46 protein-coding genes and 4 tRNA genes (2 of these 50 cut by a window edge) are annotated in these 57,671 nt (G+C 66.8%); 19 read left to right on the forward strand and 31 right to left on the reverse strand.

Annotated elements, in window-relative coordinates:
- From murA to leuC, 3 genes are all read right to left on the reverse strand, one after another.
- Positions 1-969, reverse strand: partial view of a UDP-N-acetylglucosamine 1-carboxyvinyltransferase gene (murA, locus tag NFU08_RS12130; RefSeq protein WP_251423585.1) — the 5' portion only. Its footprint begins 357 nt before the window's first position; 969 of the gene's 1,326 nt are visible here — the first part of the coding sequence; its start codon is at positions 967-969; its stop codon lies beyond the left edge, outside the window.
- Between the two features lie 151 nt (positions 970-1,120).
- The gene (gene leuD / locus NFU08_RS12135; protein WP_251423588.1) at positions 1,121-1,732 is read right to left on the reverse strand and encodes a 3-isopropylmalate dehydratase small subunit; all 612 of its coding nucleotides are present in this window, start codon (positions 1,730-1,732) and stop codon (positions 1,121-1,123) included.
- An 8-nt stretch (positions 1,733-1,740) separates the two neighbouring features.
- Positions 1,741-3,195: a 3-isopropylmalate dehydratase large subunit gene (gene leuC / locus NFU08_RS12140; RefSeq protein WP_174178149.1), complete on the reverse strand. Its 1,455-nt coding sequence runs from the start codon at positions 3,193-3,195 to the stop codon at positions 1,741-1,743.
- 113 nt (positions 3,196-3,308) lie between these two features.
- Here leuC and NFU08_RS12145 point away from each other — a divergent pair, with 113 nt between their 5' ends.
- Positions 3,309-4,028: an IclR family transcriptional regulator gene (locus NFU08_RS12145; RefSeq protein WP_066276894.1), complete on the forward strand. Its 720-nt coding sequence runs from the start codon at positions 3,309-3,311 to the stop codon at positions 4,026-4,028.
- 47 nt (positions 4,029-4,075) lie between these two features.
- On the forward strand, positions 4,076-4,621 hold the full coding sequence (locus NFU08_RS12150; RefSeq protein WP_174178147.1) for a DUF1697 domain-containing protein: 546 nt from the start codon (positions 4,076-4,078) through the stop codon (positions 4,619-4,621).
- On the opposite strand, the gene NFU08_RS12155 is transcribed toward NFU08_RS12150, so the two are convergent.
- The 8 genes from NFU08_RS12155 to NFU08_RS12190 all read right to left on the reverse strand — a co-directional run bounded on the left by NFU08_RS12155 (position 4,599) and on the right by NFU08_RS12190 (position 12,495).
- Positions 4,599-6,215 (reverse strand): GTPase, encoded by a 1,617-nt coding sequence (locus NFU08_RS12155; RefSeq protein ID WP_251423590.1) that lies wholly within the window; start codon positions 6,213-6,215, stop codon positions 4,599-4,601. The two genes, NFU08_RS12150 and NFU08_RS12155, sit on opposite strands and share 23 nt — an antisense overlap.
- Positions 6,212-8,005, reverse strand: coding sequence for a dynamin family protein (locus NFU08_RS12160; protein WP_397425726.1), 1,794 nt, complete (start codon positions 8,003-8,005; stop codon positions 6,212-6,214). Before NFU08_RS12160 ends, NFU08_RS12155 begins: the two co-directional genes overlap by 4 nt.
- Positions 8,006-8,117: 112 nt before the next feature.
- Positions 8,118-8,193, reverse strand: a tRNA-Glu gene (locus tag NFU08_RS12165).
- Positions 8,194-8,331: 138 nt separating this feature from the next.
- Positions 8,332-8,403 (reverse strand) — tRNA-Gln (locus tag NFU08_RS12170).
- Positions 8,404-8,465: 62 nt separating this feature from the next.
- Positions 8,466-9,299 (reverse strand): HAD family hydrolase, encoded by an 834-nt coding sequence (locus NFU08_RS12175; protein ID WP_251423664.1) that lies wholly within the window; start codon positions 9,297-9,299, stop codon positions 8,466-8,468.
- Between the two features lie 13 nt (positions 9,300-9,312).
- Positions 9,313-10,827, reverse strand: coding sequence for a glutamate--tRNA ligase (gene gltX / locus NFU08_RS12180; RefSeq protein ID WP_174178142.1), 1,515 nt, complete (start codon positions 10,825-10,827; stop codon positions 9,313-9,315).
- Between the two features lie 50 nt (positions 10,828-10,877).
- Positions 10,878-11,654, reverse strand: coding sequence for a fumarylacetoacetate hydrolase family protein (locus NFU08_RS12185; protein WP_188808566.1), 777 nt, complete (start codon positions 11,652-11,654; stop codon positions 10,878-10,880).
- A 10-nt stretch (positions 11,655-11,664) separates the two neighbouring features.
- Entirely contained in the window at positions 11,665-12,495 is an 831-nt protein-coding gene (locus tag NFU08_RS12190; RefSeq protein ID WP_251423593.1) for an MBL fold metallo-hydrolase, read from the reverse strand.
- A gap of 124 nt (positions 12,496-12,619) precedes the next feature.
- Between NFU08_RS12190 and NFU08_RS12195 the strand changes: the two genes are divergently transcribed.
- A complete protein-coding gene (locus NFU08_RS12195) occupies positions 12,620-13,213 on the forward strand; it encodes a hypothetical protein (RefSeq protein ID WP_174178135.1) in 594 nt (197 codons plus the stop codon).
- 85 nt (positions 13,214-13,298) lie between these two features.
- Here NFU08_RS12195 and NFU08_RS12200 read toward each other — a convergent pair whose 3' ends face one another.
- The 10 genes from NFU08_RS12200 to ilvD form a co-directional block, all read right to left on the reverse strand.
- Positions 13,299-14,411 (reverse strand): branched-chain amino acid aminotransferase, encoded by a 1,113-nt coding sequence (locus NFU08_RS12200; RefSeq protein ID WP_251423596.1) that lies wholly within the window; start codon positions 14,409-14,411, stop codon positions 13,299-13,301.
- Between the two features lie 103 nt (positions 14,412-14,514).
- The gene (locus NFU08_RS12205; RefSeq protein ID WP_251423599.1) at positions 14,515-15,567 is read right to left on the reverse strand and encodes a 3-isopropylmalate dehydrogenase; all 1,053 of its coding nucleotides are present in this window, start codon (positions 15,565-15,567) and stop codon (positions 14,515-14,517) included.
- A gap of 173 nt (positions 15,568-15,740) precedes the next feature.
- The gene (metG, locus tag NFU08_RS12210; protein WP_251423602.1) at positions 15,741-17,300 is read right to left on the reverse strand and encodes a methionine--tRNA ligase; all 1,560 of its coding nucleotides are present in this window, start codon (positions 17,298-17,300) and stop codon (positions 15,741-15,743) included.
- Positions 17,301-17,334: 34 nt separating this feature from the next.
- Entirely contained in the window at positions 17,335-18,090 is a 756-nt protein-coding gene (locus NFU08_RS12215; RefSeq protein ID WP_104184854.1) for an ABC transporter ATP-binding protein, read from the reverse strand.
- Complete coding sequence (locus NFU08_RS12220) at positions 18,087-20,882, reverse strand: ABC transporter permease (RefSeq protein WP_251423605.1); 2,796 nt, start codon at positions 20,880-20,882, stop codon at positions 18,087-18,089. Before NFU08_RS12220 ends, NFU08_RS12215 begins: the two co-directional genes overlap by 4 nt.
- A 214-nt stretch (positions 20,883-21,096) precedes the next feature.
- A complete protein-coding gene (gene serA, locus NFU08_RS12225; RefSeq protein ID WP_174178125.1) occupies positions 21,097-22,686 on the reverse strand; it encodes a phosphoglycerate dehydrogenase in 1,590 nt (529 codons plus the stop codon).
- A 127-nt stretch (positions 22,687-22,813) separates the two neighbouring features.
- Positions 22,814-23,839, reverse strand: coding sequence for a ketol-acid reductoisomerase (gene ilvC, locus NFU08_RS12230; RefSeq protein ID WP_174178122.1), 1,026 nt, complete (start codon positions 23,837-23,839; stop codon positions 22,814-22,816).
- 90 nt (positions 23,840-23,929) lie between these two features.
- Positions 23,930-24,442: an acetolactate synthase small subunit gene (gene ilvN, locus NFU08_RS12235; protein WP_009356538.1), complete on the reverse strand. Its 513-nt coding sequence runs from the start codon at positions 24,440-24,442 to the stop codon at positions 23,930-23,932.
- Between the two features lie 2 nt (positions 24,443-24,444).
- Positions 24,445-26,352, reverse strand: coding sequence for an acetolactate synthase large subunit (locus NFU08_RS12240; RefSeq protein ID WP_174178120.1), 1,908 nt, complete (start codon positions 26,350-26,352; stop codon positions 24,445-24,447).
- 370 nt (positions 26,353-26,722) lie between these two features.
- A complete protein-coding gene (gene ilvD / locus NFU08_RS12245; protein WP_174178118.1) occupies positions 26,723-28,441 on the reverse strand; it encodes a dihydroxy-acid dehydratase in 1,719 nt (572 codons plus the stop codon).
- Positions 28,442-28,706: 265 nt separating this feature from the next.
- On the opposite strand from ilvD, the gene NFU08_RS12250 reads away from it, so the two are divergent.
- The 3 genes from NFU08_RS12250 to NFU08_RS12260 all read left to right on the forward strand — a co-directional run bounded on the left by NFU08_RS12250 (position 28,707) and on the right by NFU08_RS12260 (position 31,210).
- Positions 28,707-29,891, forward strand: a complete 1,185-nt coding sequence (locus NFU08_RS12250) for a hypothetical protein (RefSeq protein ID WP_251423609.1) — start codon at positions 28,707-28,709, stop codon at positions 29,889-29,891.
- Between the two features lie 58 nt (positions 29,892-29,949).
- The gene (locus tag NFU08_RS12255; RefSeq protein WP_251423612.1) at positions 29,950-31,020 is read left to right on the forward strand and encodes a PQQ-dependent sugar dehydrogenase; all 1,071 of its coding nucleotides are present in this window, start codon (positions 29,950-29,952) and stop codon (positions 31,018-31,020) included.
- Positions 31,021-31,134: 114 nt separating this feature from the next.
- Positions 31,135-31,210, forward strand: a tRNA-Lys gene (locus NFU08_RS12260).
- 245 nt (positions 31,211-31,455) lie between these two features.
- Here NFU08_RS12260 and NFU08_RS12265 read toward each other — a convergent pair.
- Positions 31,456-31,917 (reverse strand): MarR family winged helix-turn-helix transcriptional regulator, encoded by a 462-nt coding sequence (locus NFU08_RS12265; protein ID WP_174178237.1) that lies wholly within the window; start codon positions 31,915-31,917, stop codon positions 31,456-31,458.
- 96 nt (positions 31,918-32,013) lie between these two features.
- Here NFU08_RS12265 and bcp point away from each other — a divergent pair, with 96 nt between their 5' ends.
- The 8 genes from bcp to NFU08_RS12305 all read left to right on the forward strand — a co-directional run bounded on the left by bcp (position 32,014) and on the right by NFU08_RS12305 (position 42,078).
- On the forward strand, positions 32,014-32,487 hold the full coding sequence (gene bcp, locus NFU08_RS12270) for a thioredoxin-dependent thiol peroxidase (protein WP_174178112.1): 474 nt from the start codon (positions 32,014-32,016) through the stop codon (positions 32,485-32,487).
- A gap of 99 nt (positions 32,488-32,586) precedes the next feature.
- Positions 32,587-32,668: transfer RNA gene (locus tag NFU08_RS12275), tRNA-Leu, on the forward strand.
- A gap of 252 nt (positions 32,669-32,920) precedes the next feature.
- Positions 32,921-33,595 (forward strand): fasciclin domain-containing protein, encoded by a 675-nt coding sequence (locus NFU08_RS12280; RefSeq protein WP_174178110.1) that lies wholly within the window; start codon positions 32,921-32,923, stop codon positions 33,593-33,595.
- A 178-nt stretch (positions 33,596-33,773) separates the two neighbouring features.
- Complete coding sequence (locus NFU08_RS12285) at positions 33,774-35,444, forward strand: ABC transporter substrate-binding protein (protein WP_174178109.1); 1,671 nt, start codon at positions 33,774-33,776, stop codon at positions 35,442-35,444.
- A gap of 79 nt (positions 35,445-35,523) precedes the next feature.
- Positions 35,524-37,026 (forward strand): malate:quinone oxidoreductase, encoded by a 1,503-nt coding sequence (locus NFU08_RS12290; protein ID WP_174178107.1) that lies wholly within the window; start codon positions 35,524-35,526, stop codon positions 37,024-37,026.
- 69 nt (positions 37,027-37,095) lie between these two features.
- Positions 37,096-40,326, forward strand: a complete 3,231-nt coding sequence (locus NFU08_RS12295) for an efflux RND transporter permease subunit (protein ID WP_174178105.1) — start codon at positions 37,096-37,098, stop codon at positions 40,324-40,326.
- A gap of 160 nt (positions 40,327-40,486) precedes the next feature.
- Positions 40,487-41,596: an LLM class flavin-dependent oxidoreductase gene (locus NFU08_RS12300; RefSeq protein ID WP_174178103.1), complete on the forward strand. Its 1,110-nt coding sequence runs from the start codon at positions 40,487-40,489 to the stop codon at positions 41,594-41,596.
- Positions 41,596-42,078 (forward strand): MarR family winged helix-turn-helix transcriptional regulator, encoded by a 483-nt coding sequence (locus NFU08_RS12305; protein ID WP_251423615.1) that lies wholly within the window; start codon positions 41,596-41,598, stop codon positions 42,076-42,078. The genes NFU08_RS12300 and NFU08_RS12305 overlap by 1 nt, the downstream gene beginning before the upstream one ends.
- Here the strand turns inward: NFU08_RS12305 and NFU08_RS12310 are convergent.
- Together NFU08_RS12310 and NFU08_RS12315 are read right to left on the reverse strand one after the other, a co-directional pair.
- Positions 42,075-42,881: a transglutaminase family protein gene (locus NFU08_RS12310; RefSeq protein WP_251423618.1), complete on the reverse strand. Its 807-nt coding sequence runs from the start codon at positions 42,879-42,881 to the stop codon at positions 42,075-42,077. The genes NFU08_RS12305 and NFU08_RS12310 overlap by 4 nt on opposite strands.
- A gap of 73 nt (positions 42,882-42,954) precedes the next feature.
- A complete protein-coding gene (locus NFU08_RS12315) occupies positions 42,955-43,767 on the reverse strand; it encodes a hypothetical protein (RefSeq protein ID WP_251423621.1) in 813 nt (270 codons plus the stop codon).
- Positions 43,768-43,911: 144 nt separating this feature from the next.
- Here NFU08_RS12315 and NFU08_RS12320 point away from each other — a divergent pair, with 144 nt between their 5' ends.
- Positions 43,912-44,574 carry a DUF1684 domain-containing protein gene (locus NFU08_RS12320; protein WP_174178095.1) on the forward strand — a complete coding sequence of 221 codons (663 nt, stop codon included), beginning with the start codon at positions 43,912-43,914 and terminating at the stop codon, positions 44,572-44,574.
- A gap of 40 nt (positions 44,575-44,614) precedes the next feature.
- On the opposite strand, the gene NFU08_RS12325 is transcribed toward NFU08_RS12320, so the two are convergent.
- The 5 genes from NFU08_RS12325 to NFU08_RS12345 are packed head-to-tail and all read right to left on the reverse strand — an operon-like array spanning position 44,615 to position 50,556.
- Positions 44,615-45,769: a cysteine desulfurase family protein gene (locus NFU08_RS12325; protein ID WP_251423624.1), complete on the reverse strand. Its 1,155-nt coding sequence runs from the start codon at positions 45,767-45,769 to the stop codon at positions 44,615-44,617.
- A 3-nt stretch (positions 45,770-45,772) separates the two neighbouring features.
- Positions 45,773-46,690 (reverse strand): carboxylating nicotinate-nucleotide diphosphorylase, encoded by a 918-nt coding sequence (gene nadC / locus NFU08_RS12330; protein WP_174178091.1) that lies wholly within the window; start codon positions 46,688-46,690, stop codon positions 45,773-45,775.
- Positions 46,683-48,491: an L-aspartate oxidase gene (gene nadB, locus NFU08_RS12335; protein ID WP_251423667.1), complete on the reverse strand. Its 1,809-nt coding sequence runs from the start codon at positions 48,489-48,491 to the stop codon at positions 46,683-46,685. The genes nadC and nadB overlap by 8 nt, the downstream gene beginning before the upstream one ends.
- Positions 48,492-48,544: 53 nt before the next feature.
- Positions 48,545-49,849, reverse strand: a complete 1,305-nt coding sequence (nadA, locus tag NFU08_RS12340) for a quinolinate synthase NadA (protein WP_251423627.1) — start codon at positions 49,847-49,849, stop codon at positions 48,545-48,547.
- Complete coding sequence (locus NFU08_RS12345) at positions 49,846-50,556, reverse strand: NrtR DNA-binding winged helix domain-containing protein (RefSeq protein ID WP_251423630.1); 711 nt, start codon at positions 50,554-50,556, stop codon at positions 49,846-49,848. The genes nadA and NFU08_RS12345 overlap by 4 nt, the downstream gene beginning before the upstream one ends.
- Before the next feature lie 257 nt (positions 50,557-50,813).
- Between NFU08_RS12345 and NFU08_RS12350 the strand changes: the two genes are divergently transcribed.
- The 3 genes from NFU08_RS12350 to NFU08_RS12360 all read left to right on the forward strand — a co-directional run bounded on the left by NFU08_RS12350 (position 50,814) and on the right by NFU08_RS12360 (position 53,881).
- A complete protein-coding gene (locus NFU08_RS12350) occupies positions 50,814-52,196 on the forward strand; it encodes an amino acid permease (RefSeq protein ID WP_251423633.1) in 1,383 nt (460 codons plus the stop codon).
- Positions 52,197-52,269: 73 nt separating this feature from the next.
- On the forward strand, positions 52,270-53,100 hold the full coding sequence (locus NFU08_RS12355; protein ID WP_251423636.1) for an alpha/beta fold hydrolase: 831 nt from the start codon (positions 52,270-52,272) through the stop codon (positions 53,098-53,100).
- A 133-nt stretch (positions 53,101-53,233) separates the two neighbouring features.
- A complete protein-coding gene (locus NFU08_RS12360) occupies positions 53,234-53,881 on the forward strand; it encodes a phosphoribosyltransferase (protein ID WP_174178081.1) in 648 nt (215 codons plus the stop codon).
- Positions 53,882-54,010: 129 nt separating this feature from the next.
- Here the strand turns inward: NFU08_RS12360 and NFU08_RS12365 are convergent, their stop codons facing one another.
- Positions 54,011-55,342, reverse strand: a complete 1,332-nt coding sequence (locus NFU08_RS12365; protein WP_174178079.1) for an MFS transporter — start codon at positions 55,340-55,342, stop codon at positions 54,011-54,013.
- 306 nt (positions 55,343-55,648) lie between these two features.
- Between NFU08_RS12365 and NFU08_RS12370 the strand changes: the two genes are divergently transcribed.
- Positions 55,649-56,383 carry an IclR family transcriptional regulator gene (locus NFU08_RS12370; RefSeq protein ID WP_104184880.1) on the forward strand — a complete coding sequence of 245 codons (735 nt, stop codon included), beginning with the start codon at positions 55,649-55,651 and terminating at the stop codon, positions 56,381-56,383.
- On the opposite strand, the gene NFU08_RS12375 is transcribed toward NFU08_RS12370, so the two are convergent.
- A protein-coding gene (locus NFU08_RS12375; RefSeq protein WP_397425739.1) for an MFS transporter crosses the window boundary here: on the reverse strand, positions 56,380-57,671 show its 3' portion. 79 nt of this gene lie beyond the right edge of the window; only the last 1,292 of its 1,371 coding nucleotides appear in the window; its start codon lies off the right edge, out of view — the gene reads right to left on this strand; the stop codon is at positions 56,380-56,382. The two genes, NFU08_RS12370 and NFU08_RS12375, sit on opposite strands and share 4 nt — an antisense overlap.

Below are 57,671 nucleotides of genomic sequence, written 5' to 3' on the forward strand. Positions count from 1 at the left end.
GGCCTGGGTCAGGGCCACCACCAGGGGCTGCTGCCAGTCCGTCATGAAGCCGGGGTGCACGTCAGTCTCCAGGACCAGCGGGTTGAGCTTGCCGCCGTGGTGGTAGAAACGGATGCCGTCCTCGCCGATGTCCATCCCGCCGCCCACCTTGCGGTAGGTGTTCAGGAAGGTCATCATGTCCCGCTGGGAGGCGCCCTCAACAAAGATGTCGCCCTTGGTGACCAGGGCAGCAGAGGCCCACGACGCTGACTCGTTCCGGTCCGAGAGCGCCCGGTGGCTGTAGCCGCCGAGGTCGCGGACACCTTCAATGCGGATGGTCCGGTCCGTCTGGACGCTGATGATGGCGCCCATCTTCTGCAGCACGGCAATGAGGTCGATGATCTCCGGCTCGGTGGCGGCACCGGAGAGCTCGGTGATGCCCTCGGCGCGGGTGGCGCTCAGCAGGACCTGCTCGGTGGCGCCCACCGACGGATACGGAAGGGAGATCTTTGCCCCGTGCAGGCCCTTGGGTGCCGAGATGTGGATCCCGCCGGGGCGCTTCTCCACCACGGCACCGAACTGCCGCAGCACGTCCAGGTGGTAGTCGATGGGGCGGTCGCCGATTTTGCAGCCGCCGAGATCGGGAATGAACGCCTCGCCGATGGCGTGGATCAGCGGTCCGCACAGCAGGATGGGAATCCGGGAGTCGCCTGCGTGGGCGTCAATGGCAGTGCTGGAGGCCGTCTTGGCTGCCTTCGGATCCAGCGTGAGGTCGCCGTTGACCGGGTCCTTGACCACGGTAACGCCATGCAGCTGCAGGAGGGAGGTGACCACCTCCACGTCCTTGATCTCCGGAACGTTCCGCAACACCGAGGGTTCGTTGCCCAGCAACGCTGCCACCATCGCCTTGGGGACAAGATTCTTTGCTCCCCTGACGCTGACGCGGCCTGTAAGCGGGACTCCGCCGCGGATTGTCAGAACACTACTCATATACCGGTTTCCTTACGATCACTCGCCCCCAAATCCTTGCAAAGGCTCCAACCAAGCATAGGAGGTTGCGTTACCGAACCGAAATACGCGGGCGACGGCGGCAGGGCGTGGCGCGCCGCCGTCGCACCTTTTAAAGACATGCAGCTCTGCTTCAGCCCGCGGAGGAAAGGCGCGCAGGCAGGGTTTTGGGCTTGAACGAGGGCCGGGTGGCCTCGTAGGCCGTGATGTCCGCCTCATGCTGCAGGGTCAGCCCGATGTCGTCCAGGCCTTCCAGCAGGCGCCAGCGGGTGTAGTCGTCGATCTCGAAGGGCGCAACGATGTTGCCGCACACCACGGTCTTGGACACCAGGTCCACGGTGACTTCGGTCCCCGGAGCGTTCTCGAGCTCCTTCCAGATGAGCTCGATGTCGTCCTGGGAGAGCTCGGCGGCCAGCAGCCCCTGCTTGCCGGAGTTCCCGCGGAAGATGTCGGCGAAGCGGGAGGAGAGGACGGCTTTGAAGCCGTAATCCTTGAGCGCCCAGACGGCGTGCTCGCGCGACGAGCCGGTTCCGAAGTCCGGGCCAGCCACCAGCACGGAGCCGGCAGTGAAGGGCTCCTTGTTGAGGATGAAGGACGGGTCCTTGCGCCATGCCGAGAACAGGGCGTCCTCGAACCCTGTCCGGGTGATCCGCTTGAGGTAGACGGCGGGGATGATCTGGTCCGTGTCCACGTTGCTCTGCCGCAGCGGGACGCCGATTCCGGTGTGGGTGGTGAACTTTTCCATGGCGTGTCCTAGGCTGCGTCGGTGCGGATGGCGGCGGATTCGGGGGCCGGATCAAGGTCCGACGGCGAACTCAGGGTGCCCCGGATGGCGGTGGCAGCGGCGACCACCGGGGAGACCAGGTGGGTGCGGCCGCCCTTGCCCTGGCGTCCTTCGAAGTTGCGGTTCGAGGTGGAAGCGCAGCGCTCCCCCACCTCCAGCTGGTCCGGGTTCATGCCCAGGCACATGGAGCAGCCGGCGAAGCGCCACTCGGCGCCAAAGTCCTTGAACACCCGGTCGAGGCCCTCGGCCTCGGCTTCCAGCCGCACGCGTGCGGAGCCCGGAACAACCAGCATCCGGACGTTGGGGTCCTTTTGGCGTCCGCGGATGATGTCCGCGGCAGCGCGCAGGTCCTCCATGCGGGAGTTGGTGCAGGAGCCCAGGAACACCGTGTCCACGCGGATTTCCTTCATCGGGGTGCCTGCCTCCAGCCCCATGTACTGCAGCGCACGCTCGGCGGCAGCCTTGGCGTTCTCGTCTCCGAAGTCCTCGGGCGACGGCACGGACTCGGACAGCGAAACTCCCTGGCCGGGGTTGGTGCCCCAGGTGACGAAGGGCTCCAGGGTGTCGGCGTCCAGGTCAACCTGGGCGTCGAAGACGGCGTCCTCGTCAGTGCGCAGCGTGTTCCAGTACTCGACGGCGGCGTCCCAGTCGGCGCCCTGCGGAGCGTGCGGGCGGCCCTCCATGTAGGCGTAGGTGGTTTCGTCCGGCGCCACCATGCCGGCGCGGGCACCGGCTTCGATGGACATGTTGCAGATGGTCATGCGCGCGTCCATGGACAGCGAGCGGATGGCGGACCCGCGGTATTCCAGGACGTAGCCCTGCCCGCCGCCGGTGCCGATCTTGGCAATGACGGCCAGGATGATGTCCTTGGCGGTGACGCCGGGACGCAGTGTCCCCTCGACGTTGATGGCCATGGTCTTGAAGGGCTTCAGGGAGAGCGTCTGGGTGGCCATGACGTGCTCCACCTCAGAGGTGCCGATGCCCATGGCCAGGGCGCCGAAGGCACCGTGCGTTGACGTGTGGGAGTCGCCGCAGACCACTGTCATACCCGGTTGGGTGAGGCCCAGCTGCGGGCCGACCACGTGGACGATGCCCTGCTCGGCGTCCCCGAGGCTGTGCAGCCGCACGCCGAACTCCGCGCAGTTGTTGCGCAGGGTCTGGATCTGGGTGCGGCTGGTGAGGTCCGCGATAGGCTTGTCGATGTCCAGCGTGGGGGTGTTGTGGTCCTCCGTGGCGATGGTGAGGTCCGGGCGGCGCAGCTTCCGGCCGGCCAGCCGCAGGCCTTCGAAGGCCTGCGGGGACGTCACTTCGTGGACCAGGTGAAGGTCGATGAAGAGAAGGTCGGGCTGGGCGTTGGCACCGTCACCATCACCTTTGCGCACCACATGTGCGTCCCAGACTTTCTCGGCCAATGTCTTTGCCATGGCCATCTCCCTTCACTGCTGTTTGGCTGATGAGATCAACTGAATCAGGACGGCTCGGCACTGCGCCAGCCAAAAGATTTGCATCTCAGATATTGAGACGGCAATATCATTACATGGACAATTCTAGTGGAGTCGGTGTCATTGATAAAGCGGCCCAGGTGCTTGATGCGCTCGAAGCCGGCCCCACCACGCTGGCACAGCTTGTGGCAGCCACGGGCCTGGCCCGGCCCACTGTCCACCGCCTGGCCCTCGCCCTGGTCCACCACCGCCTCGTGAGCCGCGATATCCAGGGCCGTTTTGTCCTGGGAAGCCGCCTGGTTGAGCTGGCATCGGCTGCAGGCGAGGACCGTCTGATAGCTTCCGCGGGGCCCGTCCTGATGCAGCTGCGCGACGCCACCGGCGAAAGCGCCCAGATTTTCCGCCGCCAGGGTGACTGGCGCGTGTGCGTGGCCTCGGCCGAACGGCCCATCGGCCTGCGCGACACCATCCCTGTGGGTACCCAGCTGTCCATGAAGGCAGGGTCTGCGGCGCAGGTACTGCTCGCGTGGGAAGACCACGACCGTCTTCTCGAAGGCTTGCAGTCAGCACGTTTCACGCCGACGGTCCTGGCCGGAGTACGACGCCGGGGCTGGGGCCAGAGCCTCGGGGAACGGGAGCCGGGGGTCGCCTCCGTGTCCGCACCGGTGCGGGGACCGTCCGGCCGGGTCATCGCCGCGGTTTCCATTTCCGGGCCCATTGAGCGCCTCACCCGCCAGCCCGGCCGGCTGCACGCGGAAGTGGTGTGCAACGCCGGACGGCTCCTCACCGAAGCCCTCCGGAAGAACAACGACTGACGCCCGGCAAAGGCCGCAACCGGCCCGCCCGGCGCTAGGATTTCGCCATGGGCAGCTATGCGGTTTTCCTCCGTGGAATCAACGTGGGCGGCATCAACATCAAGATGGCCGCCTTGCGGGACGCCCTCCAGGCTGCCGGCTTCCAGGACGCCGGGACACTGCTTGCGAGCGGAAACGTCGTCCTCACCAGCACCCTCGGAGCCGCCGCTGTCAAGCGCACCTGTGAGAAGTGCCTCAGGGATGCCTTTGGCTATGACGCCTGGGTGGTGGTCCTCGAAGCCGGCCGGGTCGCAGAACTCGTGGCGGCGTGCCCCTACCCTGCCGACGACAAGGCCACCCATACCTACATCACGCTCTCCTCGGACCAGGAAGTGCTCGATGAACTCGACGCGGCCGGGGCTGCACTGGAAGGACACCAGCAGAAGAGGCTGGGGCCGGAGGCGCTGGCCTGGCTGGCACCGGCAGGCGGAACCCTGGACAGCCCCTTCAGCAAGATCTCCGCAAAAGCCAGGTTCAAGGCCGCAACCACGACGCGCAACCTGCGGACGCTGGTCAAAGTCCGGGATGCTGCTAGCCGGTTGCAGCCGTCCTGAGTGCAGCATTGAATGCGGCGTGCCTGCTGACCTCCAGTTCCACCGGTTCCACCACGAGTTCCTGCGCAACGGCAGCCACTGCGGCTTTGAGCCTCTTCCGTGCCCTCGCTGCCCGTAGGTTGGCCGCAGCAGCGGCTATGAAGCGGCCGGTGATGGCCAGGAAAATACCCAGCACCACACCCCCGGCAATCATCAGGGTGGGGATTGGCCACCCCTCCACCCGGGGCACCTCAGGTACGGGCATCTGGAAATAGCCCAGGCCCGCCAGGACGCCGAGCCAGCCCAGCCCGCCCAGGACGGTGAGCAGCGCCAGCCACTGCACCACGTTGAAAACTCCCCACCACCAGGACTTCCGGTTGGCGGCGAGGTCCGTTCCGGCGATGGCCTGGTCAAGGGCATCGGGCAGCCGTTCCCGGCCCTCCCTGGCGGCTCCCCGGATGGCGGCCCGCCAGGGCCCGGGAGCGCCGGTGCTCGCGGCGTCGGCGAATTCGCGCACGGCGGCGTCCGTGCGTGCCCGCTCCGGTGCTCCTGCCGGTGGCAGTGATGTCCGGTTGAGCTCCGATGGCGCCGCGCTGCGCAGGTTGAGCCGCCGCAGCGGATCAGCACGGAACCGGGAGAGCCACCGGGTCGCGGGCCAGCCCGTGCGCCTGACGGACTCCAGCCGGTAGGACTGGCCCACCGCGCGGACCACTACGGGAACGTTGGCTGCCACAGCCAGTTCGTCGGCAAGGCGGGTAATGGCCGCAGGCCGTACACCGGCTGCGGTTCCCTCGCCGGACACCGCGCCCAGCTCCGCTGATGCCCTGGTGATATCGGCAGCAAGCCGCTGCGACTGGGCCTTGCGTTTGACGGCAACCCCACGGATGGCAGCCCGGACCTGGTCTACGCCGGCTCCCGTCAACGCCGAAGCCGCAAGCACCTGGACCTTGGCAAGTCCGTCGCGGGCAAGGATGGAGCGCAGGGATTCCAGGACGGGCTGCACATCACGTTCCGGCAGCCGGTCCACCTGGTTCAGGACCACCAGGGTCACCGCGCCGTGCGAGGCCAGGCGTGACAGGAAGTCGTTGTGCACGGCCGCGTCGGCGTACTTTTGCGGATCAAGGACCCACACCAGGACGTCCACCATTCCCACCATCCGCTGGACCACCTCACGGTTGGATGCCTTGGTGGAGTCGAAGTCCGGCAGGTCCAGCAGGACCAGGCCGGTGTCCTCGTCCGCGAATCCTTCGACGGCGGCGGCGTGGTGGCGGTTGCGGACCTCCAGCCAGTCCAGCAGCGGCTCGCTGCCGTCCGCACCCCAGACCCCTGCCAAAGGTACCGACGTCGTTGGACGCCGTGCTGCCGCCGTCGCGATTTCCGCGCCGCTGACCGCGTTGAAAAGCGAGGATTTCCCGCTGCCCGTGGCACCAAAGAATCCCACCACCGTGTGGTCCGCGGACAGCGACCGCCGCGAACTTGCGCGTTCCAGGACACTGAAGACTTCCTGCAGGGACTCGTCCGGAAGGACGCCTTCGCCAAGCTCGCGGGCGTCGTTGAGGGCGGAAAGCCGGCGGTCCAGCCGGGTCGCCTCCCGGGTATCGCTGTGGCGGCTCATGCGTTGTCCGCCAGGCGCACCAGCGCGGCGGCGTGCGCGGCCAGGGTGTCGGGGATGCTGCCGTCGTAGTCCGGCAGGCGGGAGAGGAACTTGCGCCTCTCTTCCTGCAGCAGCACCTGGCATCGGGTGTGCAGGTCCTCGCGCGCTTTTTCGGCCATGCGCCTGACGGCGTCCTCGCCGAAGACGGCCTCGAGCAGCCGCTGGCCCACGACGGCGGTTCCTCCGGCGACGCCCACCTCGAGTCCCGTAAGCCCGGCCGTCATGGAAAAGACGACGATCATCAGCGCGGCGCCGAGTCCGTTGATGCCGAAGGAGAGCCAGCGGGCCTGCGTCCGCTTTCCCTGGCCCTCGGTGCGGATCATGTCCATCAGGGCTTCCTGCCAGGCCCGGATCTCAGCGGCGGCGCGGTCTTCAAAGCCCGGAGTTGTGCCGGAGAGGTCATCCGTACCCAGCAGCTGGCGCCCGGGGGGATCGTTCCGCCAGCGCTGGTCTGTGTCCTCGGCGGCATTGGCGGCCTCGTCAACAATGACAGCCTGCAGGCCGGTCTCGATGGCAGCTTCCACCCTGACGGCGGGTGCGGGTTCACCACGGAAGAAGGCACCCACCCGGTCGCGGAACCGTCCCACGTTCTGCTCGAGCGTCCGGAAGAATTCCCCCGTACCCACAAAGTCCTGCCAGCGGGCCAGCACCTCTCCCCTCAGGAGGGCGCCGTCCCTCGTGGCATCGAGGATGCGGTCCGCAGCGTCCCCGTAGGCACCGACGGCCGCATCCTCGAGGTTGGCGGCGGCCTGCTGCTGCTCCCGGGCGGCCAGCGCGACGGCGGAGACGCGCCCTGCCATCGCCCGGACGGTTCCGTTCAGGGTGCGGCGGGCGATTTCGGACCGGCCGGCGGCGTCGGCCGCCAGGTCAGCCAGCCAGGCCCGCAGCGGCTGGACGGCCCCGGCGGGGAGCATGCCCATGGCATCCAGGGTGGTCTCCGGAATGATGAACAGCTGCGCCGTGCCGAGTCCTTCCCGGTCGAGGAGGCTGCGCAGGTCCTCGCTGACTTCTTCTTCCGCCCCGGCGGGAACCCTATCCAGGACCACGCCCACCATGATGTCCCGCGACGCGGCGTTGAGGAGCAGCTTCCAGGGAACGGCGTCGGCGTAACGGTTGGCAGTGGTAACGAAGACCCACAGGTCGGCGGCGGCCAGGAGCTGGGCGGCCAGCTTGCGGTTGTCGTCCGAGATGGAATCAACATCCGGGGCATCCAGGACGGCAACTCCGGCGGGCACTCCCGGGTCTGCCACAAGGACAAGGGAAGACATGGCGGCTGCATCCGGAACCGCTCCTGCCCGGTTAGCGGGCACGGGGCTGTTGGTGACGGACCCACGGATCCTGCTGAGGCTCGGCAGCACGCGCTGCCCCTCGAACCAGTCCGCCTCCGATGGGTGGTGCAGGAGGATCGGCTGGCGGGTGGTGGGACGGATGGCGCCTGCGCGGGTGACCGGGTGCCCCACGATCCCGTTCACCAGGGTTGACTTGCCCGCTCCCGTGGAACCCCCGACGACGGCCAGGAGCGGAGCGTCAAGGCTTCGGTACCGCGGAAGGATGTAGTCATCGAGCTGGGCCACGGCACTGGCGGCCTCACGCCGGGCCTGCTCCGAATCAGGCAGGGCCAGCGGCAGCTCGGCAGCGGCCAGATCCTCGCGCACCTCTTCCAGCAACGCGACGGCCGCCAAGGCTGCGGCGCTGCCCGCGGGCGTGCGCTGCGCGTGGTTCGGGTGGTCCTGCTCGTTCGGGGAGGTCACAGCAACATCATGCCAGTTCGAACTCTCCACGGCCGCAGTAACGGCGCGCGTTGCCGGTGGGCTCCAGCACACAACAAAAATGGCCCCGGGCGTGTGCCCGGGACCATTTCGTTGGTGACCCCAGCGGGATTCGAACCCGCGTTACCGCCGTGAGAGGGCGGCGTACTAGGCCGCTATACGATGGGGCCGTGTACTTTACCGTACTTTTACCAGCGTTTCCGCTGGTCAAGCTCAGTGATTGTTTCATACACTTCGCTTCAGTTTCAAATCGGCGAACCGGCTGAAACCTTCCGTTTTGAGCGCTGAAATCAGCTTTCAAACCAGAGCTGGGATACCAGGACTCGAACCTAGAATGACGGTACCAGAAACCGTAGTGTTGCCAATTACACCATATCCCAATGATACTTTCGGGCCAGTTTTCAGGGCGTTTGCCCTGCTCCGTGCGCCTCAGCACGAGAAATTACTTTACCCGAGACTTCGTGCTCGCACAAATCGGGCTCCGGCGTGCCGGTCGGGGACGCGGGCCGGGCGTGCGCCCGGCCCGCGCCGCGCGCCCACACGCGACCAGTTCGCCCAGCGACGACACCATGTTGCCCCGGAATTCCTTAACCTGCTCCCCCGCCCTGTTGAGCCAGACGCCCAGGAGGCCGGCCGCCGTCGAGCCTTCCGCGTCCAGCAGGCGGTTGTCCCCGACGTAGAGCGTTTCAGCAGGTCCGGTGCCCAGGAGCCGGACACCTTCCAGGTAGATGGACGGATCTGGCTTTGCCACGCCCAGCGTGTCCGTCCCCACCAGGCGCCTGACGCGTCCAAGGCCTGCGCCGTCCAGCTTGGCGCGCTGATAGTCGTGGACGTTGTTGCTGACGGCGCCGTAGGGCACGCCGGCCTGGTCCAGCAGGTCCAGCAGCGGCATGACATCCGGGAAGGGCTTCACGTAGGCGGGCTGCTTTTCCACGTATGCCGTGAGCCACTGGTGGGATTGCTCACCTTCTTCCAGCTCAACCCCGAAGTGGCCCAGGGCAGCGCGGCCGCGCAGCAGCCGCTGCTCGTTGAACGTCAGTTCCCCGGCCAGGTAGCGGTCGTAATAGTGGGTGGTTTCGTGCGTGAAGATGCGCCCGAACCGCTCCCAGCCGGCCTGGTCCATGCCGGGCAGGAGGTGTTCGCTGACCTCCCGAAGGGCTGTGGTCATCGAAAACTCGAGGTCCACCAGGGTGTCGTCTATGTCGAACAGGACCCCGCGGACTGACCCGAAGGGCGTGTCCAGGACACCGGCGCCGGCCCTTCGGGAAGCTGTCATCGCCGTGCGGTCATCAGCCACGGAAGGCCCGGAGCCTGCGAAGGGAGGATTCCCTGCCCAGGATCACCATGGACTCGAACAGCGGCGGGGAGATGCGCCGTCCGGAAACAGCGGTACGCACGGGTCCGAACGCGAGCCGGGGCTTCAGGCCCAGGTCTTCCACGAGCGCCTGCTTGAGCGCTGCCTGGATCTCTTCGGCGGTCCACTCCTGGACACTGTCGAGGGCCCCAATAGCGGCATCCAGTACCTCGTCGAGGTTCTGCGGAAGGCCCTTCCGGGCGTCGTCGGCAACGTCAATGGCGTCGTCGTCCTTGAACAGGAATCCGAGCATGTCCGGGGCCTCGCCCAGAAGCGTGATGCGCTCCTGGATCAGCGGCGCGGCTTCGGTCAGGATGTCCTCCTGCCGCGCCGTGAGCTCCTCCCCCACATAGCCGGCAGTGCGCAGGTAGGGCACCAGCCGCTCCCGGAAGTCCCCGGGGGCGAGCATCCGGATGTGGGTCCCGTTGATGGCTTCGGCCTTCTTGATGTCAAACCGCGCCGGGTTGGCCAGGACGTCGTGGACGTCGAAGTTTTCGATGAGCTGGTCCACGGTGAAGATGTCCTCATCGGCGGAGAGGCTCCAGCCCAGCAGGGACAGGTAGTTCAGGAGGCCCTCGGGAATGAAGCCGCGGTCACGCAACAGGAACAGGTTCGACTGGGGATCACGCTTGGAGAGCTTCTTGTTGCCTTCACCCATGACGTAGGGCAGGTGGCCGAACTCCGGCATGTAGCTGGCAACACCGAGCTCCATGAGTGCACGGATGAGGACAACCTGGCGCGGCGTGGAGGACAGCAGGTCCTCGCCGCGCAGCACGTGGGTGATACCCATCAGTGCGTCGTCAACCGGGTTCACCAGTGTGTAGAGAGGGGAACCGTCAGCGCGGACAATGACGTAGTCCGGGATGCTGCCGGCCTTGAACGTGATCTCGCCGCGGACCAGGTCGGTGAAGGTGACGTCCTCGTCGGGCATCCGGACCCGCAGCACGGGCTGGCGGCCCTCGGCTTTGAAGGCGGCCACCTGTTCGTCGGTGAGCTCACGGTCAAAGTTGTCGTAACCCAGCTTGGGGTCGCGGCCGGCGGCGCGGTGGCGTGCCTCGACTTCCTCGGGGGACGAGTAGCACTCGTAGGCGTAGCCGCCCTCGATCAGCTTGGCCACGACGTCCTTGTACAGGTCCAGCCGCTGCGACTGGCGGTAGGGCTCGTGGGGGCCGCCCACTTCGACGCCCTCTTCCCACGTGATGCCAAGCCACTTCAGCGCCTCGAGCAGCTGCAGGTAGCTTTCCTCCGAGTCGCGCGCCGCGTCCGTGTCCTCAATGCGGAACACGAAAGTGCCCTTGGTGTGCTTGGCGTGGGCCCAGTTGAAGAGGGCCGTCCGGATCAGCCCGACGTGCGGAGTGCCGGTGGGCGACGGGCAGAACCGGACCCGCACGGGCGTGTCGGCGGAAACGGGGGGCAGGGAGGCAGCATTCGACGCGGAAGCAGTAGTCATAGTGGCTCCAACTTTACCGTCTGCCGCCAGGGGTCCGGGCGGCCCCGGCGTCAGCGGCGGACTATGGGGTTGGACAGGCGGCCGATGCCCTCGATCTCCACCTCAAAGCGGTCGCCGGCGCTGACCAGGCCCACTCCGGCGGGCGTTCCGGTCATGATGACGTCGCCGGGCAGCAGGGTGAAGGCCTGGGACACGATGGACACCAGTTCGCGGACGCCCCGGATCATCTGGCTGGTGCTGCCGTCCTGCCGCAGTTCCCCGTTGAGCCGGCCCTGGATCTGCAGGTCCTCGGTGTCCAGGTCCGTCTCAATCCAGGGGCCGAGCGGCGCCGAGGTGTCAAAGCCCTTGGCCCGGGTCCACTGCAGGTCGGTCTTCTGGACGTCCCGGGCGGTGAGGTCGTTGCCGCAGGTGTAGCCGAAGATGACATCGTCCACGCGGTCCTCGGGCACGTCCTTGCAGATCCGCCCGATCACTACGCACAGTTCCGCCTCAAAGGAGACTTCCTCGGAGAAGTCCGGCAGCACCACGGGATCGTTGGGGCCCACGACGGCGGTGTTCGGCTTCAGGAACAGGAGCGGCTGGGCGGGGACTTCATTGCCGAGTTCATGGGCGTGCTCCACGAAGTTGCGGCCCACGCCGATGACCTTGCTGCGGGGGATGATCGGCGCGAGCAGCCGGACGTCCTCCAGCTTGTGGCGGACGGAGGTTCGCTCCACGCCGTTGAAGAAGGGGTCTCCATGGATGACAGTGATTTCCTCACTGCCGGTGTCACCTTCGACGACGCCGTAAAGGGGATCAGAATCAACAACAAACCTGGCAATACGCATGGCTCCTACCCTACCGTCTTGCCGGGCGTGGCTCCCCGGGCCGCTGCTGGCCTGCGTCTCCGCGAAGGTAGTGGAGCTGGGCCGAGACGGACGCTTCGGCAGCGCGCCGCACGGAAGGGTCGACGTCGGCATAGACGACGTCCGCGACGTCACGGGCGGTGGCTTCCGGCCCGAGGCTGGCCAGTGCATTTCGTACCTGCTCGAGCCGGTCCAGGCGGTGGCTGCGATAGGCACGGGCAACGTCGGCCAGGGACGGAAGGATAGGGCCGTGGGCGGGGAGGACCGCTGCGGGACCAAGTGCCTCAAGCTTGTCCAGCGAGCCAAGGTAGTCGCCCAACGTCCCGTCGGGGTAGTCAAGCATGGTGGTGCCGCGGCCGAGGATGGTGTCGCCGGAGAGAACCGAACCCTGCGGGCCGTCACCGGGCAGGTGGAAGCAGACCGAATCTGACGTGTGGCCGGGAGTAGCCAGCACCCTCACTTCGAGCCCTGCCGCATGGATCACCTGCCCGTCCTTCAACGGAGCGCCTCCGCCGTAACAGTGGGCCGTGCCTGCCGCCCGCACCGGGGCACCGGTCAGCTGGTGCAGCCGTGCAGCACCGGCGGTGTGGTCCGCATGGCGGTGGGTCACGAGGACCAGTTCCACGGGCCCGGCCGCAGCGAGTGCCCGCAGGTGGGCCTCGTCCAGTGGTCCTGGATCCACCACCACGGCGCCCGGGCTGCCCGGCGCCCTCAGGACGTACGAGTTGGTTCCGTCCAGGCTCATGGGCCCGGGATTGGGCGCCAGGACGTACTGTGTCAGGGCGGAGCTGCGCTGGAGGACGGGACCGGAAGCTGAAGTCACCCTCCCATCCTTTCACTGCCAGGTGCACCACTGCCGTTCCCGCCGCCGGAATAGAACAGGCAGGTTTCCGGGTTGAGCACCAATGAAGACCACACGACCTCCCAGGAAGCCGGAACCGGACACCATGAGCACAACCTCACTAACTGACCTCCTCGCCGATGCTGACGCTGCCGGCCACGACCATGCCGCAACCGGGAAGAACAGTGGACTCCAGCACATCCACAATCACGCGACGGGCAGCATCGTGTGGTTTCCCACGTGGAAGAAGTTCCGCGAGACCGACGATTGGAGTGAGGCGGTGGAGGGGGTGGCCGAGGATTTCCGGTCGGGGGCAGCACCCGTGGACGAATGGGCGGCGAAGTTCCTGGCTGAAGACCTGGATGTGCTCCTGACGCGTGCTGCCGCTTCAAGCGACGCAAACGTCTTTGTGCAGGAAAACCTCGTGCACCACCTGACCCGGACCTGGGCCGTCGGCGATGCCGTGGCGAAGGCAAAGGGGCAGGATCTTCCCACGGGCGGCACCACGCCCTCCGTCTTTGCCGGCTATCCCTATGACGTGTACGCCCAGGACGGCGGCGCCTTCGCAACGGCGCTTTGGAACGATGTCATTGACGCCCGTCGCAACCGGGCCATCGCAGAAGAAGCGGCCCGGAAGGCGCTGAAGCCTGTCTCGCGGAAGGCGCTGAAGAACGCTGCCCGTAAGGCAGCACGGCGCTGACCAGCCCGCCGGCTGGCGGGTGAACGAACGGCGCCCGCCGGGACCAAGCCCGGCAGGCGCCGTCGTACGTTAATAAACCGGCAGGCTAGGCCAGGCGGGTCAGCCAGCCGTGCGTGTCCGGCACCGTGCCCGTCTGGATGCCGAGCAGCTGCTCGCGGATGGCCATGGTGGTCTCCCCCGCCTTGGCGTCCTCGGAGCCGATGAACTCGGTGGCGTCCTTAAGGACTCCAATCGGCGTGATCACGGCTGCGGTGCCGCAGGCGAACACCTCGGCAATGTCACCGGAGGCAACGCCGTCGCGCCATTCATCGAGGGTGATCTTGCGCTCGGTGACCTCGCGGCCCATGTCCTTGGCCACCTGGATGACGGACATCCGGGTGATCCCTTCGAGGATGGTGCCGGTCAGCGCCGGGGTGACCAGTGAGCCGTCCTTCATCACGAAGAAAACGTTCATGCCGCCCAGTTCCTCGACTGCGTTGTCGTTGAACTGGTCGAGGAAGAGGACCTGCTTGCAGCCGTTGGCTTCAGCCTCCTGCTGGGCGATCAGCGACGCCGCGTAGTTGCCGCCGCACTTCGCATCGCCGGTTCCGCCGCGGCCGGCGCGGGCGTACTCCCGCGAGATCCAGATGGACACGGGCTTCAGTTCGCCGCCGAAGTAGTTGCCGGCCGGTGAGGCGATGACGCGGAAGGAGACTTCCCGTGCGGCGCGGACGCCCAGGAAGGCCTCGGTGGCGATCATGAACGGCCGCAGGTAGAGCGCCTCACCTTCGCCGGCGGGGACCCATTCCTTGTCAATGGCAACCAGTTCACGGATTGCCCCGAGGAAGTACTCGGCCGGCAGTTCGGGAAGGGCGAGCCTGCGGGCGGACTTGTTCAGGCGTGCCGCATTGGCTTCGGGACGGAAGGTCCAGATGGAGCCGTCGGCGTGGCGGTACGCCTTGAGCCCTTCGAAAATCTCCTGGCCGTAGTGGAAAACAGCTGCCGACGGGTCCAGGACGATTGGCCCGTACGCCTCTATCCGGGCATTGTGCCAGCCGCCCTTGCCGTTCTCGTCCACGTTGTAGTCCACGATGGCGGTGTTGTCGGTGAAGTGGTTGCCGAATCCCGGGTTGGCCAGGATGGCTGCACGCTCTTCAGCAGACTTCGGGTTGGCCGAGGGCTGCTGGGTGAATTCGACGCCATGGGCAGTCTGGGTCATGGTTCCTCCACGATCGGCCACCCCGGGTTCAGCGCTGAACGGCAGGGCGGCATTTGGTGATTCGAGACAAGCTTACGCCCGATGCCTGCGGCTCCGGCGCGGGTTAGAGTCCGGCCGCGATGGCATCGCCTACGGCACTCGTGCTGCGGGCATCGCCGTCGCGCTTTTCGACGTCGGCAGCCACCGCGGCTTCGATCTTGCGGGCCGCGGCGGTGTAGCCGAGGTGGTCCAGCAGGAGCGCGGCGGACAGGATCGCGGCGGTCGGGTCGGCCTTGCCCTGGCCGGCGATGTCCGGGGCGGAGCCGTGGACCGGCTCGAACATGGACGGCGCCGTGCGGTCCATGTTGATGTTGCCGGACGCGGCCAGCCCAATACCGCCCGTCACGGCTGCGGCAAGGTCCGTGAGTATGTCGCCGAAGAGGTTGTCCGTGACAATCACATCGAAGCGCGACGGATCCGTGACCATGAAGATGGTGGCGGCGTCCACGTGCAGGTAATCGTGGGTGACGTCCGGGAACTCGGTGGCGACGGCCTCGACCGTGCGCTTCCACAAGTGCCCTGCGAAGACCAGGACGTTGTGCTTGTGGACCAGGGTGACGTGCTTGCGCTCCCGGGCGCTTGCGCGGCGGAATGCGTCGCGCACAACTCGCTCCACGCCGTGCGCGGTGTTCAGGGAGACTTCGGTGGCCACCTCGTGGGGGGTCCCCGCACGCAGGGTGCCGCCGTTGCCAACGTAAGGGCCTTCGGTGCCCTCGCGGACCACGATGAAGTCGATGTCGCCCGGGTTGGCCAGGGGGCTGCCCACGGTGCCGTACAGCTTGGAGGGGCGCAGGTTGACGTAGTGGTCCAGGCTGAAGCGGAGCTTGAGCAGCATCTCGCGTTCGATGATCCCCGACGGGATCCGCGTGTCGCCGGGGGCCGCGCCCACTGCGCCGAACAGGATGGCATCCCGCCTCCGGAGGTCCGCGAGGACTTCGTCCGGCAGGGTCTCCCCCGTGGCCAGCCAGTGCTCAGCGCCGAGCTTGTAGTGCGTCTGCTTGAGCTCGACGCCCTCCGCCGCCACGGCCTTCTCGAGGACCTTGACTGCCTCGGCAATCACTTCGGGGCCGATGCCGTCGCCAGGGATAACTGCAAGATCGATGGAGGATGCGCTCATGGATTCAGGTTAGCCAAGTTATCCATATGCTGGTCAAGCTGTCTCATAATCCGAACACCCCAGGGACGCTCCCTCACTTCCTGCCGGAAAACAACCAACGCTCTCCCACCGCCTGTCCAGGGGTGAGAGAGCGTTGGGCCCAAACGTGCAGGAAGTGAGAGAGCGTGGCCGCGTCAGGCCCCGGCCGGCTCCTCGTATTTGGGGAACACGGGCGACGGCGCAGGCAGCTCGGTCCCGGCCACAATCCGGGTGGGGATCGCTGCGAACTGCCGGGCTTCCCCCTCGGGCTGGCCTAGGGTTGCCAGGAGCGCACCGGTGGCCCGGGGCATGACCGGCTGTGCGAGGATGGCCACGATCCGCAGCACCTCAAGGGTCACGTACAGCACCGTGTTCATGCGTTCGACGTCGGTCTTCCGCAGCACCCACGGCGCCTGCTCCGCGAAGTAGGCATTCGTATCTCCCAGGACACCCCAGATCGCCTCGAGCGCGCGGCTGAACTCCTGTTTCTCAAAGGCTGCCCGGGCTGCGGCAAGGAGGGCGTCGGCCTGGGCCAGGATGGCAGTGTCCGCGGCAGTGAACTCCCCCGGGACGGGAACGCGCCCGCCGCAGTTCTTGGCCACCATGGACAGCGACCGCTGGGCCAGGTTTCCGAAGTTGTTGGCCAGGTCCGAATTCATCCGCCCCACGATGGCGTCGTGGTTGTAGCTGCCGTCCGCGCCGAAGGGCACTTCCCGCAGGAAGAAGAAGCGCACCTGGTCCAGTCCGTACTGTGCCACGAAGTCCGCCGGGGCAACCACGTTGCCCAGCGACTTGGACATCTTCACGCCGTTGTTGTGCAGGAAGCCGTGGATCATCACCCGCTTGGGCAGCTCCAGGCCCGCGCTCATGAGGAAGGCGGGCCAGTAAATGGCGTGGAAGCGGGAGATGTCCTTGCCGATGATGTGGACGTCAGCAGGCCAGTACTTCCGGAAGTTCTCCGAGTCCACGTCCGGGTACCCCACGCCGGTGAGGTAGTTGGTCAGGGCATCCACCCACACGTACATCACGTGCTTGTCGTTGCCCGGGACCGGGACGCCCCAGTCGAAGGTGGTGCGGCTGATGGACAGGTCCTCCAGGCCTCGCTTGACGAAACTGATGACTTCGTTGAAACGGTACTGCGGGGCGCCGAATTCCGGGTGGGCCTCATACAGGGCAAGGAGCTTGCCCTGGTAGGCCGACAGCCGGAAGAAGTAGCTCTCCTCGGCCGTCCAGGTCACCTCGGTGTCCGTCTCCTTGGAGTAGCGCACGCCGTCGTCCTTGACCACGGTGTCGTCCTCACCGTAATAGGCCTCGTCCCGGACGGAGTACCAGCCCTCGTACTTGGACAGGTAGATGTCGCCGTTGGCTTCCATCTTCTTCCAGATGGCCTGCGAGGCGGCGTAGTGGTCCTCGTCTGTGGTGCGGATGAAACGGTCGTAGGTGATCCCCAGGGCGGCGTGCGCCGCCTGGTAGATCTCCGCGTTCCGGTCCACCAGCTCCTTGGGAGTGATGCCTTCCTTTTCGGCCGCCTGGGCGATCTTCATCCCGTGCTCGTCCGTCCCGGTCAGGAACATCACGTCAAAGCCGTCCAGCCGCTTGAAGCGCGCCATCGCATCGGTGGCAATGTACTCGTAGGCGTGGCCGATGTGGGGCACGCCGTTGGGGTAGGTGATGGCCGTGGTGATGTAGAACGGCGTTTTCTCTGAAGCAGTCACGTGGAGGACGTTACCTTCGGTGGGGAGGGACGGGCTAGATGAGTTCGGTCAGGGTATCGCTGAGCCGGACAAGTTCGTGGTCGTGCGAGGCCACCAGCACGGCGATGCCGTCGGACGTGGTGTCCTTCAGGATGCTGATGATGCGGTTGGCGGAGGCCCGGTCCAGGCTCGCGGTGGGCTCATCCACCACCAGGACCCGGGTGCCCAGGATCAGGGCACGGGCAATGGCCACGCGCTGGCGTTCGCCGCCGGACAGCTGGGCGGGACGGTGCCGCATGCGCCGGCCCAGGCCAACAAGGTCCAGCAGGTCCTTGGCCATGTCCCGCCGCTGGTCCACTTCGCCGTCGGGAACGGCGGGGAGGAGCACGTTCTCGAGGGCGCTCATTCCGTCGATCAGGGCGCCGCCCTGGTCAACGTACCCGATCAGCGCACGACGGCGGTCCGCGATTTCGTCGTCCCCCATGCTTTCGAGCGAATCGCCTTCCCAGAAGACCCGGCCCGACGTCGGCAGGGTCAGTCCGGCGCCGACGGTCAGGATGCTGGTCTTGCCGGAACCGCTTCGGCCGGCGACACAGTGCATCTCACCGGCGTGCAGGGTCAGGTCGAAGCCTTCCACCACGCTGACGGCTTCGGCGCCGCCCTTGCCTCCGCCATAGCGGATGGTGATGTCGCTCAGTTCCAGCGGCGTGGCGTGGTCGGCGGCCTTGACGATGGTGTTGGCCCGGGTCTGCAGGGGCACCTCACCGGAGCCGGACCGGCGGCTCCGCTGGACGTTGGTCGGGTTTGTCATTGGACCACTTTCGTTGCAATCGGTATCCAGCAAAGTACAGCCACGAGGCCGGCCACGCCCGCCCACAGCGCGGCGTAGGGTGCCAGCAGCAGGCCGATGCCCAGGGCGCCCAGGACGCCCAGGGGCAGGGCCACGGTTCCCACCAGCGCGTTCTCGAACAGGCGGACCTGGCGGAGCATGTCCGGGTTCCAGCCCATGGCCTCGAGGATGCCAAGGTACTGGCGCTTGGCATTGAGTTCAAACCGCCCGGTGACCAGGGTCAGCACAAGCCCTACGGCAACTCCGGCGAGGGCCAGGAGGATGCTCGGCAAGGCAACGCTGGCCGCGGCCAAGCCGCTGAGCGCACTGGCGCCGGCGGCGCGCGGGATGTCGATGAGCAGGGCGGCCAGGCCGCCTGCTGCAGCCCCGAACACGCCCACGGCTACGGCCAGGGACAGGGTGTTGAATTTGTTGGTGCTCAGCTGGCGGTTGGCGAAGGTCAGCGGCGAGTCCACCGGAATCAGCCGTTCGTCATGCTGCGGTTCCTGGTCGATCTCGTCGCGGTGGCGCAGCTGCTGTGCGGCAAAGAAGGCCGCCGCCGCGTACAGCACCAGGACTGACGCGGAGACCAGGGCAGTGGAAAGGCTCCAGCTGGCCAGGCTCAGCACGATCCCGGCCACGGCGAGCAGGACCGCTCCGACGCCGAATTCCTCCAGGACCCAGCGGCGGATCCGGCCCTGGGTCCAGCCCATGGCACGCAGGGTTCCGGCTTCGCTCCTCCGCTTGCGGATGTAGCTCACCGTGGATGCGCCCGTCAGGAGGGCTGCGCCGCAGAGCGTCAGGAAGAGCAGGGTGATGTTGGTACCGGACAGCGACCCGGTAACAGCCTCCGCGGCGTTCTGCCGGACCCAGGACTGCTGGACGGTCCCCAGGGCGGATTCCTTGCCGGCGTCGTCCTTGCTGTAGCCCGGGACGAAGATGCTGGCATCCTCCCGCGCGGACCCGGCCACAATGGTGGCCTCCAGGCCCATCTCGCGGATTTCGCCGGCCAGCTCTTCGACGTCGGGCTGCGCTTCCTTCCAGCTTCCGGGCGCTTTTGCACGGACACGGACGGCGTCGATGACGCTGGCGTTTTCGGTGTAGCCGCGGGCAGCAGCAAGGCCGTAGTAATCCGTGATGGCGCCTGCGGACTGGCTGGCGAGCCCGGTGGCGCTCAGGGAAGGCTCAAGTTCCGTGGCGGGGACTTCGTTGCCCGCAGCGTCCTTGACCAGCGTGAACGGGGTGGGGTCGTAGCCGCCCAGCGGCAGCTTGTTGACGTCGCCGGCGGCAGCGGCGACGGACGCGGGATCGAACGTGCCGTAGACCATGGCCAGCGGGGCGGCTGCCTGCTCCCCCGTTGCCAGGTTTTCCCGGTAGGAACGCTCATCCACGGGTTCGCGCTGGGTCTGGTCAACGGGCGCGCCGTTGGCGCTCTTCTCGGGAAGCCGGTTGACGGTGACCCATTCACCGGGCACTGCCGTCTTTTCCTCGGCACCGTTGGCGGCTGCTTCGCCGTCGGTGTACTTGGGCGCCGCAGCGAAGTCGGTGCTCCAGGTGGCGGGAGTGTAAAGGCCCTGGTTGAAGTTGCCGCTGCTGCCAAGCAGCGAGGAGTGGTCCGTGGAACCCGGCCAGGAGAGGACGAAGGGGTCCTTTGAAACGAACGGCAGGTAGTCCTTGTCCAGGGAACGCGAGACGGTGCCGACGTCCTTGACGACCTTGCCGGCGTCGTCGATTTCTTCGATCTTGACGTTGTACTTCAGGTCCAGGGACGTCCCGGAACGGACGATCAGGGGAATGGCCTGGGAATCGTCAGTCAGCTGCCCGTTCCGCTTGGCCTGCTGGTACTGGGTCATCAGCGGCGCCCAGTACTTGAGCTTGACGCCGAGGAAATCCGGCCCTTCCTCCAGTTCGTCCAGGCTGATGCCGTTGGTGAACAGTCCCTCGAGGTAGCGTCCCACCGCGCCGGCGTCGCGGGCATCGGCCGGCGGCGCCTTCTCCAGCGGGGACAGGAAGTCACCGGCGGAACCCAGGAGGGCCCGTTCGGCAGCCGGGTCGACGGCGACGACGGATTCCGTTATCTCGGGGGCCATGGGCAGTGACACGGAAAGGTTGAAGAGGTTGTGCTCGGAGCCGCCGGCCGGTGCGGGAAACTTGATCCCGGTTTCGTCCGCGGGAGCTGCAATGCGGATGCTGCTGCCGCCGGCAGTTTGCTCCTCCACGAGCCTGGCCTTGCCAAGGGTGCCTTCGGCGGTGGACTTGAAGAGGGTCTGCTCGGAGACGCCGTCGGAGCTGACTGCGCTGGCCGTCAGGCGGTACTTCCGGGTTTCATCGCCCAGGACCGATTCGGCAGCCGGCCACAGGTCCGGGGCGGTTGCTCCGGCGGCCTGGTCCGCGGTTGCGGTGCCGGCAAGCCCGGCGTTGTAGCCGAGGTAGTCCATGGCATCGAGGCGCGGGGATTCAAGGTTCTGGGTCACGCGGGAGACAAGGCTGATCGGGGCCGCCACGGAGGTGCCGGAGAGCTTCCTGATGGCCTCCAGCTGCTCGAAGCTGATGCCGCCGGAGCCGTTGGCGATCTCGGGCTGCATGAGCGAGCTGGAGGGGGCCTTCGCCTGGACCAGGACGTCGTAGAGGCCGCGTGAATTTTCATCAACGGTCCTGTTCAGTGCGGCCTGGGACTGGCTTTGGACAAGGACCGACAAGCACATGGCTGCGATCAAGATGGCCGCGGTCAACAGCAGCACTTTGCTTCTGATGAACCTCTGGACGGCGTTCATGGAACTCCCTGAAACCTGGATTGCGTGCGCGCACCCGGACGGCGCCCATGCGGACATGGACGATCACGGACGGATGTGCAAAAGGTATTGGCCGGCCTGCCGGCCCGGTCCTGAATCAGGACCTAGCCATTGTAAGCAGACCGGCCAATCATACGTGGCCGTGCCGGGACTCGCCGAGGGCGGCCGGCGGTGCGGTGTTTCCCCGGGGTGCGGGTTAGTCCTCCAGGTCCACTTCACGCACCATCTCGGCGCCGATGCCGGCCTTGATGGCGTCCAGGACCTGCTGGGGAACAGAGCTGTCGATGGTCAGCAGGGCAAGCACCTGGCCGCCTTCGTCAGAGCGAGCCACCTGCATGCCGGCGATGTTGATGTTGTTCATGCCGAGGATGTGTCCGATGGTTCCGATGACCCCGGGGCGGTCCGTGTAGGCCACCACCACGAGGTGCTCGCTGATCGGGATTTCAACCTCGAAGCCGTTGATGCCCACGAGCTTCTGGATCTGCTTGGGTCCGGTCAGGGTGCCGGCCACGGAGATCTGGGTGCCGTCACTCAGGGCGCCGCGCAGGGTGAGTACGTTGCGGTACGACTCGGTGTCGGGTGTGGTGATCAGGCGGACGTTGATGCCCCGCTGCTCGGCGATGACCGGAGCGTTGACGTAGGAAACCTGCTCGGTCACGACATCCGCGAAGATTCCCTTGAGGGCGGCCAGTTCGAGGACCTTGACGTCGAGGGACGAGATCTCGCCGGCCACTTCGACGTCGAACTGGGTCAGGGAGGCGTGCGTCAAGGCGGTGAAGATCCGGCCCAGTTTCTCGATCAGCGGGATGCCGGGACGGACGTCGGGGGCGATGATGCCGCCGGCCACGTTCACGGCGTCGGGCACCAGTTCACCGGCGAGGGCGAGGCGGACCGACTTGGCCACCGACACGCCGGCCTTTTCCTGCGCTTCGTCGGTGGAGGCGCCGAGGTGCGGCGTGACCACCACGTTGTCCAGCTTGAAGAACGGCAGGTCTGTGCTGGGTTCCTTGGAGAAGACGTCCACGCCGGCGCCGGCGATTTCGCCGTCCTGCAGGGCCGTGAAGAGTGCTTCCTCGTCCACCAGTCCGCCGCGGGCGACGTTGACGACGTAGGCGGTGCTCTTCATCTTCTTGAAGGCGTCAGCACCGAGCATGCCCACCGTTTCCGGCGTCTTGGGCATGTGGATGGTGATGAAGTCCGCCTGCGCCAGGAGCTCGTCCAGGGTCACCAGCTGCACGCCGAGCTGTGCCGCGCGGGCTGAGGTGATGTAGGGATCGTAGGCGAGGATCTTGGTGTCAAAGCCCTTCAGCCGGGCGGCCACAAGCGCGCCGATCCGGCCCAGGCCGATGATGCCGATCTTCTTTTCGAAGAGTTCGATGCCCGTGTACTTGGAGCGCTTCCACTCGCCGTCCTTCAGGGCTGCGCTTGCCTGCGGGATGTGGCGGGCCAGGCTGAGGATGTGGCCAACGGTGAGTTCAGCTGCCGAAACGATGTTCGAGGTGGGCGCGTTGACCACCATGACGCCGGCCTGGGTGGCTGCCTTGATGTCCACGTTGTCCAGGCCTACTCCCGCGCGGGCGATGACCTTGAGGTTCTTCGCAGCGGCGATCGCCTCGGCGTCCACCTGCGTGGCCGAGCGGACCAGGATTGCGTCAACGTCGCCGATGGCGGAGAGCAGCTGGGAACGGTCGGCGCCGTCGGTCTGGCGGATCTCGAAGTCCGGGCCCAGGGCCTCGACGGTAGCGGGGGAAAGTTCTTCGGCGAGCAGTACTACGGGTTTTGACACGGCTGATCCTCTGCGTTGCAGTCCGGGGGATAGAAACAAGTCTAGGCCGACGGAAAGGCCGGGCTCACATTGTTAAGTGTGAACCCGGCCTCACAGTCTGCCTTTATCACGGCACGTTGGGCCAGCCTTAGCGGGCTGCGGATCCTTCGACGTAGTCCACGTCCTGCTGCTGCCAGGCGAAGAGGGAGCGCAGTTCGCGGCCGACGGCCTCGATGGGGTGCTGCTCTGCCTTGGCACGCAGTGCCTTGAACTCCACGCCGCCGTTGTCCTGGTCTTCGATGAAGCGCTTGGCGAAGGCACCGGACTGGATGTCGGCCAGGACGGCCTTCATGTTTTCCTTCACCTCGGGGGTGATGACGCGGGGGCCGGAGACGTAGTCGCCGTACTCGGCGGTGTCGGAAACGCTCCAGCGCTGCTTGGCAATGCCGCCTTCCCACATGAGGTCAACGATGAGCTTGAGCTCGTGGAGGACCTCGAAGTAGGCGATCTGGGGCTGGTAGCCGGCTTCGGTGAGGGTTTCGAAGCCGTACTGGACCAGCTGGGACACGCCGCCGCACAGGACGGCCTGCTCGCCGAAGAGGTCCGTTTCGGTCTCTTCGGTGAAGGTGGTCTTGATGACGCCGGCGCGGGTACCGCCGATGGCCTTGGCGTAGGACTTGGCCAGGTCCCAGGCGGAACCGGTGGCGTCCTGCTCGACGGCGATGATGTCCGGGATGCCGCGGCCGGCTTCGAATTCGCGGCGCACGGTGTGGCCGGGAGCCTTCGGAGCCACGAGGATGACGTCAACACCCTCCGGAGCCTGGATGTAGCCGAAGCGGATGTTGAAACCGTGGGCGAAGGCAAGGGCCTTGCCGGGCTTCAGCTTGTCCTTGATGGAGTCGTTGTAGATCGAGCGCTGGTGCTGGTCCGGCGCCAGGATCATGATGACGTCGGCCCATTCGGCGGCGTCGGCAACGTTCTTGACGGTGAAGCCGGCGTCCTCGGCCTTGGCGATCGACGTCGAGCCCTCCTTGAGGGCGATGGCAACCTCGACGCCGGAGTCGCGCAGGTTGAGCGCGTGGGCGTGGCCCTGGGAGCCGTAGCCAACAATGGCTACCTTGCGGCCCTGGATGATCGACAGGTCGGCGTCGTCGTCGTAAAACATTTCAGTCACTTGCGTAACTCCTCTTGAGTGGGTTGTAGATAGGTGTCTTGTGGTGCGGTTGCGGGCGTTGCCTGCTGCCGGGCCGTGCCCGGCAGCTTCCTAGGCGGAACGCAACGCCCTGTCACTCATGGAGCGGGATCCCCGTCCAACGGCCAGGGTGCCGGACTGCACGATTTCGCGGATGCCGAAGGGCTCCAGCACTGAGAGCAGCGCTGCAAGCTTCTCCGGAGTACCGGTTGCCTCAATCACCAACGAGTCTGTGGACACGTCGACGACGGCGGCACGGAACAGGTCTGCAGCCTGGGTCACCTGCAGACGTGTCGCGGCATCCGCACGTACCTTGACCAGGATGTGGTCTCGCTGTACGGAAGATTCAGAAGTCAGCTCAACGATCTTGATGACGTTGATCAGTTTGTTGAGCTGCTTGGTGACCTGCTCGATCAGGTCGCCGTCGGCATCGACGACGACGGTCATCCGGGAGATCCCCGGAACCTCGGTGGGGCCAACAGCCAGTGAGTTGATATTGAAGGCACGGCGGGCAAAGAGGCTCGCGACGCGGGTCAGGACGCCGGGCTTGTCTTCCACCAGGACGGAGAGTGTGTGGCGGCTCATGGTCAGTCCTCTTCTTCCCATTCCGGGGTCATGTTGCGGGCAACCTGGATCTGGTCGTTGCTCACGCCGGCGGGCACCATCGGCCACACCATGGAGTTCGGGCTCACCACGAAGTCGATGACCACGGGCCGGTCGTTGATTTCGAGTGCCTTCTGGATGGTGGCGTCGATGTCCTCGTCGCGTTCACAGCGGAACGCGGCGCAGCCGTAGGCCTCCCCCAGCTTGACGAAGTCCGGGATGCGGACGGTGTCGTGGCCGGTGTTGAGGTCGGTGTTGGAGTACCGGCCCTCGTAGAAGAGGGTCTGCCATTGCCGGACCATGCCCAGGGAGGAGTTGTTGATCACCGCCACCTTGATGGGGATCTTGTTGATGGCGCAGGTGGCCAGTTCCTGGTTGGTCATCTGGAAGCAGCCGTCGCCGTCGATGGCCCAGACCACGCGGTCCGGCTCGCCGACCTTGGCGCCCATGGCGGCCGGAACCGCATAGCCCATGGTCCCGGCGCCGCCTGAGTTCAGCCAGGCGTGCGGACGCTCGTACTTGATGAACTGCGCTGCCCACATCTGGTGCTGGCCCACGCCGGCAACGTAGACGCCTTCGGGCCCGGTCAGGGCGCCGATGCGCTCGATGACCCGTTGCGGTGCGCTGAGCCCGTCATCGGGTTCGGTCCAGCCCAGCGGGTAGGTCTCCTTGAGGTTGTTCAGGAAGGCCCACCAGGTGGTGAGGTCCGGCGTTCCGGATGCCTCGAACTGGGTGCGAACAGCGTCGGTGAGTTCAGGGATGATCTCCTTGACGGACCCGACGATGGGCACGTCCGCGGTGCGGTTCTTGGAGATCTCGGCGGGGTCGATGTCCGCGTGGATAACCTTGGCCAGGGGCGCGAAGGTCTTGAGGACACCGGTGACGCGGTCGTCAAAACGGGCGCCCAGGGTGATCAGCAGGTCGGACTGCTGCAAGGCAGTCACGGCGGAGACGGTGCCGTGCATACCGGGCATTCCCATGTGCTGGGGATGTGAGTCCGGGAAGGCGCCCTTTGCCATCAGCGTGGTGACAACCGGGGCTCCGGTGGCCTCGGCGAGTGCCAGCAGTTCCGCCGCGGCGTGCGCCTTGATGACGCCGCCGCCAACGTACAGCACAGGCTTGCTGGCCGCTGCGATCAGCTTGGCGGCCTCGCGCACCTGCTTGTTGTGCCCGCGGGTGACGGGGCGGTAGCCGGGCAGGTCGATCTTCGGCGGCCAGGAGAAGGTCATCTGGCCAACCTGGGCGTCCTTGGCCACGTCCACGAGGACGGGACCGGGGCGGCCGGTGGACGCCAGGTGGAACGCCTCAGCCATGACATGCGGGATGTCGTTGGGGTCCGTCACCAGGAAGGAATGCTTGGTGATGGGCATGGTGATGCCCACGATGTCGGCTTCCTGGAACGCATCGGTTCCGATCACGCCGCTGGACACCTGGCCGGTGATGGCCACCAGCGGCACGGAGTCCATGTGGGCATCCATGATGGCGGTGACGAGGTTGGTGGCGCCCGGGCCCGAGGTGGCGATACACACGCCAACCCGTCCGGTCACCATGGCGTAGCCTTGCGCGGCATGGCCGGCTCCCTGTTCGTGACGGACCAGCACGTGATTCATGCTGGAGGCCATCAAGGGGTCATAGGTGGGCAGGATCGCGCCACCGGGCAAACCGAAAATATCGTCGACGCCGAGTTCTTCGAGCGAGCGGACAATAGCTTGCGAGCCGGTCATCACCGTTGGGGGTACAACGTTGTTCGGCCCAAGGACAGGAGAGGCGGCAGCAAGGTCGGCGGCGACGACGGCCTGGTCAGCCGTCCGGTCGGCGCGTTCCGGAGCCTTGGTGGCTCCAGCGGACTTAGTAGCCATCAGCGAGGGGCTGATCGGCGATCCTTTGCTCATCGGACTCTTCCTTGTGGATCATCTGTGGTTCGTGGAAACTGCAGGAAATAAAAAAACCCCTCAGCCTGGCGGCTCTTCGAGGGGTTGCGCGTGACGGTTCGTTACCCGGGGCTAATGTGCCACGCGCTTGGTAAGGACGACGACGATGCCGGTAACGAAAGTCATGCGTTCAGTTTTCCCTCTGGGCAAGATGCGTGTCAACGAGCTGACCCGCGATCTCACCATGTGGACCCCATTGTCCACCAAACGAGCAACGCTGCCCAAGGGCGCCTTGCTGAAGCCCGCCCCCACACGGCGGCCGGGCTTAATAAGGGTAGCGCCGAGGGCCCCGGGCCGTTTGGCGCTCAGCGCCAAACGGCCCGGGTAGGCGCTACCCGCAGTATGCGCCCGTACTGGCGCTGTGCACCAGCTTGGCGTACTTGGCCAGGACGCCCTTGGTGTAGCGTGCCGGCAAGGGCTCCCAGCCCACCTTGCGGGCTGCGAGCTCTGCCTCGTCCACCAGCAGGTCGAAGCTGCGGGCGGCGATGTCCACGCGGATCCTGTCGCCGTCCTTCACGAAGGCGATGGGGCCGCCGTCGACCGCTTCCGGGGCGACGTGGCCGATGCACAGGCCGGTGGTGCCGCCGGAGAACCTGCCGTCGGTGAGGAGCAGGACGTCCTTGCCCAGCCCGGCACCCTTGATGGCGCCGGTGATGGCCAGCATTTCGCGCATGCCGGGGCCGCCCTTGGGGCCTTCGTAGCGGATCACGACGACGTCGCCGGCCTTGATACGGCCGTTGTCCAGTGCGTCCAGGGCGCCCTGTTCGCGCTCGAACACCCGCGCGGTTCCTTCGAAGACGTCGGCGTCGAAGCCTGCGCTCTTCACGACGGCGCCTTCGGGGGCCATGGTGCCGTGCAGGATGGTGATGCCGCCGGTCTTGTGGATGGGGTTGTCCAGCGCTCGGAGGATTTTGCCGTCCACGTCCGGCGGGTTGATGGCCGCGAGGTTTTCGGCCACGGTCTTGCCGGTAACGGTGAGGCAGTCGCCGTGCAGCAGCCCGGCGTCGAGCAGTGCCTTCATGATGACGGGCACGCCGCCGATCTTGTCCACGTCGGTCATGACGTAGCGGCCGAAGGGCTTGAGGTCGCCCAGGTGCGGGATCTTGTCGCCGATGCGGTTGAAGTCGTCAAGGGTCAGCTCAACTTCGGCCTCGCGGGCGATGGCCAGCAGGTGCAGCACGGCGTTCGTGGAACCACCGAACGCCATGGTGACGGCGATGGCGTTCTCGAAGGCCTTCTTGGTCATGATGTCGCGGGCGGTGATGCCTTCGCGCAGCAGGTTGACGACCGCTTCGCCGGACTTGCGGGCGAACTCGTCACGGCGGCGGTCCGCCGAGGGCGGGGCGGCGGAGCCGGGCAGGGACATGCCGAGTGCCTCGCCGATGCAGGCCATGGTGTTGGCCGTGTACATGCCGCCGCAGGCTCCTTCGCCCGGGCAGATGGCCTTTTCGATGCGCGTCAGGTCTTCCATGCTCATCTTGCCGGCGGCGCACGCGCCCACGGCTTCGAAGGCATCAATGAGGGTGACTTCCTTCTCGGAACCGTCCTCGAGCTTGACCCAACCGGGCATGATGGAGCCGGCATAGAGGAACACGCTGGACAGGTCCAGGCGGGCTGCTGCCATGAGCATTCCGGGAAGGGACTTGTCGCAGCCGGCCAGCAGCACGGATCCGTCGATCCGTTCAGCCTGCATCACGGTTTCCACGGAGTCGGCGATGACTTCGCGGGAAACCAGGGAGAAGTGCATGCCTTCGTGGCCCATGGAGATGCCGTCGGACACGGAGATGGTGCCAAACTGCATGGGGAAACCGCCGCCCGCGTGCACGCCCTCCTTGGCGCCCTGCGCGAGCCGGTTCAGGGAGAGGTTGCAGGGAGTGATCTCGTTCCACGAGCTCGCAACGCCGACCTGGGGTTTTGCGAAGTCGTCGTCCCCCATGCCGACGGCCCGGAACATGCCACGTGCGGGAGCCGCGTGGATTCCGTCGGTTACAACCCGGCTCCGGGGTTTGATGTCAGGCTTGTTCTCGGTTGCGATGTGGGTGTCACTCATAGGGGAAAGTCTATGGCTCCGCCGAACGGCGCAACGACAGATCCGGGACGTTTGGGGGCAAAAACAGAAAATTTCAGTCAAATGGTGGACACCCATCTCAGATAATGAGATGACCCGGGAATGCCCTCCCCCGCTTGTGGTGCGGCTCACGGTGACGGGCCGCCTGCCCGGCACCTGCCGGCTTCCCCGTCAATCTGGACAGTTCTGACCGCCGGACGTAGCGTCGGGGAAAGTACACCTTGCCATCCGGACTGAAGGGCTTGCCATGGATTTTGTTTTCTGGATCATTCTGCTTGTTGTCATCGTGGGCGTCGTGTGGTGGCTGCTCAAACGCAAGAGGTCATCGACGGCGCCGGGGCCCTCCGCCCCGGAGCGGACCCGCGCGGACGGGGCGCTTTCCGGCGGCAGTGCCGCGGCATCCGCTGAAGCTGCCGGAACCACCGGGATCGCCGGCGCGGCAGGCTTTGGCCGCCCCGCCGAGCCCGCGGCACCCACCACCGCCGATGATCACGCAGGAGCGGCGTCACCTGCCCGCGGGGCAGAGGCCGCCCAGCCCACCGGCACGAAGGAGCGGGAAGGTTCTGCTGCCAACGCCGCTGCAGCAGCCGGCATGACAGGGGTGCCAGGCACCACGGCCCCGGCAGCGTCCGGCCAGGATGTCCGCCGCCAGGACGACGACGAGTGGGAGACACAGTGGTCGGAGGCTTCGGGCTCCTCCGCCGTTTCCCCCGCCGCAGGATCCAGGGGCAGTGCCTCTACGGGTGGCGCTCCCACCCCTGCGGCCCAGGTGGATCCGGCCGGTGAAAGCGGCGTCCCCGCCGCAACGGGGCACCAGGCGGAACCGGCGGCAGCGACGGACGCGGAACGCCATCACGCCCCGGTCCACCACCCCGAGTACACCGAGCCCCACGCTCCTACGCTGCCGGGCGCGGAAACGGCCGCCGTGGAGGACATGGACGACGCCGGGGCCGAACCGCAGCTTCAGGCCCCTGCAGGTGCCTCCGCGCCACAGCCTGCCAGCGGGGTCAGCGGTTCACCGCAGGGTGGCGCGGGCCTACCGCCCGGGCACGGCGGGGAGGACCGCGCAGCGGCGGCCGCCGAAGCCGCCGTAATCCCTGAAACTGCCGCCTCCGCTGAAACCGCGGACCGCACCCAGTCTTCCGCGCTGGTGGAAACCGCAGCGGACCGCGACCAGCAGCCCCAGTCCGTTCCGACGTCCGAACCGGCGGGGCACCTGGCAGCGGACGAGCCCTATGGCGCCGGCTCGGCGGCGGCCGGAACTGACGGCGGCGGCCCGGACGGGTACACCGTGAAGGGCGACGCCGGAGCCATGGTCTACTACGAGGAGGGACACCCCGACTATGAGCAGGCCCGTGCCGACGTCTGGTTCGAAACGGAGGCACATGCCGAGGCAGCAGGCTTCCGGGCTCCACGGCGGCGGCGCCTTTAGCAACGGACCAGCCCGCTCGGGCCAGCCTCCTCCCTCTCTCCGAAAGCGCCTGCCTGCTGTGGCTGCAGCCTGCCTCGTTGTGCTCCTGGCGGGCTGCACGGGCGGTGGCGGCAACGGGCCCACCGGGAGTACTACCCTCCCCGAGACAAATGAAGTGCGGGTGCCGGACGTTGCCGAACGCCTTGAGCTTGACCTGAAGATTCCCTGGTCCGCCGTGTTCCTGCCGGACGGAACGGCCATCATCTCCGAGCGGGACACTGCCCTCCTCAAGGCAGTGCCGGCCGGTGGAAGGGGGCGGGAAGCCGTAAGCCTTGGTGAAGTTCCAGGGGTGGCCGCCGCCGGCGAGGGCGGCCTGTTGGGACTTGCACTGTCCCCCGGCTTTGCCTCCGACCGCTACCTGTACATGTACTTCACCGCACAGGAGGACAACAGGATTGCCAGGACAAGGGTGCAGGAGACCGCCGGCGGTGCACTGTCCCTGGACCGCCCGGAGATCATCTTCACCGGCATCCCGAAAGCCACCACCCACAACGGCGGCAGGATCCGCTTCGGCCCGGATGGCTTCCTGTACGTCGGTACGGGCGACTCGCAGCGGAGGGACCAGCCACAGGAGCCCGCGGCCTTGGGCGGCAAGATCCTGCGGCTGACGGCCGACGGCGGTCCGGCGCCGGGCAATCCCTTTGGCAACGCCGTCTACAGCCTGGGCCACCGCAACGTCCAGGGCCTCGCATGGGACAGCGCAGGACGGCTGTGGGCCAGTGAATTCGGCCCCGATGTCAATGACGAGCTGAACCTGATTGTGGCCGGCGGAAATTATGGCTGGCCGGAGGTGACCGGAGCGCCCCGCCGCCCCGGGTTCCAGGACGCAAAAGTCGTGTGGCCGTCAACCAGCGAATCGTCCCCGAGCGGCCTGGAGATCGTGGGATCCACCGCCTATCTCGGGGCACTGCGGGGCCAGCGGCTGTGGACAGTGCCACTTGCGGGCGGGGAAGCCGGGACGCCTGTGGGCCATTTCACACGCCAGTACGGCAGGATCCGCGACGTCGTGCGGACTCCGGAGGGCGGATTCTGGCTCCTGACAAACAACGAAAACCCTGATTTCGTGCTGGTTTTGCCGCCGATTTCCTGATGCGGAGGCAGTCCAGGGCTTCGATTTCACATGGGCAAAAAGTTCGTGTAGAGTTTCATGTCGTTGCGGAGGTCAACGGGGAAAGAAAAGCCCGATGATCAAGGCAAAGAAGATGCACCTCTAGCTCAATTGGCAGAGCAATTGACTCTTAATCAATGGGTTCCGGGTTCAAGTCCCGGGGGGTGCACCACTGGGAAAACAGCCTCCGGCTTGCGGAAACGCGAACCGGGGGCTGTTTTGTTGTTTGCCGCATTCCAGGGCGGGCCTGCCGCCGTTCATCCCGGTAATTCGCCCCACGCCGCTGACCTTCAACTTTCACGCAGCTGTTTCAACAGGGACCGTCCGTCCCCTTCCACCCGCAGGCCTGACGGCAACAAAAAAGGCGTGGCCGCAGCTGTGAAGCTGTGGCCACGCCCCGGTGCTGAAGCGCCGGTTCTAGCGTGTTGACGGCGAGTTCTCCACCAATGCATTGTCGCCGGGAGACTTGGCGAATTGGCTAGCGAGTTCCCGCACCACTGCCTGGAGCTCCTGCCGCAGCAGGTCCGGGTCGATCGAGGCTGACGCCAGCACGGACCGTTCCATTTCCACCGCTGCAGCCACCGCTTCCTTGCCCTGCTCGGTAAGCGACACGACGTGGCTCCTGCGGTCCGAGGTGCTGCGGACCCGGACAATGTGTCCGTGGGCCTCCAAACGGCTGAGCGTCTTACCCATGGTCTGCGCCTGGACGCGAACGTATTGCGCGAGCTGGGCCTGCGTCATGGGGCCCTGGGCATCCAGGACCTCAATGGCGATAACTCCGGCGTGGGTAAGGCCGATGGCGCCGAGTTTTTCGTTCCAGGAGTGTTCGACGAGGCGCGCAGCAGTGGACAAGAGGCGCCCCGTGGGCCAGTGATCCATATCAGGCATAGCAGCCAGTATAGCCAAGTGGGGATTAGCGCTGGTTCCCGGCGCTTACTAGGCTGGTGTGTCCCGCCTGCAACTAGGAGAAAAACATTGGCTGAAAGACTCGTTTCCGGCGACGACGCGCCCGGATTCACATTGAAGGATTCGTCAGGCACCGACGTCAGTTTGTCCCCCCGCCAGGGCCGACACACCATTGTGTACTTCTATCCTGCGGCCGCCACGCCGGGCTGCACCAAGGAGGCGTGCGATTTTCGCGACAGCATGGCCTCTCTCCAGTCGGCGGGCTACGACGTCCTGGGCATCTCCCCCGACCCCGTGGAAAAGCTTGCAAAATTCGCAGCCAAGGAAGGCCTGGGCTTCCCTTTGCTTTCCGATGCGGACCATGCGGTTGCCGAGGCATATGGCGCTTGGGGCGAAAAGAAGAACTATGGCAAGACCTATGAGGGGCTCATCCGTTCCACCATCGTGGTGGACCCCGACGGGAAGGTTGCGCTGGCCCAGTACAACGTCAGGGCCACAGGCCACGTAGCCAAACTTCGGCGGGACCTGAACCTGGACACCTGACAAAGATCCGCCAAGCCGGGGCCCTGCCGCGGCGACGCTACAATGGACACTGGCATCCGCCGGCGGGCCCCTGTGGGGGCCGCAACGGCCGGAAGCCCTGCGCGAGTGGTGAAATTGGCAGACACGCAGGATTTAGGTTCCTGTGCCTTCGGGCGTGGGGGTTCAAGTCCCCCCTTGCGCACTGTATGGTCCCCCGGCTGCGGCCGGGGGACCTTTGCATTTAACACCCTTTCGCCCCGCCCTTTCCGCACGGTCCGGAAGGGGAATCCGGGCTCCGCCGAAAAACTCCAGGGAATTTACCCATCCGCATCCTGCCGACGGCCGAATAGACAGTGAGACACCAGCCAAGGGCAGGTGCCCACCAGCAAGTTTCGGAAGACGCCGCAGGCACCACGCCCGCGGCGGGTAGATGCCACAACCAAGGAGAACCGACATGCAGACCATCAAGCGCACAACCTTCACCGTCGCAGGCGTTGCAGCAGCGGCCCTGCTCAGCCTGACTGCCTGCGGCGGGTCCGCAACCACCACCGCCTCCTCCGCCCCGGCAGCCGAGCCGTCCGCGTCCAGCATGGCCCCCTCGCCGTCGGCCAGCACCTCTGCCGCGGCCATGGACCCGGCCGCCAACCTGGTGGGCCCGGGCTGTGCTGCCTACGCCGAGCAGGTTCCCTCCGGTGCAGGCTCGGTTGAGGGCATGGCCCTTGACCCCGTTGCCGTCGCGGCCTCCAACAACCCGATCCTCACCACCCTCACCTCGGCAGTGTCCGGGAAGCTGAACCCCAAGGTGGACCTCGTGGACACCCTGAACGGCGGAGAGTTCACGGTCTTCGCTCCGGTGGATGACGCTTTCGCCAAGATCGATGCAGCCACCATCGAAACCCTCAAGACGGACGACGCGCTCCTGAGCAAGATCCTCACCTACCACGTGGTTCCGGGCCAGATCACCCCTGACATGATCGCCGGCACCCACGCCACCGTCCAGGGCGGCAGCGTGACCGTTACGGGCAGCGGCGACGAGCTCAAGGTTGACGACGCCAACGTGATCTGCGGCGGCGTGCAGACCAAGAACGCCACCGTCTACCTGATCGACTCGGTACTGATGCCCAAGTAGTCACCAGGCAGGCCAGTTCCTTCCGGTGAAGCCGGGGGCCGTCCGAAAGGACGGCTCCCGGCTTTTCGGCTCCCGCGGGAACCGTCCGGCCGGTTCCGGGTTACTTTAAGGAGCGTCTATTAGACTGGGCTCCGGCCCGCACGCGGCGGAGCCGGCAAAATCCCGAGGTGATAATCGAGTGCCCAGCAGTACATCGCGGCGGACGGTCATCAAGACCGGCGCTGTTTTCCTCGCCTTGGGCATGACCTCGTGCACCGCCGTCCCCGCCCCCTCTCCGTCCTCCGGCTCCCCCAGCACCACGGCTGCTCCCGAGCCCTCCGCCACCTTCAATTTCGGAACCGCAGCCCAGCCGCTGGGCCTGGATCCGGCACTTTCCAGTGACGTCGAGTCCCAGCGCATCACCCGGCAGATCCTCGAGGGACTGGTGGGCGTGGACCAGGTCACCGGGAAACCCACACCACTGCTCGCCACGGAATGGACCGAGTCCAACGAAGGCCGCTCCTACACCTTCAAGCTCCGGACCGACGTCATGTTCCAGGACGGAACCCCGTTCAATGCCGACGCCGTGTGCACCAACTTCAACCGCTGGTTCGCCTTTTCCCCGGATATCAGGCGGCAGGCGCCCGGCAGCTCCTTCAAGGGAGTCTTCAAGGCCCATTCGGATGAGCCGGAGCTCTCCATCTTCAAAAGCTGCACGGCCGAATCACCGGACACGGTCCGGATAGACCTCACCCAGCGCTTCACCGCCTTCCTGCAGGCCCTCACGCTGCCTGCCTTCGCCATCGCCTCGCCGGCAGCCCTCGCCGCGGGCACGGCTGACGTCCTGGACCAGAACCGCGGCGGGCAGCCCGTGTCAGGCTTCGGCACCAATCCGGTGGGAACCGGACCGTTCAGGCTCGCCTCGTGGGACGAAGGCAGTGTCACCCTGGCCACCAATACCTCCTACTGGGGGGAGCGCGGCCAGATTGCCACGATCAACTTCGTGGCCTACGACCATCCGCAGGCGCGGCTCCAGGCCCTGCTGGACGGCAAGATCGACGGCTACGACGCTGTAACGGTGGGCAACTTCGACCAGCTGGTCAAGCGCGGAAAGCAGATCGTCCAGCGTGACCCGTTCTCCGTGATGTACGTGGGCATCAACCAGGACATCCCCGTACTCAAGAACCTGAAGGTCCGCCAGGCCATCGAAATGGCGATCGACAAGGAAACGCTGATCCGCCGGTTCTTCATTGACAACACCGCCAAGGCCACGCAGTTCGTCCCGCCCAAAATCAGCGGCTTCAACAACGACGCCCCGGCGCTGGGCCACGATCCTGCCAAGGCCAAGGAATACCTCGAAGAGGGAGGGTACGCCGGGGAGGAGCTGAAGTTCTACTATCCCCTGAACGTCACCCGCCCCTACCTGCCCACACCCGAGAAGGTGTATGCCGAGATCAGCCGCCAGCTCACCGCCGTCGGACTTAACATCCGTCCCGTGCCGGTGGACTGGGCGGACGGCTACCTGCAGAAGGTGCAGTCTCCCGGCGACCATGCGCTCCATCTGCTGGGCTGGAACGGCTCCTACTCCGACGCCGACAATTTCGTGGGCCCCCTCTTCGGCGAAAAGAACGGCGAGTTCGGCTACCACGATCCTCAGGTCTTTTCGAAGATCAACCGGGCGCGCGGGCTTCCGGAAGGCGAGGAACGGGATGAGCAATATCACACCATCAACGCCCAGATCGCCGCGACCGTACCGGCCGTCCCCGTCGCCTTCCCCATCTCCGCGCTGGCCCTGTCCGACCGCGTGCTGAGCTATCCCGCCTCCCCGGTCTTAAATGAAGTTTTCACGAAGGTGCAACTAAAGCCTTGACGGAGCGGTCCAATTTCAGTATGTCCGCTGCCCGGGGATATTCTGTGACAGCCAGAGCCGCTGCAATCGGAGACTGATCGTGACCTTCATTTCCAAGACCCCACATGCCGACGTCGTCCTGATTGGCGGCGGCATCATGAGCGCCACGCTGGGGGCATTCCTCAAGCAGCTTGAGCCGGACTGGACCATCTCTCTGTTCGAGCGGCTGGACCAGCCGGGGCTGGAAAGCTCGGACCCGTGGAACAACGCCGGAACCGGCCACGCCGCCCTCTGCGAGCTGAACTACTCCCCTGCCGCCAAAGACGGCTCAGTGGACCCCTCCAAGGCGCTGCTCATTAATGAGCAGTTCCAGCTTTCCCGCCAGTTCTGGTCCCACCTGGTGGACCAGAAGCTGATCGGATCCCCCAAAGGCTTCATCAACACCGTGCCGCACATGAGCTTCGTGATCGGCGAGGACCACACGCGGTTCCTGCGCACGCGGTACGAGGCACTCAAGCCCCACACGCTGTTCCGGAGCATGGAATATTCCGAGGACCACGCCCAGATCGCCAAGTGGGCTCCCCTGATCGTGAAGGGGCGCGACCCGAAGCAGCGCGTTGCCGCCACGCGCGCAGCCGAGGGCACCGACGTCGATTTCGGGGCACTGACCCGGGAGCTGACCACCTACCTCGGGAACAACGGCGTCGAAATCAACTACGGCCATGACGTCACGGGAATCTCCAGGGCGTCCGACGGCGGCTGGAACCTTTCGCTGAAGTACCCCAAGTCCGGCGAGCACAGCAAGATCCACGCCAAGTTCGTGTTCGTCGGCGCTGGCGGCGGCGCCCTGCACCTGCTGCAGGCCTCCGGCATCCCGGAAAGCAAAGGCTACGGCGGGTTCCCGGTCTCCGGGCAGTTCTTCCGCTGCACCGACGAAACCATTGCCGCGCAGCACAGCGCCAAGGTCTACGGCCAGGCATCGGTGGGCGCGCCCCCCATGTCCGTGCCGCACCTCGACACCCGCTACGTGGGCGGCAAGCGGTCGCTGCTGTTCGGCCCCTACGCCGGATTCTCCACCAACTTCCTGAAGAACGGCTCGTACCTGGACCTTCCGCTGTCCATCAGGCCCAGCAACATCATTCCCATGCTGGCCGTGGCCAAGGACAACATGGACCTCACCGCCTACCTGGTGAAGGAAGTGGCCAAGAAGCACGCCGACAAGGTGGAGGCCCTGCGCGAGTACTACCCGGAGGCCAAGGACGGCGACTGGGAACTGATCACCGCCGGCCAGCGTGTACAGATCATCAAGAAAGATCCGCAGAAGGGCGGCGTGCTGCAGTTCGGCACTGAAGTAATCGCCGGCCGGGACGGTTCGATCGGCGCGCTCCTGGGCGCATCGCCCGGAGCGTCCACTGCGGTACCTATCATGATCGAGCTGCTGAAGAGGACCTTCCCCCGGAACTTCAAGGGCTGGCAGTCCAAACTCAAGGACATGATGCCCGGCTACGGGGTCAAGTTGGACGAGAACCCGGACCTGGCTGTCGAGCTGGAAAAGGCGACGGCCGCATCACTTCAGCTGGAGAGCGTTTCCGCCAGCCGCTGACCCTGCCGGGGCCGGCGGCCGGCGCCTTCGGGTCCGTATCAGTCCCTCAACCCCACAGGAGATCATGCGATGTTCCGGCTGGCACAACTTTCACTTGCGAACCGGGCCCTGATCGCACTGATCACAGTCTTCGCCTCCGTCTTCGGCGTGATCACCATGTCATCGCTGAAGCAGGAACTCATCCCCTCGATCGAGTTCCCGCAGATCACGGTGCTGACCGCCATGCCCGGCGCCTCCCCGGAGGTGGTCGACAAGCAGGTGAGCGGACCGCTGGAGACGGCGCTGAACGGCGTGGAGGGGCTGGAATCCACCTCCTCCACGTCCCGCAACGGCGTCTCGCAGATCACCATGGTGTTCACGTACGGCTCCAACCTGGACCGTGCGAGGAACCAGATCGACCGTGCCATCTCAAACGCCAAGCGGTCACTGCCCGAGGATGTCCAGCCGCAGGCAATCGCAGGCAGCATCAGCGATTTTCCCATCGTCTTCCTGGCCGTGTCCTCGGACAAGACGCTCAGCGAGCTGAACGCCGACCTCCAGCGGCTGAGCGTGCCCCGGCTGCAGAAGATCGACGGCGTCCGCGGGGCCGATGTGACCGGCGGCGCCTCCCAGCACATCGAGATCCTTCCGCGCGGTGACGCCATGGCCGCCGCGGGTGCGAGCATCACGTCCATCCGGGACGCGCTGGAGAACAACGGTGCGCTGATCCCCGCCGGCACACTCGAAGAGCAGGGAAAGACGCTCTCCCTCCAGATCGGCAGCCCCGTGGATTCCCTGGCGGCCATCGAGGCGCTGCCGCTGGGCGGCGCCAAAGACGGGGCCACCATCGGAAGCGTGGCGGACGTGTCGCTGCAGGATGACGAACGGACATCCATCACACGCACCAACGGAGAGGAAACCCTCGCCGTCTCCGTGACCAAGAAGCCTGAGGGCGACACGGTGGGCATCTCGCACGCGGTGCGTGACACCCTGGACGAGCTTGAGGCGGAACTGGGTTCGAATGCCAGGTTCACACCGGTGTTCGACCAGGCACCCTTCATTGAGAAGTCCATCAAGGACCTCACCACCGAGGGCCTGCTGGGCCTGGGCTTCGCCGTTGCGGTCATCCTGGTGTTCCTGATGTCCACCCGGTCCACGCTGGTCACGGCAGTCTCCATTCCGCTCTCGCTCCTGATCACCTTCATCGGCCTGTCCGCCACCGGATACTCCCTGAACATCCTGACGCTGGGTGCGCTCACCATCGCCATCGGCCGCGTGGTGGATGACTCCATCGTTGTGATCGAGAACATCAAGCGGCACCTGAGCTACGGCGAAGACAAAGTCACTGCCATCCTGACTGCCATCAGGGAGGTGGCCGGGGCCATCACCGCCTCCACCCTCACCACTGTGGCGGTGTTCCTCCCCATCGCATTTGTTGGCGAGCTCGCGGGAGAGCTGTTCAGGCCGTTCGCCCTCACTGTCACCATGGCGCTGCTGGCCTCGCTCCTGGTCTCGCTGACCATCGTCCCGGTGCTGGCCTACTGGTTCCTGAAGAACACCGGTGCCGCAGGCGCGGGGCCGGCAGCTCCCGCAGCCGCCCGGCGGACCGCGGACGAGGCCCGTGCCAGGGCATTGGAAGCGGAACAGCGCAGCAGGCTCCAGCGCGGCTACCTGCCAATCCTCACCAAGACCCAGAAGCATCCGGTGATCACGCTGGTGGCCGCCGCCCTGGTCCTCGGTGCCACCGCCGCCATGACGCCGCTGCTGGCCACCAACCTCCTGGGCAATTCCGGGCAGAACAGCCTCACGGTCCGCCAGGTCCTGCCGGCCGGCACCACCCTCGCCGACACCAGCGCGGCAGCCGTCCGGCTGGAGGAAGTGCTTCGCGGCATCGACGGCGTCAAGGACATCCAGGTGACGTCGGGCAACGCCCAGGCAGGTTTCGCCGCGCTTACCTCCACTGGCTCGTCCAACTCCACATTCACCGTGGTGACGGATGAAAAGGCGGACCAGGAACAGCTGCAGGAGACGGTGCGCAGCGAACTGTCAAAGGTGCCCGATTCCGGCAAGATCTCGGTCGGAACCCAGCAGGGCGGTTTCGGCACCTCGTCCACCGTGGACATCACCCTCAAGGCGGCCACCACTGCCGACCTCCAGGAAGCCAGCGACACGATGGTCGCGGCGATGACCGGCGTGCCCGGCACCAGCGAGGTGGCCACCAACCTTGCGGCCAGCCAGCCCGTGGTCCAGGTCAGGGTGGACCGGGCCAAGACGGTAGCCGCCGGGCTCAACGAGGAACAGGTGGCCGGGGTCCTGGCGTCCACCATCAGCCCCATCCCGGCCGGAGAAGTCCGGATTGACACCAACGACTTTCCCGTCCGGATCGGCCAGGGCACCAGGTTCACCAGCATCGACGCCGTCCGCAACATTCCGCTTCCGGCAGCGGGCGGGCCGGTGCCGCTGGGAAGCATCGCTGCAGTGGAACAGGTGGAGGTGCCGGTGTCCATCACCGCCAGCAACGGCCAGCGCACGGCACGGGTGTCAGTGACGCCGTCGGGCTCCAACCTGGGCGCGGTCAACGCGGAAGTCCAGAAGCGGCTGGCGGACGTCCAGCTGCCGCCAGGGGTCACCGCCGAAATCGGCGGTGCCACCACCCAGCAGCAGGAGTCCTTCCAGCAGCTCGGGCTGGCCCTCCTGGCGGCCATCGCCATCGTGTACGTGATCATGGTGGCCACCTTCAAGTCGCTGGTCCAGCCGCTGATCCTGCTGGTATCTGTCCCGTTTGCAGCCACCGGCGCCGTAGCACTGCTCCTAGTGACAGGCGTGCCCCTGGGACTGCCCTCGCTGATCGGCATGCTCATGCTGGTGGGGATCGTGGTCACCAACGCCATCGTGCTGATCGACCTCATCAACCAGTACCGGCAGCCCCGCGACGGCCGGCCGGGCATGAACGTGGCGGATGCGATCACGCATGGGGCACGGCAGCGCCTGCGTCCCATCCTGATGACCGCGCTCGCCACCGTGTTCGCGCTGACGCCCATGGCCATGGGCCTTACCGGCGGCGGTGGCTTCATCTCGCAGCCGCTGGCGGTTGTCGTCATCGGCGGGCTGATCTCCTCGACCGCCCTGACCCTGGTGCTGGTGCCCGTCCTGTACAGGCTGGTGGAGGGCCGGCGTGAAAAGAAGGCGCTGCTCCGGGACCTTCAGGCACGCCACGAATTCGGGCCCGGGCCGGACGTTGACGAGGAGTTCAGGGACTGGACCACGGGCATGGTTCCCAAAACCAGCGGCCGCCGCGCCGCCCCCGGCGGCCCCGCCTAGGGGCACGTCCGGAACCCCGTCCCGGAGCAGCTTTCGCCCGCACGGGCTTCACGGAATATTTCCCCAAGGGATGCGTTGTACCTTGCGGTAGATGCAAATGCATCTAAATTGGACTACACTGGGACCAAGCCCGGAGAGTCCAGGAAGGGAAAGGCACATCATGCAGATCGGTGTTTTCAGCGTCAGCGACATCACCACGGACCCCACCACGGGGCACACCCCAACCGAGAACGAACGCATCAAAGCGTCGGTGGCCATTGCCAAAAAAGTCGAGGAAATCGGGATGGACGTCTACGCCCTCGGCGAGCACCACAACCGCCCCTTCTTCTCCTCCTCCCCCACCACAACCCTGGCGTACATCGCAGCCCAGACGGAACGCATCACGCTGTCCACGGCCACCACGCTGATCACCACCAACGATCCGGTGAAGATCGCGGAAGACTTCGCGATGCTCCAGCACCTGGCCGACGGCCGTGTTGACCTGGTCCTGGGCCGCGGCAACACCGCGCCGGTGTACCCGTGGTTCGGCAAGAACATCCAGGACGGCGTGGAGCTGGCCATCGAGAACTACAGCCTGCTGCGGAAGCTGTGGGACGAGGACACCGTCAACTGGTCCGGCAAGTTCCGGACGCCGCTGCAGAACTTCACGTCCACGCCCCGCCCGCTGGACGGCGTCGCCCCCTTTGTGTGGCACGGCTCCATCCGCACCCCGCAGATCGCCGAAGTGGCGGCCTACTTCGGCGACGGCTTCTTTGCCAACAACATCTTCTGGCCCAAGGAGCACTACCAGCAGCTGATCGGCCTGTACCGCGAACGCTATGAGCACTACGGCCACGGCAAGGCAGACCAGGCCATCGTTGGCCTCGGCGGACAGTTCTTCATGAGGAAGAACTCGCAGGACGCCGTCAAGGAATTCCGCCCGTACTTCGACAACGCGCCTGTCTACGGCCATGGCCCCTCGCTCGAGGACTTCACCTCGCAGACACCGCTGACGGTGGGCAGCCCGCAGGAAGTCATTGAAAAGACCCTGACGTTCCGGGAGTACTTCGGCGACTACCAGCGCCAGCTGTTCCTGATCGACCACGCGGGCCTGCCGCTGAAAACCGTACTCGAACAGCTGGACCTGTTCGGTGAGGAGGTCCTCCCCGTCCTGCGGAAGGAGTACGCGGCCCGCAAGCCGGCCCACGTTCCCGAGCCGCCCACGCACGCCGGCCGGGTGGCCGCGCTTCTGGCCGCCCAGGACGCGGAAAAGTCCGCCGCGGACGCGTGATGGCGGGCAAGAGCGCGGAGTCGCCGGTGCGGCTCGCCGCAGAAACCTGGGAGTCGCTGTTCCGGGCCCAGGTTGCGGTGATGCGGAAGCTGCAGTCCGGCCCGGCCTTCCGGAAGCTGGCAGTCAATGAGTACGACGTCCTGTTCACCCTCTCCCGCTGCCCGTCAGGCTGGCTGCGGCTCAATGAACTCAACGACAACGTCCTGTTGAGCCAGTCCAGCCTCAGCCGGCTGGTGGAGCGGCTTGAGAAGCGCGGGCTCATCGCGCGGATGCCCGCGCCGGAGGACGGCCGCGGTGTCCTGCTGAAGCTGACGGACGAGGGACGGGAACTCCAGAAGGAGATTGGCCGTGAGCATGTGCGCGACATCTCCGAACTCATGGGCCCGGCGCTGACACCGGCGGAACAGAAGGAACTCATGCGGCTCACCACCAAGCTGCGGAGTTCCCTGGGCCCTCGGCCGCCCCGGCAGGACCCGCGCTAGCCCAGGGCCACGAGCCTGGCGGGGTCCTCCACCGGCAGGCTGCCGTCGACCACCGCAGTGACCTGCATCTGGCTCAGGCTCAGGCTTCCGCCCACCGTGGACAGGAATGCGGTGTCGGCCGAGTCCCGGCCGGCCGTGATCCGCAGCATCGATTCCCGCGGGGCGAGGCCCGTGGGATCGATGACGTGCCACCCGCCTTCCACGTAGGCTTCAGCGACGGCGTGGAAATCCATGGGGCTCAGGCCGGGCGCGTAGACGGCGGCCAGGCGCGCCGGAATGTCCTTGGACCTCAGCAGGGCAATGGCCAGGTGGGCGAAGTCGCGGCAGACGCCGCGGCGGCTCAGGAGGGTTTCCACGGCGCCGTCGGTGCCGCGGGAGGAGCCGCTGATGTACCGCAGCTCGCCGTTCACCCAGTTCCGCACGGCGTGCAGCAGCTCCCCGCCGGAGGCTCCGTCGAATTCCGCATACGCAGTGGGCAGGAGGCGGTCCGACTCCGCGTACCGGCTGGGCCGGACGTAGCGGATGCGGTCAGCAAGTTCTGCCTCCTCAGGCTGCGCCTTTCCGGCGACCGTAGCGGAGTAGTCCACGACCACCTCGGACGGTTCCGCGAACTCCATGTAGTGGAGCCGGCCGCCGTGGTGGTCCGGCACCTCGCTCACGGGGACCTGCGCGCCGCCAACCGTAATGGACAGGTTTTCCTCGAAGGACGAATAGCCGGGGTTCCTGGCGGCGGCGATGGCCATGGCCACTTTGGTGTTGGGTGTGGTCTTGAAGACCAGGCGTGCGGAAACAGTGCGTTCCATGACTCTCCGGGGGTGTCGGCAGGAAAGAAGCCGCCGTTTGTCCCGGCCGGGGATGCGGGCAGGGGAACGGGGGCTAGTTCTTGATCTCCAGAGACATTAGCATCCGCTGGACGTTGGCGAAGTCAGCACTCTCGCTGGCGTACTTTGCGGCCTGCTCAAGGGTGTCGAATGCTTTGGCGGGCGCCACTTTTTCATCGGGCGCAAAGGCCCTGACGGACACCAGGTCACCGAAGGAGTAGTCACCTTTCCCCGCCGGCCCACGGACTATATTGCGCAGTTCGCAGGCCTGCCCGTCGGGGCCGCCAATCAGGTTGGTGATGCCGTAGGAGCCGAAGAACCGGTACCCCTGGATTGCCCGGAACACCACCCTGGGCGGAATGGTCCCCTCGCCGCCTGCGGCGGACAGCTCAACAGGCACGCTGCTGATCACGGTGTAGGGACGCCGCGCGTCCTCCGGACAGTCGGCGGACGACGGCGGGAGTCCCGTCCGGAGCGCCGCCATGAAGGTGCCGTCCGGCTTTTTCACCTCGATCTTAATGGCACCGGGCAGGGTTCCTTCCTCAGGGGGCACCGCTTGCGCTATCCAGGTTTCCGGCAGTTCGAAGACCACGGTTTTTGCCGGATCGGAGAAAGTCTTCCACGCAGATGCGGTGGCGGCAGGCTGGGCTGTTGCCGAGCCGGACGCGGCGGGCGTGGCGCCTGCGGATGCCGCAGCAGTTGCAGACCCTTCCGGCGAAGCGGTGGCGGTGGGAGCAGCCCCGGAATCACCGGCCTCCGCTGTCCACGCAGGCCCGCTCTTGGGCGGGGTGGAGCAACCGGCAAGGAGTGCTCCGGCGAGGAGCACTGCGGTCCCGGGCAGGACCCCCGCTGATGCGATGCGTCTCATGCAGCCAGCCTAGCTGGACGGAGCAGCGGCGCGGCCTGACCCGGAGCGGCGTTTCCCGGCTCATAAGGACGGCCGGAACCGGGCAGCAGCGGTGCGTGTCGCCGCCGGAGGGGCATCACCGGCGCCGGGGACTAGGCTGGTGCTATGGCGGACATCCAGCACGGCGCAGCCGAAGATCACTTGGCGGAGATCTCCGCCGTCGACATTGCCGACTGGCGGCTGCGGACCTTTGCCTTGTACGACAATGTCCGCAAATTGTCCGTGGAAAGCCCGGCGGAAGCACATTCCTACTGGCGCCACCAGCGCGACCTTCTCTTTGCCACGCACCCCGCCTCCGCGCTGTCCGCAGCGGACAAGGCGCGGTTCTCCGGCCTCAAGACGGCTGACTACGATCCCATCTACCGATTCCACGTTCCGCTGACCAAAGAGGGTGCTGGACGGGAAATGAGCGTGGAAACCGGCACGGACGGGGTGGTGAACTTCGTGCGGCTTGGCACGTTCGACCTCCCCGAGATGGGGCAGCTCGCCGTGTGGAAGCTGCGGGGATACGGCGGCGGCATCTTCGTGCCCTTCCGGGACGCGACCGCCGGCCAGCCCGGGGGAAGCTACGGCGCCGGCCGGTACCTGCTGGACACCATCAAGGGCGCGTTCCACGGGGTCAGCGGGACGGGTCCGGGCGCCGCTTTCGTCCTGGACTTCAACTTCGCCTACAACCCCTCCTGTGCCTACAACGAGGCATGGGCGTGCCCCCTGCCGGGACCGTCCAACCGGCTGGCCGTGGAAATTCCGGTCGGCGAGCTGTACTGACCGCTGCGGGCAGCAGGACGCCGATCCTTGCGGAGGATCGTTAGCCGCCAAGCGCCCGCACGCTCTCCACTGCGTGGCGGACTGCCCCCGCTGCGGTGTTGAGGTCCTCCTCGGTGACCGCGGCATCGAAGCTGAACCGGACGGCTGTCTGGGCCACCTCAGCCTCGTAGCCCAGCGCCGTGAGGACGGGCGACGGCGCATCGGACCCGGCTGCGCACGCTGATCCGCTGGAGCACACCACGCCCTCCCGCTCCAGTTCCAGGAGTACGGATTCGCCGCTGGTTCCCGGGAAGCAGAACGATGCCACGGACGGAAGCCGGCGGGTGGGATGCCCGGTGAGGACCGCGCCCGGCACTCCGGTGAGCACTGCGTTGATGAAGGCATCCCGCAGGGCCGCCACACGTCGTCGTTGTTCCTCCTGGCGGGCCCGGGCAAGCGTCAGCGCCGTGGCCAGGCCAACGGCACCTGCCACGTTTTCCGTCCCGGACCGGCGGCCCCGTTCCTGGCCGCCGCCGTGGATGAGCGGCTCGATCCTGGTGCGGCCACGGACAAAGAGCACGCCACAACCCTTGGGCGCCCCCAGCTTGTGGCCCGAGATGCTCATGGCGTCGACGCCCAGCGTCCCGGTGTCCAGGGGCAGCCATCCTGCCGCCTGGACCGCGTCCGTGTGGAAGGGGACCCCAGCGTGCCGGGCCTCCGCGGCCAGCTCGGCCACCGGCTGTACGGTCCCCACCTCATTGTTGGCGTACATGATGCTGACCAGTGCGGTTTCCGGACGCAGGATTGCCCGGAGGGATTCCGGCGCCACCAGCCCCGTGCCGTCCACGGGTACAACGTCCACCGCGAATCCGTGGAAGCGTTCCAGGTACCGTGCGGATTCCTCCACGGCCGGATGTTCGACGGCGCTGATCACCACCCGGTTGAGCTGCGGACGGGCAGCCTGCCGCGCCAGGGCAATGCCCTTGACAGCCAGGTTGTCCGCCTCTGTCCCGCCGGACGTGAAGGTCACCTCTCCCGGCCGGCAGCCCAGGACAGCGGCCACTGAGTCCCGTGCACTGGCGAGGGCCGTGGCAGCTGTCCCACCGAGAGTGTGGTGGCTGGAGGGGTTCCCGAAGTCGCCGGTCAGGTATGGCCACATGGCTTCCAGCACCTCGCGGCGGACCGGGGTGGTGGCGGCTGCATCAAGGAAAATCATGGCTTACCCGGCCGTCAGTTCCACGTCCAGGCCAAGGTCCAGGGCTGCCACCGTGTGGGTGAGTGCCCCGACCGAGATGACGTCCACGCCGGTGGCAGCGATCCCCGCGACCGTGCTGAGGTTGACGTTGCCGCTTGCTTCCACGCGGGCCCGTCCGGCCACCAGCGCAACGCCCTGGCGGAGCTCCTCCGGCGTGAAGTTGTCCAGCATGATGGTGTCCACGCCTGCTGCGAGGACGGGTTCGATCTGGTCCATGCGGTCCACCTCGACTTCGAAGTGGGTGGTGTGTCCCAGCTGGGCTTTGGCCGCCAGGAGCAGCTCCGTCAGCCTGGCGGGGTCCCCTCCGGTCATCACGGCCAGGTGGTTGTCCTTCGCCAGCACTGCGTCGGAGAGGCTGTACCGGTGGTTGGCGCCTCCCCCGCACCGCACGGCGAACCGTTCCAGGATCCGCAGGCCGGGGGTGGTTTTCCGGGTGTCGGTGATCCTGGCCCGCGTCCCTTCGGCCAGCTGTACGAATTCCGCGGTCCTGGTGGCGATCGCGGACATCCGCTGGACCAGGTTGAGGGCCACACGCTCGGCGAGCAGGACGGAGCGTGCCCGTCCTGTGACCCGCGCGAGGTGCGTGCCGGCGTCGAACCTTTCCCCGTCTGCCAGCAGCAGCTCCACTGTGGTGCCGGGGTCCACCAGCTGCATGGCGTCCCGGAAGACGGTCGCCCCGCTGAAGACGCCGGGCACGCGGGCGTTCAGGACCGCCGTGGCGCGGGCATCGGCGGGGATGAGCAGCTGGGAGGTGATGTCCCCGGCCGGCGCGTCTTCGGCGAAGGCGCGCTCCAGGATCTCCCGGACGGGAGCCGCCGGCAGGGCGAGGTCCAGGCCAACGGCCCTGGCCGCCACGGGTGCGATTACGGAGTTTTCAGTCACGGACAAGGCTCGCTTTCGGGCGCAGGCGGGAGTGTTCTTGGAGTTCATCAGCGATGCCGGCGGCATCTGCCGGGCTGTCGCTCCGGTAGTGGGCGCCCAGGGACGCAGTCCGTTCCCGGGCGGCAGCCACGAGCAGCTGCGCGGCGAGCAGCAGGTTGCGGTCCTCATGCTCCCGCGGTCCCGGCCCGGCGGCCACTGTTCCGGGGAGAACGACGGCGGCCCACCGGTCAAGGGTTTCCGTCGCCTCCCGCAACAGCACCCCATTCCGCAGCACCCCGGCCTTGGCAGTCATCAGGCGCCGAAGAGCATCCCGCGAGAACGGCTCACTCCCCCCAACGGAGCTGGCCGGCAGGCTCCCGCCCAGGCCACCCGACCCGGCACCCGCGCCTGCTGAAGCCGCAGGGAAGGTGACGGACAAATGGTCGCCTGAGGGTGCCCCGGAAGCATGCGTAAAGGGGAGGCCGCCCGCGGCCGTGGGGCCACGCGATCCGGGTTCCCTGGCCGAGCTTGCGAGGTTAGGGGGATCGTGGGGAGCATGCGAAGGGGCGCCCTCAGGCGCCCCCCAGCCAAAGTCACCGGAGAGGAAGTCCTCAACAGCGCGGCGGCCGAAGACGAGTCCCTCGAGCAGGGAGTTGCTCGCCAGCCGGTTTGCCCCTTGGACGCCCGTACATGCGACTTCGCCGGCGGCGTACAGTCCGGGGATGCTGGTCCTGGCGCGGAGGTCGGTGAGGACCCCGCCCATCCAGTAGTGGGCTGCCGGGGCCACGGGGACCAGGTCCCGGGTCCAGTCGATACCGGCCGCGAGGGTCTTTTCGGTGAGGGTCGGGAACCGCCGTGCCAGGAACCCGGCTCCCCTGGCTGCCTCGATGACGCGGGCGTCCAGGTATACGTGGCCGTTGGGGTCGCCGAGCTTGGCCAGGTGCAGGGCTATGCTGCGGGAGACCACGTCGCGCGGGGCAAGCTCTGCGTCCGGATGGTACGACCGCATGAAGCGCTTCCCGTTGCCGTCAACGAGGACCGCCCCTTCGCCGCGGACAGCTTCAGAGATCAGCAGCGGCTCGCCAGGGGCGGGACCGGCTGGCCGGACCAGGCAGGTGGGGTGGAACTGGAAGAATTCCAGGTCGGCTGTCCTGGCTCCGGCGCGGACTGCGAGCGCCAGGCCGTCAGCGGTGGCGATTGCCGGGTTGGTGGTCTGGGCGAACAGCCTGCCGGCACCTCCCGTTGCCAGCAGGACGGCGTCCCCGTGCAGTGCTGCCCTCTTCCCGTCCTGCAGGAATTCCACTCCGGTGACTGCGCCGCCGTCGTACAGGAGGGCGGTGGCGTGGGCGCCGGTGATGACCTTCAGGACACCTGCTGCCTGCCGGGAGAGCACCGCCTGGATGAGCGCGCCGGCCACTTTCGCGCCGGTGGCGTCGCCGCCGGCGTGGAGGATGCGCGGCGCGGAGTGGGCGGCTTCCAGCCCCAGCGCCGGTCCTCCGTCCGTCTCCACATCGAAGCGCACACCGAACCGCTGCAGGCCGGCGATGTCGTGCCGGGCCTCCGTGCACATCAGCCGGACGGCGTCGGCGTTGCAATGCCCGGCGCCGGCCTGGAGCGTGTCGGTGATGTGGGCCGCTACGGTGTCACCCGGGGATGGTTCATCCAGCACGGCCGAGATCCCGCCCTGGGCGTACCAGGTGTTGCTGTGCTCCAGGCCAACTTTTGTCAGGAGAACCACGGAGGCGCCGGCATCGGCGGCCAACAGCGCCGCGTACAGTCCGGCGATGCCGCTGCCAACGACGACGAGCCGGCGGGCGGGCATCCTGGGCCCGCCGGGCACAAGGGGCCCGCTGGACACTCTGGCCTGGCTGGACATTACGGCCTGGCGGCGAGCATGCGCTCGAGGGCGGTCCGGGCATGGTCCTGGACGGACTCTGCCACGGTGATGCGGTTGACCACCCGGCCGGCCACCAGCTCCTCCAGCACCCAGGCCAGGTACCCCGGGTGGATACGGTACATGGTGGAGCAAGGGCAGATCACGGGGTCCAGGCAGAAGATGGTGTGCTGCGGGTACTCCGCTGCAAGCCGGTTCACCATGTTGATCTCGGTGCCGATCGCAAAGGTGGTTGGCTCCGTGGCAGCCGCGATGGCCTTCTTGATGAAATCGGTGGAGCCGGCAGAGTCGGCGGCGTCCACGACTTCCATGGGGCACTCGGGGTGGACGATCACCTGGACGCCGGGAAAGTCTTTCCTGGCCTTCTCGATCTGCCCCACGTTGAAGCGCTTGTGCACCGAGCAGAATCCGTGCCACAGGATCACCCGGGAATCGAGCAGTGCCTGCGCGTCGTTACCGCCCAGATCCCTGCGCGGGTTCCACATGGGCATCTGCTCCAGCGGCACGCCGAGGGCTTTGGCGGTATTGCGGCCCAGGTGCTGGTCAGGGAAGAACAGCACGCGCTGGGCTCGCTGGAACGCCCACTCAAGCACGGTCCTGGCGTTCGAGGACGTGCAGACGATGCCGCCGTGCTCACCGCAGAACGCCTTCAGGGCTGCGGAGGAATTCATGTAGGTGACGGGAAGGACCGGAACCCGGCCCTCGGCGTCGGGCTCGGTGCCGAAGATCTCCTCAAGCTGCTCCCAGCACTCGGCCACGGAGTCGGCGTCGGCCATATCCGCCATGGAGCAGCCAGCCGCCAGGTTGGGGAGGATGACTGCCTGTTCCGGTGCGGAAAGGATGTCAGCGGTTTCCGCCATGAAGTGGACGCCGCAGAAGACGATCGCTTCCGCGTCCGGCCTGGTGAGTGCCGCGTTGGCCAGCTGGAAGGAGTCGCCCACGAAGTCGGCGTACTGGATCACTTCGTCCCGCTGGTAGAAGTGCCCCAGGATGACGGCACGGTCGCCGAGGGCAGCCTTTGCCGCGAGGATGCGTTCGCCCAGCTCAGCGTCGCTGGCGAGCTTGTATTCCTCCGGCAGCTGGCCCTGGCGCGGGGTGGCGGCCGGCGCAACGTCTGCGCTGGAGGCGCCGGGACCATAGGCGGGGATGCCGGCGAGCGCCTCGGCGAGGTCGTATTCCCACGGGCCCTTGGCCAGGGCTGGGCTGCAGGTGCTGCCTTTCGCCGTCGCGCCTTGCTCCGCCTGCTCGCGCGTGATCAGCTGGATTGCTGTGTTGACGCTGCTCATAGTGTGCTCCTGTTGTCTGGGTCAAGGCCGGGCCGGCCGGTAAAGCGGTAGAGGCGCGGGGGGCGGTGTTTGCCGCCCTGGAGGTACTCGCCGGTTTCCTCTATTTCGGGGGTGGACTTCAGCTGCCTGCGGAAGTTCGCCGGATCCAGCTCACGGTCCAGCACCGCCTCGTAGACCTCGCGGACCTGGGCCAGAGTGAAGTACTCCCCCAGGAGGTGGTAGGCCACTGACCCGTAGGCCAGTTTGTTGCGCAGCCTCCAGAGGGCGTACTCCACGATCGCGTTGTGGTCGAAGGCCAGCTCCCCCAGCCGGTCCGCCCGGAACCATCGGACGTTTTCCGACTCATCGGCGAGCGCGGCTTCCGTCGGCTGGACCAGCGCCCAGTACACGATCGAGACCACCCGCTGGGTGGGTGAGCGGTGGAGCCCACCGAATGCGTACAGCTGTTCCAGGTAGCTGGGGGCGAGCCCGGTGGTCTCCCTCAGGTTCCGGGACGCGGCGTCCTGGAGGGATTCCGCGTGGCTGAGCGGTCCGCCCGGGAGCGCCCAGAGCCCCTTGAAGGGCTCCCTGATCCGGCGGACCAAAGGCAGCCAGAGCGTAGGCCGGCCGGAACTTTCACTGGGCCGGAGGGCGAAGATGACGGTGGAGATGGCCAGGGAGGGCGGTGCAGCCTGGCGCTCCGACACGTTTGCAGAGCTGGAGTACATATTCCACCGCCTTCCTGGCAGCAGGGGCCCGTGTTCAGCATGGTGCCCGGTTTAGTTATGGTCAGCTTGACCAAAACTAATTGTACGGGCATGCGCTGGGAAAATGCCAAATGTTTCTGCCCGCCTGCCCGGGCCCCTGTCCCGCGCACTCGGCTGCGCACTCCACTGCCCGGAATACCGCCGGCGGGACGAAGGCGGTAAATTCAAGTGGTCCCACAAGGAGCCACCATCCAGACCCCAAGAAGGTTCACGGCATAATGACGACGAAGTCCACCACAGCCCGTCCCAAAGGACACCACCTGCACCCCGTCCACAGCATGAAGCCCCGGCAGCTGACCATGATGGGGCTGGGCAGCGCCATCGGCGCGGGGCTTTTCCTGGGTTCGGGCGCGGGTGTGCAGGCCGCCGGCCCGGCGGTCCTCATTTCGTACATGGTGGCCGGTACCCTCATCATCCTGGTCATGTGGGCGCTGGGAGAGATGGCTGCCGCGAACCCCAACAGCGGAGCATTCTCCGTCTATGCCGAACGCGCCCTGGGCAAGACGGCCGGTGCCACCATCGGCTGGCTGTGGTGGCTCCAGCTGGTGGTGGTCATCGCCGCCGAGGCCCTCGGTGCCGCAGCCCTCCTCTTCTCCGTCTGGCCGGCCGTTCCGGTCTGGGCCCTGGCGCTGGTGTTCATGGTGGTCTTCACGGGCATTAACCTCGCCGGGGTGCGGAACTTCGGGGAATTCGAGTTCTGGTTCGCCATCCTCAAGGTGGCTGCCATCGTGCTGTTCCTTGCGGTAGGCGCCGCCCTGCTCCTGGGTGTGCTGCCGGACGTCGCCTCGCCGGGGCTGTCCAACCTCACCGCTGATTTCGCCCCGCAGGGCCTCGGCGGTATTGCCTCGGCGCTCTTTGTGGTCATCTTCGCGTTCGGCGGCACGGAGATCGTGTCCGTGGCGGCGGCGGAGACCGAAGACCCCGAGCGGAGCGTGGCCAAAGCCATCCGCACTGTGGTGTGGCGCATCCTGGTCTTCTACATCGGCTCCGTCTTCGTCATCGCCGCTGTCCTGCCGGCAACCTCCCAGAGCCTGTCCTCACCCTTCGCCGGCGTCCTGGACGCGGCCAGGATCCCCGGTGCCGCGACGGCCATCACCCTGGTGGCCGTCGTCGCACTCCTGTCAGCGCTGAACGCCAACCTCTACGGGGCATCCCGCATGGCCTACTCGCTCGCCCAGCGCTCGGCGGCCCCCCGGTTCCTGACGCGGCTTTACGGCGCCAACGTGCCCATGCTGGCCGTCGCGGTCTCGGTGGCTTTCGGATTCATCGCCACGGTGCTGGAACTCCTCTTCCCCGAGCGGATCCTGCCGGCGCTGTTCCAGCTGGTGGGGTCCACCTGCCTGGTGGTGTGGGGAAGCGCCCTCCTATCGCAGCTGATCCTTCGGCGCCGCGCCGACCGCGCCGGCGCACCCCTGCCCCTGCGGATGAAGGGCTTCCCCGGCCTGACCATCCTGGGGCTGGTGCTCCTGTCCGTCATTTTTGCCGTGGGTTTCAGCGCTGAAGGCAGCCGCATCCAGCTGTTCAGCACATTTGCGCTCATCGCCGGCATCGCCCTGGCCTGTGCGCTGGGCGCCCGGCTCACGCAGCGGGCCGGCGGGTAGAGTAACGTCCAAAAGCAAGAGGCACCGAAGCGCCAGGTCTGTCCGGGCGCCGTAGTTGATGAGGACTGACACCATGAGCGGCAGGCACAGCGGCCAACAGCAGACGCATACCGTGGAGGGCACGGACCCGCAGCTCTATGTGGCGGTGCACGAGCCCGCCGCTGACGCCGGCCTTCGCCCCGTCCTGCTGGTGCACGGCTTCTCCTCGTCGAGCAAGCTCAACTGGGAGGACACCGGGTGGGTGGCAGCACTCCTCGATGCCGGGCGGCGCGTGATCACGGTGGACCTGCCCGGACACGGCCGCAGCGGCGCGCCGGAGGACCTGGACTCCTACTCCCCCAGCAGGATCCGCGCGGACCTGCTGCAAACAGCGTTCGACGCCGGGGTTCGGCCTTTGCAGGAGGGGGAACCTTCCAGCGGCCTTGACGTGGTGGGCTACTCGCTGGGTTCCCGGCTCGCCTGGGAATTCGGCGCCACCCAGCCGGAAATCACGCACCGCCTCGTCCTGGGCGGTCCCAACATCTCCGACCCCTTGGCGGAGTTCGACCTTCGGGCCGCACAGGACTACCTGGCTGACGGCACGCCCATTGCGGACGAATCCACGGCCCAGCTGCTCAAGATGGCGCTGCTGCTGCCCAACAACAACATCTTCGCGCTGCTCTCCCTGGTGGAGGCCATCAAAGCCGAACCCTACGACCCTTCAGAAGCAGTGCCCCACGTCCCCATGCTCCTGGTGGCCGGGGACAAGGACGAACGCGCCGGCAGCCTGCCGCAGCTTGCCGAGCTGGCGCGGAAGGCAGGCGGGAGGGCTGAACAGCTGACCCTTCCCGGCCGTAACCACACAAACGCCGTCACCAGCAGGGCATTCAAGCAGGCGGCCGTCAGGTTCCTGGCGGGCCAGTAACCTGCCTGAGGTCCGCTTTCTTCCAGCCCGTTCCGGAGGCGGTTCTTCAGCGGATTTTGCCGGTATCTTGAGGCGCCCGCCGTCCCCGCAAACGGTAGGCTGAACTTTAGGCTGGACGAGCCTGGAGGGACTGATGGGCACGATTTTCGAAGACCGTACGGACGCCGGCGAACGGCTCGCTGCTGTGCTCACGCAGTTCCGGGAGCGGCCGGACACTGTGGTCCTGGGCCTGGCCCGGGGCGGCATCCCGGTAGCGGCCGCCGTCGCCAAAGCCCTCTACCTGCCCCTCGGAACAGTCCTGGTCCGGAAGCTGGGAATTCCCGGCCACGAAGAAACGGCTTACGGGGCACTGGCGTGGGTCCGGGGCCGCACCGTCCGGCTGATCAACAAACCGCTGCTTGACCGGGTCCTCGAACACGGCGTGCACCAGGAATGGCTGGACGCGGTGGAGCAGCGGGAGCGGGCCGAGCTGCTCCGCCGCGTGGAGATCTATCCCGGAGCGGACCTGGACGTGGCGGGCAAGACCGTCCTGCTGGTCGACGACGGGCTGGCCACCGGTGCCACGATGAGGGCAGCCGTCGAAGCAGTGCGTGAGGGCGGCGCGGCCACCGTCGTGGCGGCAGCCCCGGTGGGCTCCGTTGAGGCGGAAGCGTCCGTGGAACGGGTCTGCGACGCGGTGCTGTGCCTGCACCTGCCCGGCAAATTCCGGGCGGTGGGCAGCTTCTACCGGCACTTTGACCAGATGTCCGACGACGAAGCGATCAGCATCCTGGAGCAGTAACACCGCAGGCTTTTCCTTTCGCAGTCCGGCAAAAGGAGACGAGCCGGCACGGCACAGGCGCCCCAGACGGCGAAGCGGGCCGGACCGCCATGGTCCGGCCCACCGTCGTCCTGCACTGGGCGGTGTTGATTAGTGGTGGCTGACGCCGAGTGGCCGCCCCTTGGTTTCCTTGGCCAGAACCACACCAATGGCCGAGATGACGCACAGGATCATGATGTAGATGCCGATGGAGCCTGTCCACTTGGTGGACTGCAGCAGGGTTTCAGCGATGGTCGCTGCGAACGCGCCGCCCAGGATGGCGCCGAATGCGTAGCCGATGGAGATTCCCGAGTAGCGGACGTTGGCCGGGAACATCTCGGCGTACATTGCGGACATCGGCCCGTAGGACAGTCCGAGTCCAATGGTGAGGACAAACAGGGCCAGTCCGTACAGCCAGATGTTCCTGGTATCGATCAGGGCAAACATGGGGATCATCCAGGCGAAGATGATCGCGTACCCGGCCAGGAAGGTCTTGACCCGGCCGATCCGGTCCGAGATCCAGCCGCCTGCAAGGGTAAAGATCAGCCAGCCGAAGGATGCCAGGGTGGTAGCCAGGAGCACTTGGGGCGTGGGCATCTGCAGCGTCCGGGTGGCGTAGGCGATGAAGAACGCGATCAGCAGGTATCCGGCGGCATTGTTGCCGATGAAGATCATGGTGGAGTACAGGACCGGCTTCTTGTGGCTGCGGATCAGTTCACCGAGCGGGGCTTTGCTTTCCTGCTTCCGGGCGGCCATCTCCTGGAAGACCGGGCTTTCGGCCACGGCCCGCCGGATCAGGTACCCCACGACGATGAGGACGATGGAGAGCAGGAACGGCACCCGCCAGCCCCAGGCCGCAAAGTCTTCCTTCGACATGCTGGAGTTGAGGAAGAAGAGCAGGCCGGTGGCCAGGATCATGCCGATCGGCACGCCGATCTGCGGGTAGGCGCCGAACAGGCCGCGCTTGTTCAGGGGTGCGTGTTCCACCGCCATCAGCGCAGCTCCGCCCCATTCACCTCCGGCCGAGAAGCCCTGGATGATGCGGAGGGTGATCAGCAGGATGGGCGCCCAGGCGCCGATCTGTGCGTAGGTGGGCAGCATGCCGATCAGGGCGGTGGCGGCACCCATCATCACCAGGGTGAAGACGAGCATCGCCTTGCGTCCCAGGCGGTCGCCCAGGTGCCCGGCCACCACGGCACCGAGGGGCCGGAAGAGGAAGCTGATGCCGATCAGGGCGAACGAGAGGATCTGCGCCAGGCCCGGGTTGGACTGGTTCAGCGGTGCCAGGAACAGCGGCGACAGCAGCGTTGCTGTCAGCTGCGCAAAGATGAAGAAGTCGTACCACTCGATCGTGGTACCGACGAGGGTGCCGGCGAGGACCTTGCGTTCCTCCCGCCGGGAGCTGGGACCGGCGAGTGTGTCCACCTTGGAAGGTGTGGTCATTGAAACTCCATTGTTCAAGGCAGCAGTGCTGCCGGGACGCCTTCAGGATTACCGACAGAACGGTCAGTTAGTTAGTAGGGTACACCGAAAATGTGAGGCGGGACACGGCCTTCCAGAACTTTCTTGCGCGGTCGGCAGAGGAGGTGCGCCTCCCCCGTGGCGCCCGCTGCCCGGCAGCCTGCGCTCATGGACTCCATGGAGGGCGGGTTCTATATTTGGAATGCCGTTTCGTATTCAGGACGCGAACCCGGGTAGCCGGCCCGGTCCCGGGGCGGTCGCTACTTACCGCCACCTAGGATGGACACCATGAATCCCACCGCCGCAGCCCCGGCCGGAGCCGCGCCGGCGCAGGCTTCCCCCTCCCAGACCCTGTCGCGGGGAATCCGTGCCCTGGAGATCCTGGCGGCGGCGCCCGGGCCGCTCACCATCGCAGAACTGGCGGACGCCATGGGAGTGCACCGCTCGGTGGCCTACCGGATCCTCCGCACCCTGGAGGACCATTCACTGCTGGTGCGTGACGACGCCGGCCGGGTCCAGCCGGGGCCCGGGCTTGCGGTCCTGGCGCGCGGCGTTTCCCGCAACCTGCAGGCTGCCGCGCTGCCGGAACTGACGCAGCTGGCCAATGCCCTGGATATGACGGCGTTCGTGGCGGTCTGGGACCACCACGACTGCATCACCCTGCTCACGGTGGAGCCCCGGCATTCCGGTGCCACCGTGGCGCAGCATCCCGGCACCCGCCATCCCATCAATGCCGGCGCGCCCGGGATCGCCATCCAGTCCGCGCTCACCGAGGCGGAATGGGACCGGCTGGCCACGGGCATCCCCTACCGGCCCGAGGCTGCCGAAGCCCGCCGCACCGGCTATTCGGCCAGCCACGATGAGGTGATCGCCGGGGTTTCCTCCCTGGCCGCGCCTGTCAGGGTTCCCGGCGGGCGCCCCGCTGCGCTGGCCGTCGTCTATATCCGTTCATCGCGTGATCCCGCGGCGGTGGGAGCCGCGCTGGTTGAGAGCGCGGCAAGAATTGAACGGCAGCTGGCCTAGGCCTTCCGGCGAAGAACGACGGCGGCTCCCGCTCCCAGCAGCGCCAGCCCGGACGCTGCGCCGGCAGTGACAAGGAAGGCTGCAGCGTAGCCGTGGCTTTCGGCAAGGTGGCCGCCCAGGGAAGACCCCAGCGCGGTGCCGGCCACGATGCCGCTGGCCAGCGCCGTCATGACGGTCCCCAGGCGGCCCGCAGGAGCCACAGACCCGCCGACGGCGAAGACCGTGACCATGACCGGCCCCACCGGCAGGCCCAGGATCAGCAGCGCCGCCACCATCGCGGGCATGGAGGACGGCAAGAGGAGCAGCAGGGACAGGGCAGCCATCAGTGAGGCGCACAGCACCCAGCGCCGGGCAGGACTGAACCGCTGCGGCCAGTACGCAACGGACAGTGCGGCCACGGCCGAGCTCAGCCCCATGACGGCATACAGCAGGCCGGCCGCCTCAGAGCCTGCAAACCCTGCCGAGAAAGAACTCAGGGCGGTCTGGGCGGAGCCGAAGAACGTCCCCATGCACACCATGGCGGACACGGGCAGGGCTACCGCCGCCGGGAGCCTTGCGGCCCGTGGCTGTGCACCGGCCGGCACCTGCCCACCACTGGCGGGCCTGCTGGGCGGAACTGCCCGGTGCGTCCGGTGTACCGCGAAGGCGGGAACGAGGGTGATGGTCAGTGCAACCGCCACTGCGAGCGGCAGCCAGGGCGCCAGCAGGCTGGCCAGGATTCCCACCAGGGCGGGGCCCAGGACGAAGGTCACCTCATCTGCGGTGCTTTCGTAGGAAAGGGCGGTGTCCAGGTCCCGTGTTTGGTCCGCGGCCGAGCCGTGGGCGGCCAGGGCCATCCATCGGACCCTGGCGAGCGGACCCACCTGGGGGCAGCTGGCACCGGAGACAAAGGAGGCGGCAAGGACGGCTGCGGGGACACCCGGGGATTCCGCGGTGGCCCACACAGCCAGGATCAGGGCCACCACGGCAATGCTGTTCAGGAGTGCAGCGATCAGGAGCACAGGGCGCTGTCCCCTGCGGTCGGCAAGGGACCCCAGAACCGGCGCGCCCACGGCTGAACCGATGCCCACGGCGCCTGCCGCCATCCCTCCGAGCGCGTACGAGCCACTGGCTGACGTGACCAGGGTCAGCGTTCCCACCGTCAGCATGGCCAGCGGCAGCCGCGCAAACAGGCCGAGGGGTATAAAGGCGCGGCCGGCAAGAAGGGGAAGCCTGGCGAAGCGGCCGCGGGAGGCTGCAGGAATTTCTTCAGGAAAGGTCGGCGCAGCGGCGGCTGACGCCGATGCCG

This window comes from Pseudarthrobacter sp. NCCP-2145 (genome assembly GCF_023708005.1).
Lineage (GTDB): Bacteria > Actinomycetota > Actinomycetes > Actinomycetales > Micrococcaceae > Arthrobacter > Arthrobacter oxydans.

Excerpts from the sequence above, each read along its gene's own strand:
- NFU08_RS12265 (WP_174178237.1), bottom strand. The coding sequence starts at position 31,917 with ATGGATCACTGGCCCACGGGGCGCCTCTTGTCCACTGCTGCGCGCCTC.
- NFU08_RS12325 (WP_251423624.1), bottom strand. The coding sequence starts at position 45,769 with ATGATTTTCCTTGATGCAGCCGCCACCACCCCGGTCCGCCGCGAGGTG.
- nadB (WP_251423667.1), bottom strand. The coding sequence starts at position 48,491 with ATGCCCGCCCGCCGGCTCGTCGTCGTTGGCAGCGGCATCGCCGGACTG.
- NFU08_RS12250 (WP_251423609.1), top strand. The coding sequence starts at position 28,707 with ATGGATTTTGTTTTCTGGATCATTCTGCTTGTTGTCATCGTGGGCGTC.
- NFU08_RS12240 (WP_174178120.1), bottom strand. The coding sequence starts at position 26,352 with ATGAGCAAAGGATCGCCGATCAGCCCCTCGCTGATGGCTACTAAGTCC.
- ilvD (WP_174178118.1), bottom strand. The coding sequence starts at position 28,441 with ATGAGTGACACCCACATCGCAACCGAGAACAAGCCTGACATCAAACCC.
- NFU08_RS12185 (WP_188808566.1), bottom strand. The coding sequence starts at position 11,654 with ATGCGTATTGCCAGGTTTGTTGTTGATTCTGATCCCCTTTACGGCGTC.
- NFU08_RS12300 (WP_174178103.1), top strand. The coding sequence starts at position 40,487 with ATGCAGATCGGTGTTTTCAGCGTCAGCGACATCACCACGGACCCCACC.
- NFU08_RS12205 (WP_251423599.1), bottom strand. The coding sequence starts at position 15,567 with ATGAGCGCATCCTCCATCGATCTTGCAGTTATCCCTGGCGACGGCATC.
- NFU08_RS12145 (WP_066276894.1), top strand. The coding sequence starts at position 3,309 with ATGGACAATTCTAGTGGAGTCGGTGTCATTGATAAAGCGGCCCAGGTG.
- ilvN (WP_009356538.1), bottom strand. The coding sequence starts at position 24,442 with ATGAGCCGCCACACACTCTCCGTCCTGGTGGAAGACAAGCCCGGCGTC.
- nadA (WP_251423627.1), bottom strand. The coding sequence starts at position 49,849 with ATGAGCAGCGTCAACACAGCAATCCAGCTGATCACGCGCGAGCAGGCG.
- NFU08_RS12280 (WP_174178110.1), top strand. The coding sequence starts at position 32,921 with ATGCAGACCATCAAGCGCACAACCTTCACCGTCGCAGGCGTTGCAGCA.
- NFU08_RS12355 (WP_251423636.1), top strand. The coding sequence starts at position 52,270 with ATGAGCGGCAGGCACAGCGGCCAACAGCAGACGCATACCGTGGAGGGC.
- NFU08_RS12310 (WP_251423618.1), bottom strand. The coding sequence starts at position 42,881 with ATGGAACGCACTGTTTCCGCACGCCTGGTCTTCAAGACCACACCCAAC.
- NFU08_RS12360 (WP_174178081.1), top strand. The coding sequence starts at position 53,234 with ATGGGCACGATTTTCGAAGACCGTACGGACGCCGGCGAACGGCTCGCT.
- gltX (WP_174178142.1), bottom strand. The coding sequence starts at position 10,827 with ATGACTACTGCTTCCGCGTCGAATGCTGCCTCCCTGCCCCCCGTTTCC.
- NFU08_RS12320 (WP_174178095.1), top strand. The coding sequence starts at position 43,912 with ATGGCGGACATCCAGCACGGCGCAGCCGAAGATCACTTGGCGGAGATC.
- NFU08_RS12365 (WP_174178079.1), bottom strand. The coding sequence starts at position 55,342 with ATGACCACACCTTCCAAGGTGGACACACTCGCCGGTCCCAGCTCCCGG.
- leuC (WP_174178149.1), bottom strand. The coding sequence starts at position 3,195 with ATGGCAAAGACATTGGCCGAGAAAGTCTGGGACGCACATGTGGTGCGC.
- NFU08_RS12345 (WP_251423630.1), bottom strand. The coding sequence starts at position 50,556 with ATGTACTCCAGCTCTGCAAACGTGTCGGAGCGCCAGGCTGCACCGCCC.
- NFU08_RS12295 (WP_174178105.1), top strand. The coding sequence starts at position 37,096 with ATGTTCCGGCTGGCACAACTTTCACTTGCGAACCGGGCCCTGATCGCA.
- NFU08_RS12220 (WP_251423605.1), bottom strand. The coding sequence starts at position 20,882 with ATGAACGCCGTCCAGAGGTTCATCAGAAGCAAAGTGCTGCTGTTGACC.
- NFU08_RS12215 (WP_104184854.1), bottom strand. The coding sequence starts at position 18,090 with ATGACAAACCCGACCAACGTCCAGCGGAGCCGCCGGTCCGGCTCCGGT.
- NFU08_RS12195 (WP_174178135.1), top strand. The coding sequence starts at position 12,620 with ATGAGCACAACCTCACTAACTGACCTCCTCGCCGATGCTGACGCTGCC.
- leuD (WP_251423588.1), bottom strand. The coding sequence starts at position 1,732 with ATGGAAAAGTTCACCACCCACACCGGAATCGGCGTCCCGCTGCGGCAG.
- NFU08_RS12155 (WP_251423590.1), bottom strand. The coding sequence starts at position 6,215 with ATGAGCCGCCACAGCGATACCCGGGAGGCGACCCGGCTGGACCGCCGG.
- NFU08_RS12200 (WP_251423596.1), bottom strand. The coding sequence starts at position 14,411 with ATGACCCAGACTGCCCATGGCGTCGAATTCACCCAGCAGCCCTCGGCC.
- NFU08_RS12305 (WP_251423615.1), top strand. The coding sequence starts at position 41,596 with ATGGCGGGCAAGAGCGCGGAGTCGCCGGTGCGGCTCGCCGCAGAAACC.
- NFU08_RS12350 (WP_251423633.1), top strand. The coding sequence starts at position 50,814 with ATGACGACGAAGTCCACCACAGCCCGTCCCAAAGGACACCACCTGCAC.
- NFU08_RS12175 (WP_251423664.1), bottom strand. The coding sequence starts at position 9,299 with ATGACAGCTTCCCGAAGGGCCGGCGCCGGTGTCCTGGACACGCCCTTC.
- NFU08_RS12370 (WP_104184880.1), top strand. The coding sequence starts at position 55,649 with ATGAATCCCACCGCCGCAGCCCCGGCCGGAGCCGCGCCGGCGCAGGCT.
- NFU08_RS12315 (WP_251423621.1), bottom strand. The coding sequence starts at position 43,767 with ATGAGACGCATCGCATCAGCGGGGGTCCTGCCCGGGACCGCAGTGCTC.
- NFU08_RS12150 (WP_174178147.1), top strand. The coding sequence starts at position 4,076 with ATGGGCAGCTATGCGGTTTTCCTCCGTGGAATCAACGTGGGCGGCATC.